Raw genomic sequence first — 57,671 nt, 5'->3', positions numbered from 1 at the left:
TGGCTGCGGCGCGTACCCGCCACGGGATCGACGTCGCCCATATGAACTGGGCGGGAACCGCTGCCTTCCTGCGCGCCGTCGTCGACGGCGCCGGCCTGCTGGCGAACGAACGAGAGCGGCTGCTGACCCTGCTGCATCCCCGTGAAGCGGCCTACGGCGCCGGACCGAACAAGGCGGCGCTCCTTGCGGCGGCGGTCGGAGCGCGGGTACTTCACCGCCGGGACTCCGACGTGCGCATCGATGACAGGCCCGGCCTCGGCCCCGCCTATCCCTGTGTTCTTGAACTCCAGGCGATCGATGCACGCGTCGTCGAGCTCGATCTCGAAGTAGCAAGCGGAACGCTCGCCGCTGCCGATATCGTTTCCTTCGTCGGCACCGACGCCTTCGGGAGCGCCGTGCATGACCGCCGCGACCTGCTCGCGGTCGATGTCCGGCACGTCGTGGAAATCGAGCTTCTCGCCTCTCCAGATGCCTCCCGCGAGGCGCTGATGCGGGAAACGGACCAATACATGGTTTCCGGCCCGGATATCCGCCATGATCGCGACTTCTTCGAAGAGGACGTAAATGCCCGCACCTGCGTAGGCGCCAGCACCATCGCCGACATCTTCCTGGAGTTGCCCGAGATGCCCATCCGCGGCACCCTGGGCAGCGACTATCTCCGCCGCAATGCCCTGCGCTTCCTTGGACGGCCGATCATCTATCACTCCCGGAAAGTGCTGCACCGCTACGACGCCGCGCGCGCCGGGCAGCGCGACCTCGACGCCGTGGTCGACTATGCGCGCCGCGACCTCCGCCATATGATCGTCTGGCCGGTGCTCGTCGCCCACCACCGCACCCTGCGCGCGCGTCCGACCGACTTCCTCACCACGTCCGGCGGCGTCGACACCGCGGCATACCTCGCCAGCCTTCTCGCCGCCCTGGAGGCTTCCATGCCCATCATGACCGGCATGCCCTCTGCTTTCGCGGCGATCTACCGCACCGCTGCGGGGGAAGCGGACGACGCCGCGCGCAGGGGCCGCCTCCTGGCCGTGGCAGAAGCCGTCGAGCACGGCCCCGACTTCGTGGAGGAGGTCGCCCAGGGAATCCACGACTTCGCGTTCCTGATTCGCCACTGGCCGGCGCTGGTAGCCTCCGCCCGCTGCACCCCCTTACCGGAAGCGATCCTGCTTTGAAGCGCTGCGCGGCGGAGCCCGCTCCGCGCACCCTTCAGAGCTGTTTGACCAGCGGCGACACCGCCACGATCAGCACGCCGCGCCGACCCGGCGCGCCCGCCTTATCCTGCCGGATCGGGCTGACGTGGTGGCTCACGCGCGAATTGTGCACAACGAAGCTGTCCAGTTCGTCATGGAGCGTGAACTCCGCGTCGATCATCGCCTTGGACAGCTCACAGGGGAGCAAGCCGACGCAGCGTGGCGGCGCGATGTAGTTCGTTCCTCCTTCGACGTTGTCGCGCAGAATGAGGTGGATGAAGGTGAAGGCTACGGCGTCGCCATCCTTGTGAAGCTCATTCGGCGTGGCTGCGGCCTCCCGGCCTGCCTCGTCTACCGAAAGGAGCATGCAACCCACTCCCACGCTGAGCGGCGTCCGCGCGAAATCACCGAGCCACAAGGTCTGCGCGACGTCGAAACGCACGATGCGCTCGACGAGCGGGTCCGTTCGGACGGCGTCCGGAACAGCGGGCATCTGCCGCTTCACCGAGGCGAATTCCGGATTGTAGCCCTGCATGTCGTAATCCACGACGCTTCCGTACTGGGCGTCTTCGATGTTCGGAAGCCAGCTCAGGCGGTCTTCCCAGGGCAGGAATACACCCCGCGTATGCCGGCGAAACCGTCCGGAGTCCGGAGCGTAACGATCGGGCGGAAGGTCACGGAAGAAATGCTGGAGCTGCGCGAGCGAGTTGCCGAATCCGTCGAACGAGTCGCCGAGGATGCGCGCGCGGTCATACCTCGTCCAGCCGAGCTCCCGAAGCGGCGCCGGATCTGTTGCGTTCATGCTGTCTTATCCTCTCTGATGAATTGGTGTGGATGCGCTCGATCGATCAAGGCGGGAATGCACCGATACTCGTATCAGCGCAGGATGAGCCCCAGGTTCTTCTTTTGCTTTTTGTAGTTTTCCACCCAGACATTACCGTCTTCATCGCGGTGAACGACCTGCCGCGAGGCTGGAATCTTGCCGTAGTCCGTCGTGAGCACGTATTGCGGGACGGAGAATCCGGTGGTGAAGCCAAGAAGCTGCTCCATGATCTCACGCCCCTCTTCGAGGCTTGTCATGAAGTGGGAGACGCCGCTGACATTGTCGCAGTGATACAGATAGTAGGGCCGGACGCGGATCCTGAGCAGCGCCTGCACGAGGTTTCGCATCGTCCCGGCGTCGTCGTTGACGCCCTTGAGCAGCACCGACTGGTTCTGCACGGGGATGCCGTGACGCAGCAGCATGTCGCAGGCGGCGGCTGCTTCCGGCGTGACTTCCTTCGGGTGGTTGAACTGCGTGTTCAACCATACCGGATGCAGGGATTCGAGCATGCGGCAGAGTTCCGGGGTGATCCGGGCGGGCATGAACACCGGAAAGCGGCTGCCGATGCGCAGGATCTCGACATGGGGTATGTCCCGGAGGGCGCGAAGCAAGGCTTCGAGCTTCTGATCGGTGTACATGAGCGGATCGCCCCCCGTCAGGAGGACGTCCCGGATCTCGGGATGATCCGCGATGTACTGAATGTCAGGCTCGAAGGAGGCCCCTTCCCGCTCCTCGAAATACGTGCCGTCGACGTTGGTGGTGTGGTACTTGCGTGTGCAGTGCCGGCAGTATACCGGGCAGACGCTGGTGACAAGGAGCGCCACCCGGTCTGGGTATTTGTGGATCACGCGGTTGGTCTTCCGGTAGACCATGTCACCCACGGGATCGATTTCGGCGCCTAGGTATTCCACGAACTCTCCGGGACTGGGCACGGCCTGAAGGCGGATGGGGCAGTTCTCGTCGTGCCGATCCATCAGCGAGGCATAGTACTGGGTGATGCTCCAGCGGTATCTGCCGCGGCATCGCTCGATGGCTTCGACTTCGGCCGGAGTGATGTCGATCCACTCACGCAACTCCTCGATCGTCCGGATGCGGTTGGAGAGCTGCTGGCGCCATTCGCCCCAGCGGGCCTCGGTGGCGAGGTGAGGAGGCGGGTTGGGGCTGGCTGGGGCTGGGTCGGCCATTGAGCTGGGTCTCCGTAAGGGGGCACGTCCGGGATCAGGCCGGATCACGCGGATGGGGAGGCGGGACGCCTGTCCCGGGGCGCCGCGGCCGGCGCCGCTGCGGGCAGGGTTGCATAGACAAGGAGCCCGCGCTCGGTGAGATCGACGGCGGTGGGCAGCATCGGTAGCTCGGCCCCACAGAGGATGGCCGCTGCAACGATGTCCTCGATCCCGATCGCGTGAAAGTTGCCGGTCGCGAGGTTGGCCAGCCACAGCAAAGATCCGATGCGCCGCGCGATCGTATGCGGTCCGATCGCAAGGCTCGCTCCCTCGGCGAGAGGCGGCAGCGATCGGTAGCGCGCGGCGGCCACGGGCGGCGCCTCCGGCGGGATGCCGACGGCATGACTGGCCAGCAGGCGGCGAATGGCGGCACCCGGTTCGGGAGCGTCGCACACCGGGACGGGACGCACTCCTTCGACGGCACAGGACAAGAGGTCCCGCTGCTCCCCGGTGGTGAGCAGCAGACCCACGGTGTGGCCCAGGGACGATACGGTGCGCACCAGCCACACGTCGTCTCCGAGCGCCGTGGTGGCGAGGTCGTACGCGGTGATCTTCTCGCGCAGGTGGTCGGCATCGCCGTCGAAGGGCTGGGCGGGTCCGGTGAGGGACAGGGACACGGCATATTCGCCCAGCCGGTCGATCCCCTGGTTGGCGCCCTCCACCCGGCACCGGCTCCGGGCGGCGATATCGGACAGCGCCGGAGCTATGCCCAGTACCTCGTCGGACCAGGGGATAGGCGTCAAGCCGAAGGCGTCGAGGTCGTCATATATCGGCTGGCCCGGAAGCACCGTGAAGGCCTCGTGGCTGACTCCGAGCAGCCGATGGTTCGCCATCATGCGGTGCAGCCGGGCGGCCGTTCGGAGAAAGCTCTTGGGAGTGTCTCCCGGGAAACCGGGAATCAGGCCGACCTTGACCTGGATCCCGGCGTCGAGGAAGGCTTGCACCGCGTCAAGGTTCTGCTGTTCGGTCCGGCGCTTGTTCATCCGCCGAAGGGTCTCGTCGTCCAGCGATTCGACGCCGACGAAGACCCACATGCAACCCGAGCGGCGCAGCAGCCGTGCGGTTTCGGCGTCGGTTTGGGCGCGCATGTAGCCGCTCCAGTCGATCCGAACGTCCTTGTCGATCAGACCCTGGGCGAAGGTCCTGAGATGGTTGGGAGATCCGTTCAGCAGCGAGTCCGTGAACCAGATTCGCTCGGCGCCCCAACGCCGTTGGAGTTCTCTCACATCCGCGACAGCGCGATCCATCTGCGTCAGGCGGAAACGTTCCCACAAGACCCATTCGCTGCAGAAGCTGCACTTGTCTGTGCATCCCCGCGAAAGCTGATAGGAGACGACGCGCTTGCCTCCCAAAGAGTAGGCGGGAAGGTGCATCTCGTCGAAGTCGGGCAGCGGCAATTCCTGAAGCTTCAGAAGCCCGCGCGGCTTGTGGACGAAAGCGCCGTCGTCCGGGTCGATCGCGAGCGTCCCTCCCACTTGGGCGGCGACCTTGCGCCGGGTGGACGAAAAACCGGCATAGAGGTCGAGCAGCGCCTGCTCGCCCTCGCCGACGACCACGGCGTCGAAGAGGCCTGCCCTGAGCCCGAGTTGCGCCGCCGTCGAACTCTGCGAAACCTGCGGCCCGCCCGCCACGATGAAGGGAGCATCCTTGCGCCGCTTCAGGCAGGCGGCGGCAAGCAGCGTCGTCAGGTAGTTGGAGGTCCAAACCGAGAAGCCGACGAAGTGGAGCTCCGGAATCCGGTCGAACACCGACGTCACGAGGTGCCCCATGCGCGCGAGATAGGAGCGCAGGTGCAGTGAGTTCAAGCCGCGCTCCTGGCAGAACGGCTCGACTATCGCATCGGGCAGGTCGAGGAGATCCCCGCCAAGCCGGAACTGTTCGAGCACGGCGAGCACCAGCGGGAGGTCCGGCACGTCGAGGACGAACGACTCACCGAAGGGACCGATCTCCCGGTAAGTCGGCTTTGTCACGTCGGGGGCGAACAGCCGAAGATCAAGGAAGGAAAAATCATGGCAGCCGGCGGCCTTTAGGTAGGCCAGCAGCGCTGCTGCGCCCGCTGGAGGACCCCAGATCGCATAGGGCGGCACGATCGCGAGCAGGTTGGGTTTGATCGAAGCACCGATCGACATGACACCCTTTGAGGCAGAAATTTTTCCGTGTACACTTTTTATAAGAAAATCTGTATAGAATACACTTTTTAGGCTGAGTTGACAATCGTTTTCATCCCAGCCTGCCGCAGTTCAGCTTCAGCGAGGCTGCTTCCGTAACCTGTCGGAGCAAGAATGGACAGCTAACCGTCTCCACTTGCAGCATCCACCAAATTACCAATTTAAAATTGTGGTCTTATCGCCAATGCGCATCGGATTGACCTACGATCTTCGTGATCGCTATCTTGAACTTGGCTTCACCGCCGAAGAAGCGGCGGAATTCGACTACCCTGAAACCATCGATGCCATCCAAGAAGCGCTGGAGTGCCACGACTGGCAAGTCGATCGGGTCGGAAATCTCGAAGATCTTGCAGGCCGGTTGCTGCAGGGCGACCGTTGGGATCTGGTTTTCAACATGGCCGAGGGGATGCATGGGATCGGCCGCGAGGCCCAGATCCCGGCGCTGCTCGACGCCTGGCGCATCCCGTACACTTTCTCCGACGCGCTGACCTGTGCCCTCACCCTCCACAAGGTGATGGCAAAGCGCGTGCTCCGCGACCACGGCCTGCCCACTCCTCCCTTCGCCATCGTGGCGGAGCAGGCCGATATCGGCCAAGTCGATCTTCCATTTCCCCTTATGGTCAAGCCCCTTCAGGAGGGCAACAGCAAGGGCGTATCACCGGAATCGAAGGTCGACTCGCCGGCTGCGCTCGAAGCGCGCTGCCGTCACGTCATCACGCGCTTTGCGCAACCTGCGTTGGTCGAAACCTTTCTGTCGGGACGGGAGTTCACCGTCGGTATCCTCGGTACCGGACCGGACGCGAGACCGGTCGGCGTGCTGGAAAAACTGCTGGGCGACGAGCCCGTCTATTTCAAATACGCGACCGGCTTCCCCGGGGTCCTGGTCGACGACCCGGAAGCGCGACTGGCGGGCAGGCTGGCCCTCGCCGCCTGGAACGCCTTGGGCTGCCGGGACGGCGGGCGCATCGACATACGCTCGGACGCCATGGGCAACCCCTACATCCTCGAAGCCAACGCGCTGCCGGGGCTTCGCCCCCACAATTCCGATCTTCCCGTGATGTGCGAACTGGCGGGCATCCCGTTCCGCGAACTGATCGGCCGGATCGTGCGCTCGGCCCTTGCCCGGAACCAAGCTCCGGTAAGCTGGCTCCCGGGAATCGGACAGGTCGATTGACAACTGCCTCGCATCGATGTTTGCGGTGCGCGCCACGAGCATCCGGTGAGCAGAAGCATGCTGGAGTGGAAAATCAGCGGCGACTTTTTGACCGCCGGAGGGTTTGCTATAAAAGTTCTATAGCCGGAGTTTGCGGATCGGCGCCGCGAAGGGAAGAAAGATGAAGGCAATCGTCCTTGGCGACGGTGGAGTGGCACTTGATGACGCTCCCGTGCCCCAGCCTAAACCGGCGGAGGTACTGGTCCGCGTCCGGGCCTGCTCACTGAACCGCGCCGACTTGATCGTGACCAGCGGACGCAGCCACGGCGCCATCGGTGGTCCGGGCACCATTCCTGGCCTCGAATGGGCCGGCGAGGTGGTCGAGACCGGTGCCGAGGTTCCACCCGGCATCAAGCCGGGTGACCGGGTGATGTGTACCGGAAGCGGCGGCTATGCGGAATACGCCGTCGCCGACTGGGGGCGCGTCGCTCCCGCCGGCACTGAATTGAGCTTCGAGGAAGCCGCTACCCTTCCCCTCGCCTTGCAAACCATGCACGACGCCATCGTCACCAATGGGCGGCTGAGCGCTGAGGAAAGCGTTCTGATCCAGGGGGCCAGTTCCGGCGTCGGGCTGATGGGGCTCCAGATCGCCAAGCTCATGGGGGCCGCCGTCGTGATCGGAACTGCCAGGGATGCCGGCCGGCGGGCGCGGCTTCAGGAATTCGGCGCCGATCTGGCGCTCGATCCTTCCGATCCGGAATGGCCTGGGCAGGCACTGAGCGCCACCGGCGGCAAGGGCGTGGATGTCATCGTCGACCATGTTTCTGCGGGCGTCATGAACCAGAACATGCAGGCTGCGGCGGTGCTTGGGCGTATCGTCAATGTCGGCCGGCTCGGTGGTTTCAAGGGCGAGTTCGATTTCGATCTGCACGCGCTGAAACGGATCTCCTATATCGGGGTCACCTTCCGCACCCGCTCGGTCGAGGAGGTTCGGACGATCAACCGGCTGATGCGCGAAGATTTATGGGATGCCGTGACGGCCGGCCGGCTGCGCCTGCCGATCGACCGGACATTCCCGCTCGATCAAGCCGCCGACGCGTTGGCCTACATGCGCAGCAACGGGCATTTCGGCAAGATCGTCATGACGGTTTGAGCATGTTCTGTGGGGAATATGCAGGCTTCGGGCAAACCGTTGGTCGGTTCGAGAGCTTATGGATATAGGCCGGCAGACATTGATCCTGATCGCCTCAGACCGATGGCAGACATCATGCGCTCACAATAACTTTGTCAATATGACCTATAATCCTGATTAAACTCTCGAGTTACCATCCAAATACATTTCCATATTATTGTGCATCGTGATTGCCGTTATATAGGCTGATTCTTTTGTTACTTGCACCGGCTAGGCATCTTTTGGACAGGTGCCGGCGTATAGTCACATATTCTTTTTACTGCAAAAACTACTCCCTGGGAGATCGTCAACCGCGCCAGCGGCAGTGGTAGAGTCATTTTTAGACGACAACTCCTCAGTTTATTTCCAAAAGAGGCCGAAATGGGATTTTCAGCTCGCCGGGGCCTGCGGCATTGTTCTGCCCTGTATTCCGCCCTCGCCCTGCTTCCCCTGGCCGGAAGTTTGCTGGCCGGATGTGCCGAGACCGGCGCCGGGGAACGGTTGAATGTTTCCCAGTCACCAGACACTATCTCGATTGCCAGTGCACCGGTCAGCCACGCAGGCATGAAGTTCGTCCAGCCCGCTTTCGAAATGCGGACGGTACAGGCCATCGCCGGGCAGGCCGGGGCGGAAGTCTCGTTACTGGAGTCCTCTCCTGAAGCGGAAAGCGATGGCGCCGAAAGGGAAAGGATCGGAAGTCGGCAGATCGCCGCACCGACTGCCGTTTCCATCGGCTCGTCCATCGATGCCGACGACCTGATCCAGTCCCGCACGATGCCGGACTTCACGATGGCCGACCGCGTCGTGGCGCTGCAAACCCAAACGATGCTGGCGGGTCTGGCCTGCGGCAAGGTCTGGGCGGATGTTGTAGCGTTCAAGAGATATGCGGACTTCACCGTCCGGAATTCATCGCTTCTCCGCCGTTCCCAACTGGACGTAGCCGCCCGTCTGGGTGGAGTAGAAGCTTTCGACAAGATGCACACCCGCATTTCCAACGGGGAATCCAAACGCCTGATCGAACTGGGGGATTCCACCTATTGCGACGAAATGCGGAAGCCGTTCTACGTCGTGGTGGACCTGGACGAGCGGCGCCTTGCCGACATGGCGATGGATCACGAAACCGTCATAGCATCGCTGCAATAACAAGGAACCTTCCGGACCGGAGGTTTCCGAGACTAATACCAAGGGCCGAAGAATTTGACCGGCGCTTCGGAAGTGTTGGGCCACGGCCCAACCTACGAAGCAGGAGCCTGTAGGTTGGGCCGTGGCCCAACAAACACTGCCCACACAGGTCAATGTCTTCGGCCCCTGGTATAAGACCAACAGCATCAAACACTGACCGGTCTGGAGCCTTAAATGTCGGGCTGAAGAGGCCCGACCTACGCCAGAGTGCTCTTGTAGATCCGGCCTCTTCAGCCTGACATCTTTGCCGGAACTCACCGGTCAATCTTCAATGCCGTTGGTATAATCTCGCTCGGTCAGCCAGTAATCGGGTGCAAAAGCGGCTTACGTTCAAGATCCGTCGTCAGCGCCGCGCTCTCAGCTCGTCCATCAGCGCATCGATCAGGCGGTTAAGCCGGGCCGTTTCTTCCGCATGGGCGCGCCGGGTCTCGCGCAGCTCGTCGAGAAGCCTGTCGTAGGCGCCGCGTGAGCCGGTTTCAACATCCGCCGGTTCCTGAACGCCATCGCCGGCACTTTCCTCGTTGCCGTCGGACAGGGCTTCCGGAGCGATTGGCGGCTCTTCGTCGGCATCTTCCGGGCCGCCCTTGCCCTGCCGCCGTTCCCACTCGGCGATGATCTTCTTGAGCCGTGCGGCACTACCACCGCCCGCGGCATGCTGGAGCGCCGAAACCGTCACGGTACCCCAACGGTCATGCGCCTCGTCTGCAAGTCTGAACAATTCGTCGTCGGTCAACCGCCTGCGTGTAGCCATCTTCAATTCCGTTTGTACAATAGCGAGAACAAGTCTATCGCATGACGAACGATTTTGTTCAGTTCATCCGGGCGAATACACGGTGCTGGAGGACGGGACGGTACTCTCGGGCTAGCGCGCAAGGACACGTGCCGCCTCCTTGGTCTTGCCGACAGCCGCCGCGACGTGCCGCACCGACGACGCGATATCGCCGATATTGCTCGTGATGGCGGAAACGGCGGTGGAAGCGCCTTGCATGCTGCGTGACATCTCGCTCGTGACCGCGGTCTGCTCCTCGACGGCGCTGGCGGTCGTGAGCACGTAGTCACGGACCGATTCGATGGACAACCGGATGCCGCCCAAGGCGCCGACGACATCGCCGGAGATCGTCTGGATGCCGTCGATCTCGCCGGAGATCTGGTCGGTCGCCCTGGCGGCCTGATTAGCGAGGTTCTTAACCTCGGTCGCCACGACGGCGAAGCCCCGGCCGGCCTCTCCCGCCCTGGCTGCCTCGATCGTCGCATTGAGTGCCAGCAGGTTGATCTGCCCGGCGATGCTCCTGATGAGGTCGATGATGCCGGTCATCTGGCGGGCAGCGTCGGCAAGACGCTGGGTCGCGCGATCCGCGGTCTCCGCCTGCCGGCCCGCTTCGTCGGCCGCCGTCCTCGATCTCGCCATGCTCGTGGAAATCTCGACGGCGGAACTCGCCAGTTCCTCGGCGGCGGCGGCGACGGCCTGCACGTTGCCGGAGGTATCGGTGGCCGCGTTCATAGCTGCCGCCGACTGGCCGTCCGACTGCTCCAGCGCTTCGGCTATTTCCCCGAAGTTGTGATCGATCAGTGTCTTGAGGTGACCCAGAAGCTCGACCTGCCTGGTGATATCAGTGGCGAACTTGACGACCTTGATGATCTTGCCGTTGGCATCCAGGATCGGATTGTACGATGCCTCGATCCAGATCTCGCGCCCATCCTTGGCGATGCGCTTGAACTGTGCGGCCTGGAACTCTCCGCGCCGCAGCTTCTCCCAGAACAGCGCATAGTCCGAACTGGATGCCGTGGCCGGATCGACGAACATGCGGTGGTGCCTTCCCTGCACCTCGGCCAGCGTATAGCCCATCGCCGCCAGGAAATTTCCATTCGCAGAGATCACGGTGCCGTCCAGTTCGAATTCGATCACCGCCTGGGACTTGTTGATCGCATCGACCTGCCCCTGGAAATCGGCCTCCCGCGCCTTGCGGATGGTGATATCGGTGGCGAACTTGACGACCTTGGAGGGTTTGCCGCGCGCGTCGAGGATCGGGTTGTAGGAAGCTTCGATCCAGATTTCCCGCCCGCCCTTGCCGATGCGCTTGAACTGGGCGGCCTGGAATTCTCCGCGCCGCAGCTTCTCCCAGAACTGGAGATACTCTGCGCTGGAAGCCTGAGCCGGTTCGACGAACATGCGATGATGCTTGCCCTGGATTTCCGGCAGCGTGTAGCCCATGGTCGACAGGAAATTGCCGTTGGCACCGATCACGATACCGTCCATGTCGAACTCGATCACCGCCTGGGACATGTCCAGGGCCTTCAACAAGGCTTCAGCACCGGATGACTTTTTGGAACGAATGAGACCGAACATAGTCAAAGCCCTTCAAGTGTTACAATTTTATCGTTTAATTCAATTGCTGCCGGCAGCCTGGTTGCGGGACTGCACCGGCCCGGCTTGCCGCGCCAGCAGGAGCTGATTGACTGCCACAACCATTGAGGCCAATTCGAACGGCTTCCTCAATGCCAAGTCGGCGCCGAAGATGGACGCGGCGGGAAGGAAGTCGAACATCGGATCGCTGCCTCCGGAAATCGCAATGATCCCGATGCCGCGTCCGGTGCGCCGGATTGCACGGATCAGTTCCAGCCCGTCCATGTCGGGCATCAGGATATCGGTTACGACGATGCTGGGCGTACTCTGATCGAGAACCGCCAGCGCTTCCTCTCCCGTCCGGACCCCAGAAACCGAAAACCCAGCCCGCGTCAGGACGCGCATTACGATGGTCCGGTAGGTCCCATCATCATCGACGACCAGGATTTCCTGCATGATGCCCTCTCGAATTGAACTTAGCGATTTATTAGCATTTGTCATGCCAACCCAATGTCTTCGCCTCAAAGGCTTTTCATATGCTGTCTAATAAGGGAGGGGAGTGGCATGCGCGCTTGCCCCCGTGGCATTTCACCATGGTAAATTGCAACGGCATGCGTTTTTGCGGCCGATCGGGCCTGGATTGAGCGAGTGAAATCGCTTTAGACGGTTGCCGTTATTTCTTAGGAAACTAAGAAAGATAAACGATCGGTTTCATACTGCACTGCATTGTGGAGATTGGACTTGCAGAACGCCCGGCTGGTGCTGGTGGTAGAAGACACCTTGAGCCTTGCTCGAATCTATCTGCGCTATCTTGAGCAGGCGGGGGTATCCGCCCGGCTGGCCGCTTCACTTGCCGAAGCACGGGATGCCGTGAAGCGTTTTCAGCCCGACGCGGTGCTGTGCGACCTTCAATTGCCGGACGGCGACGGCATGACGCTGGTCGAGGAAATCCGGCGGGAGGATGCCAGAACAGCCGTCATCGTCATCACGGCCAACAGCTCCATCGAGACGGCGGTGGCCGCCATCCACGCCGGGGCTGACGATTTCTTGACCAAACCTTTCGACGCCCCACGGTTGGAAACCACGCTGACCAATGCCCTCGACCGGCGCCGGCTGTCGCGCGTGGTCGAACTGCTGGGCGGCGACGATCTGGGCGGCGACCGGCTTTCGGAAAGGTTCGAGGGCTTTATCGGCGCCGACATGACGATGCGGGCAGTCTACCGCGTTATCGACCTTTCCGCCCGCAGTAGCGCTCCGGTCTTCATCACCGGCGAGAACGGCACCGGCAAGGAACTCTGCGCTGAAGCGATCCACCGCCGCAGCGCACGCCGCGACGCGCCGCTGATCGCGGTCAATTGCGCGGCAATCCCACGCGATCTGGTCGAATCCGAACTGTTCGGCCATGCGCGCGGCGCCTTCACCGGAGCCGTGCGCGACCGGACGGGCTTGGTCGCACAAGCCGACGGCGGCACGCTTTTCCTGGACGAGGTCTGCGAGATGGAGCCTGCAATCCAGGCCAAGCTGCTGCGTTTCGTCCAGACCGGGGCGATCCAGCCGGTCGGCGGCAGCGGCACGGTGCAGATCGACGCGCGCCTGATCTGCGCCACCAACCGGCGCCCGCTGGAAGAAGTCCGCGCCGGCCGCTTCCGCGAAGACCTTTATTACCGGCTCCACGTGCTGCCGGTACACCTTCCGCCGCTAAGGGAACGCGGCCGCGACGTCTTGCTGATCGCCCGCCACCTGCTGGTTCGCATCGCCGAGCAGGAGGGAACCGGCAGCCGCGAACTGAGCCCGGATGCGGAAAGCCGCCTGCTGCACAGTACCTGGCCGGGCAATATCCGACAGTTGCAGAATGTCCTGCGCGGCGTCGTGGTCCTCAACGACAAGCCGGTTATCACGGCCGAGATGCTGCCAGACGATCTGGTCGGCGAGGCGACCCAATCGGGCAACCGTTCCGTCCCCTACCGGGATAAGCCCGGCATTCCCGACGACGACCGTATCCTGCCCTTGGCGGAAGTCGAGCGCGAGGCGGTCGAGCGGGCGATCCGGCTATGCGGGGGAAACCTGTCCCAGGCCGCGCAGAAGCTGGGCATCAACGTATCGACGATCCACCGCAAGCGGCGTCTCTGGCTGGCCGATGCCGAAGCGTAGTGTTGCTAACGCATGCTGCCTTCGATTCCATACGTCTCCAGGATGCGTCCGAGCGATCCGTCCGCTTCTAGCCGGTCGATCACCTCGTCCACCGCCTTGACGGTCGCGAAGTCCGAGCGGCGGAAGGCTATCGCCGCCGGATAGTCCAGGGCCGGATCGACCGTCACGCCCTTGACGACATCGACCGGCGCCCCCGGGGAGTTCTTGCGGTACCAGCCAAGCCCTTGCAGGGAAACGACACCTGCATCGGCCTCGCCGGCCGCAACCGCATCGAGTATATCGGCGTCGCTGGTGAACCGGACCCAGACGGGGATGCCCCGGCTGTTGAGGACATAGTGCGCCCAGGAACCGCTGGGTACGGCGACATGACGGGTGCGGAGATCGTCCAGGTCGCGGATCTCGCTTCGCGCGGCGCCAGCGGCTAGGACGAAGCGGACATCCATATAAGGCCGTGTCAGCAGTCTCGGGAACCGCCGCGTGGCTGGAGCGGTTTCCGCCGCACGGCGTTCGTCCGCATCCTCGGGAAGGCTGGCCGCCGACATGAAGGCGTCGCAGTGCGTCCGGCCGGCGTATTCCTTGCTCTTGATCCAGGTGACCCTGAAGCCGAGACCGAGCTCCCGCGCGATCCGCTCGCCCAGTTCGAGCTGGAAACCGGGAAGGCCGCCGGCGCGGCTGGAAGAGGGCAAGGCGTCCGGGGCGGCGCAGACTTCCAGATACCCGGCCTTCCGCATTTCCTCCAGGGTCCCGGCGAGCGATTGGAAGGGAGTCGAGGCCGCGGCAATCAAGGACAGCACCGCCGGCAGGAGGGATCGGAAGCATTTCATGGCTTCTGCTCCGGCATCGTCCGCAGCGACATGATATAGGCCGCAAGTTCCCAGATCTCCTCTTCGCTGAGCGTGCTTTTCCACGGCGGCATGACCAGCGCCCCGCGCTTCCTGCCATTGGAGATCACGGTGAAGAGCGCCGCGGGCGTCAGGTCGTTCCGCCGCTGCAAGGTGGCTCCCTTGCCGCCCGTGCCGGCATAGCCGTGACAATAGACGCAACTCTGGTTGAAACGTGTCGCACCCTTCCCGATCGTATCGGATGCTTCCAGATCGACTGTCGGAGGAGGGTCGGCCGCGCCGGAGACTGCGGGAGATGCGATGAGCAAAACAGCCGTCACGATGCCGGAAAGGCGGCGCCGGGCCTTGGGCCGGGCCTTGGTATCAGGAATGCGCATGATGATCGTTTCCGCCGAATTGAAAAGCTGGCGATCCGGACTGCGGATTCGTGATCCAGCAGTCCGGAATTCACCGGTCGACCCTCAAACCCGCTGGCATCAGTCCAGGGCGAAGACGACCATCGTAGCGCCGCCCTGCAATTCCTTGACGCGCGGAAATACGCTCGCCATGAACCCCGGAGCCAGCGAGCCCCAGCCGCTCGGCACCGCAAGATACTGCTTGCCGTCGACGGCATAGCTGACAAGGCCGCTGCGGATGCCGGACCCTGCCCGGAATTGCCACAGCACCGATCCGTCATCCGCGTCATAGGCCCTGACGATACCTTCCGGATCGCCGTTGAAGACCAGCCCGCCGCCGGTGGTCAGGACGCTGCCCAGGCCCGGCAGCGGGTAATCGACCGTCCACTTGCGTTCGCCGGTCACGGGATCGCGGGCATCCAGCCGGGCGCTGGCCTTGCGGCCGGGGGGTGGGACCGCCTCCAGCTTGTCGACGCCAAGATAGAGCCCCGCGATGCCGAGCTTGGACGGGTCCTGCTTACCGGGAACGGCGATCTCGCAGACTTCCATCGCGTTCGTGTACCACAGCCCGGTCTTCGGATTGAAAGCGCCGTGGTTCCAGCTCCGGGTGCCCAGCAGATAGGGGCAGACGATGTTCTCCTTGCCGAATTCCAGCGGGCGGCGGTCGATCAGTTCTCCCGTCTTGGGGTCGATCGACTTGACGAAGTTGTACGTCTCGCTGAGCGGCCAGACATTGACCAGGGCGCCGGTCGCCTTCTCCATCACGAAGACGAAGCCGCTCTTGTTGAGGTGGACGATCAGCTCGCGCCCGTCCCTTTCGACCACCAGCGCCTCGTAGGCGCTGTCGTAGTCCCAGGTATCGTGCGGGATCTCCTGACGATGCCATTTCAGCTTGCCGGTCTTGGGATCCAGCGCCAGCAGCGTCGCGGTGTAGAGGTTGTCGCCCTTCCGCCCGTCGCCGTAGAAGTCGGGGGCGGCGTTGCTGGTGCCGATGAACAGCGTGTCGGAGACGGGATCGTAGGTTCCTGGCAGCCAAGCTCCGCCGCCGCCGACATCGCCGGTATCTCCCGGCCAGCTCGCTTCGCTGGCGTTGATCGTGTCGAAGGTCCAGGCAGGCTCGCCGGTCGCGGCATTGACCGCGAAGATCTTGCCCCGCTGCGGCTGGTCGCCGCCCGTCGTGCCGCCGACCAGGACATTGCCGGCCAGGACGGGCGGGGAAGAGAACAGGCAGCCCGAACACTTGGACTGATCGACCAGGCGGGTGGACCAAACCTCCTTGCCGGACTCCTGATCGACCGCGACGAAACGCCCGTCCATCGTCCCGACATAGACCTTGCCGTTACCGACGGTGACGCCCCTGCTGGCCGAGGCGTAGAAGCTCTCATAGGCGAGCGGGTCGATCTGCGGCTGGTAATGCCAGACCTGCTCGCCGGTCGCTGCGTTGAGCGCGAAGACGTTGTTGTTGGGTGCTATGTAGTACATGACGCCGCCGACCACGATGGGCGTCGCCTGCAATCCCATCGTGATGTCGCCCGGCTGATGCAGCCAGGCGACCTTGAGGTTCTTGACCGTCGTCTTGTTGATCTGGTCGAGCGGGCTGTAGCGCCAGGCGTTGGAGGTGCGGTGATACTGCGGCCAGTCGTTGGGGTTCTCGGTTCCGGCGGCCGATGGAGATGTCTGGGCAGGTGCGGGCGTGCCGTATCCGCCGATCAGGGCGAGGGCGAGCATCCAGACGCCCGGATTAAGAATGCCCACGCGCGGGCCAGTCTGTCCGTCCAGCTTCATGTGTTCCTCCCGATAGGATCGCGTTTTTTGCTCGTTGGCTGGCGGCGCTTGGCACCGCTCACGATCGCATCGGGTAAATTGCAATCCCGGTGCCAGCGCTGGAGGAGCGCCGGCAAACAAGATATGGCGGATTTCCGCCGGCCGGCCCACTACCGGACCGGTCCGCCTGACACACTTGGCGCACGTGCCGGCCTCACGTGTCGCAGTCGGCCCGCCCTCTCCGCACCGTGGAGACTATGCCTGCTGGTCCAGGAACCCGGTCAACTGCGCCATGAACTTGTCGGCGTCCTCCATCAGGAAGAAGTGGCTGCATCCCTCGAAGATGACCGTCTGCGAATTGGGGATGCGCTCGGCCATCCATTGCGTTGCGGTCGGTGAACAGATCGGGTCCTGCCCGCCTCCCATGATCAGCGTCGGAGACGAGATCTCGCCCAGGCGGTCGAGCGTGTCGTGCTCCAGGCAGGCATGGTTCTGCCGGATGTAGCATTCCGGCAGACGGGTCTCGCCACCGATCAGGTCCACGATCCTGGCGATGCGCTCGGGTTCGCTATTGTAGAACCGCCAGCCGACGAAGTTCTGGATCGAGTGCAGGGCATGGTCGCGCCAGTTGTGCCGCCACTCCAGCACCTCGCGCATGTTGGTCAGCACCCGATGGCCCAGCGGGTCCAGTCTGGCGAAGGAAGCGCAAAGCACCAGCGACCGGACCAGTTCGGGCCGTTTCAGCGCGATGTGCTGCGCTATGGCCCCGCCCATCGAGCGGCCGACGATATGCGCCCGATCGATGCCGAGTTGCTCCATCAGACCGATGGTATCAGCCGCCAGATCCTCGGTGCTGACCGCTTCGTCCATCTGGGTGCTGCGGCCGGCCCCCCGATTGTCGAAGACGACGACCCGGTAGCGGTCGCGCAGTTCCGCCATCTGCGGCAACCAGGCGGTGTGATCTCCCGCCAGACCATGGATCATCACCACGGCGGGTCCAGAGCCCTCCTCCAGATAATGGATGTCGTAGCGGCCGATGCGAGCGACAGGCATGAAGCGTTCTTCCCGGTTGGTTATGGATCAGACGGAGCGCATGCGGGCGCCGGCCTCCAGGCCGAGGAAACCGGAGATCGCTCTCACGAACCCATCAGGGTCCTGGACCATCGGCGCATGGCCCAGTCCGGGCAGTTCGACCAGTTCGGCACCCGGGATCGACCTCGCCAGTTCGTGCGACATTGGGGGCGGCGTCGCGGCGTCCAAGCCGCCGACCAGGACCAGCGTCCTGTTCCTGATGGAGCCGATGGATGCCTTTAGGTCGAGCGCGGCCAGCGCTTCGCAGGCCTGCGCGAACAGCACGGGATCGGTCTTGACCAGTGCCTCCCTGCGCTCGGCGATCACATCGGGGTTGGCCTCCATGAAGGTGTCGGGGAACAGCCGTTTCATCGCGATATCGACGACGCCCTCCATCCCATGCTCTCGTACCCGACCGGCCATGGTATGGAAAGCCGCCTTGCCGGCATCGGAGAACTCGACTCCGGTATCGGCCAGCACCAGCCGGTCGAACAGATGTCCGTGGCGTATCGCCAGCGTGCTGGCGACGAAGCCGCCGAAACCGTTGCCGAGAACGTCGGTGTCCGAACCGAGGTCCAAGGCCGGGAACAACTCGGCCAGCCGGTCGGCGAAGCCCTCGATGGCCGAACCGGCGGACGACGAGCCGCCGAAGCCCGGCAGGTCGGGAACCACGACGCGGCGTCCCGCCGCCAGCGCCGGCACGACCCGGTCGAAGACCGAGCGGTCGGCAAGCAGCGAGTGCAGCAGCAGCAAAGGCTTGCCCGTGCCCTGTTCGACGGCGTCCAGGGTGCCGCCGTTGACGTTGATCTGAGACATGGGTCCCCTCAATAGATCCCCAGGAGTTTTTCCAGGAGTTGTTCGTTGGAGCGGATCGTCGAGACCGGTCCGCTATGGGCGACGCGCCCGCTGTTCAGGATGACGACATCGTCGGCGATGTCGGTGGCGAGCGCGGTGTTCTGCTCGACCAGGACGATGGCGAGGCCGCTGCGCTTGAGGTCGACCAGGACGCGCGCGACCTCCTGGATGATCTGCGGCGCCAGTCCTTCCGACGGCTCGTCGAGAAGAAGCAGGCGGGGATTGGTCATCAGCGCCCTGCAAATCGCCAGCATCTGCTGCTCGCCGCCGGACAAGGACCCGGCGAACTGCTTCTCACGTTCCTTCAGCCGCGGGAAGGCCTCGTATACGTGCCGCAGGGTCCACCCCGGCCGGCCGTCGCCCTGCCCCTGGGCGGAAGTCCGGGCCGCCACCGTCAGGTTCTCGCGCACCGTCAGCGTCGGGAAGATGCGCCGGCCCTGCGGCACCAGGCCAATGCCCTTGTAGGACAGCGCCTCGGGGCTCAGTCCGGCGATAGGCTCGCCGAACAGGCGCATGTCGCGCGCCCTGGAGCGTACGAAGCCGATGATCGATCCGATGCAGGTGCTCTTGCCCGCACCGTTCCGCCCGAGCAGGCCCAGGACGCGGCCGGCGCCGACGCTGAACGAGACGTCGTGCAGGACGTGGCTGTCGCCGTAGAAGGAGTCGAGCCCGTCGAGGACGAGAGCATCAGTGGCCAAGATAGACCTCCCTGGTCTTGGGATCGGCGACGACTTCCGCCCGGGTGCCCTCGACCACGATCTGGCCGCGCTGAAGGACCGTGATGCGGTCCGCGAAGGCCAGCGCGACGTCCATGTCGTGCTCGATCATGACGATGGTCACGTCGCGTGGGATGCGTTCCAGCAGGCGCTGGACCTCGAACCGTTCGTCGGCGGAAAGGCCGGCAAGTGGCTCGTCGAGCAGCAGGATCTTCGGGTCCTGGGCCAGCGCCATGGCGATTTCGAGCCGGCGGCGTTCGCCATAGCTGGTCTCCAGCACGGGACGGTCGGCGGCATGGCCCAGTCCGACGAGGGCCAGGACCTCGCGGGCGCGCTCCCACAACGCGGTCTCCGCACCCAGGTCGGCGAACGGATTCCAGCGGCGCTTGCGCAGGCCCAGCAGGGACAGTACGACGTTGTGGGCCAGCGTCTGCTTGGCGAACAGGGTGATGATCTGGTAGGTGCGGGCGACGCCGCACTGGGTGCGCTGATCGGTCCGCAGTTTCGTAACGTCCCGGCCGAACAGGCTGATCGTTCCCGAACTCGGCTTGAGATCGCCGGCGATCAGGTTGAACAGCGTCGTCTTGCCGGCGCCGTTGGGGCCGAGCAGAAGCCGCCGCTCCCCCGCCTCGACCTTGAGGGTGACGTTCTGGACCGCGGGCAGGCCGCCGAAGAAGCGGTTGAGGCCGGCTATCTCAAGGACTGCGGTATTCATGCCGACCTCTTGCCCAGGGTTGGCGGCAGCGCCGCAGCGTCAGGTTCCGTGTTTTTCATGGCTGTCCGCCGGGTGTTCCTGAATCGACGGAACAACCGCGACACGCCCGGCACCAGTCCGTCCGGCATGAACAGGACGATGGCGACGAAGACGGCGCCCAGCAGCATCATCCATCGGGCGATGTAGGCGCTCGCCACGTTCTTGAGGATCACGACCAGTGCCGCGCCGACCACCGGCCCGAACAGCGTTCCCGCCCCACCGGCGATGACCATCAGCAAGGTCTCGGCTGAGGTCGTCAGGTGCAGGACATGTGGGCTGACGAACTGGTGGTAATAGGCATAGAGCAGCCCGGCGACTGCGCCCCAGAACCCGGCATAGACGAAGCTCAGCAACTGGATCGATCGGACATTGTAGCCGAGTGCCGACATCCGGCGCGGCTGGTCGCGCGTCCCCTGGAGGCTCTGGCCGAACGGTGAATGCATGAAGCGGTGGATCGCGAACAGCGCCAGTCCGAAGACCACGAGCGCGAAGTAGTAGAACGCGGCCGGATCCGCCAAATCGATGCCGAACGGCTGCGGCCGCGTGAAGCCGCCGAGCCCGTTGTCGCCGCCGGTTAGGCTGACCCAGCGATAGGCGATGCCCCACAGGATCTGCCCGAGCGCCAGCGTGATCATCAGGAAGCCGAGACCGGACGCCCGCAACGCCAGCAGGCCGAATAGCAAAGCCATCGCGGTCGTTCCAGCCACGGCCATCACGGCGCCGGCCAGATAGCCAAAGCCGGCATGCGCGCTCAGATAAACCGTGAAATAGGCCGCCGTCCCGGCGTAGGCCGCGTGCCCGAGCGAGGTCAGCCCGCCGAACCCGACCAGGATGTTGAGGCTGGACGCCAGGATCGCGGCGATCAGGATCTGGCTGCAAAGATTGACGTAGTAGGCGGAACCGATGACCTGCGGCAGCAGGATCAGCACGGCGCCGAATGCCGCGACCCAGAGCAGGGACGGTTTCATACTGTTCTCCTTCCCATCAAGCCGCGCGGCCGGAGCGTCAGCACCAGCACCATGGGCAGGAACAGGATCACGTATGCCAGATCGGGCAGCAGGGCCTGACCGTAGCTGTAGATGAAGCCGATAATGAAGCTGCCGAGGAAGGCGCCGCCCAGGCTGCCGACGCCGCCCAGGATCACCACTACCAGCGCCAAGGGCAGCATGTCACTGTCGAGACCGGGATAGACCGACAGGATCGGTCCGGCCAGAACTCCGCCGGCTCCCGCCAGCGCAGCGCCCAGGCAGAAGACGACGGTGAACAGGACGGACGTTCGGATGCCCATGGCGCGGGCCATGTCCATGTCGTCCACTCCCGCCCGGATCATGGCGCCCAGGCGCGTCCGTTCCATCAGCAGCCACAGCGCCAGTCCCAGCGCACAGGCAACGGCGACCACGAACAGGCGGTATTTTGGGAAGACGAAGCCCTGGAAGCGGAAGACCCCTTCGAACCCCGACGGCACCGGCACCGGCCGGGGATCTCCCGTCCACAGCCAGATGCAGGCGTCGGCGATGATGAAGGCGATGCCGAGCGTTACGAGTACCTGTTGCAGGGGCCGGCCGGCGAGCCTGCGCAGGATCAGGCGTTCGACCAACCCGCCCAGCAGCGCCACCGTCGCTCCGCCGGCAAGCACCCCGGCCCAGAAGCCGTAGCCCCGGTCGATGCATGTCAGGCCGACATAAGCGCCCAGCATGAAGTAGGCGCCGTGCGACAGATTCGCGACCCGCATCAGCCCGAATATCAGGGAGAACCCCGCGGAGAGAATGAACAGGAGGGCACCGAGCGCCAGCCCGTTCAATCCCTGCATGACGTAAAAATGCATGACGCGTCCTCACGGCCCGATGGGGCCTTGATCCGGGATTACTTCTTCGCCGGCTGGTAGTCGCGCGAGTAGACGGGCTGCGCCAGGAACTCCTTCTGGTCATAGGTCCAGAACTGGCTGGTCGCGGGATAGGTCTTGACCACCACGTTCTGGAGGCGCCCGTCCTTCTTTTCGACCTTGCGGATCGTGACGTCCATTACCGGCTGGCCGAGATCGTCGATCGAAACCTTGCCGTAGGGACCGCTGTCGATGCTGACCGAACGAAGCGCCTTCATCAAAGCGTCGCGGTCCTCGACATTGCCGCCGACCTTCTCCAGCGCGTTGTTCAGGAACTGGCAGGCCATATAGGCGCCGACGGTATAGTAGCCGGGATCGGCGCCGTATTGCTTGCGCACCGCCTCGGTGAATTCCTTGTTGCCGGGATTGCTGTTCGCGGCGCTGTACCAGCCGGCGGAGATGACACCAACCGCCTCGTCGCCCATGCTCTTCAGCACGCCTTCATCCACCGTCGTCATGGCGCCCAGGACGGGAGTGGTCATGCCGTAGTTGTTGTACTGCTGGAGGAACTTGATGCCATTGCCGCCCGCGAACGCCGCGAATACAGCATCCACGTCGGGTTCGATCTGGGAGATATAGGAACCGTAGTCCGGCGTATTGAGCGGCGACCAGAGCTTCTGGACGACCTTCCCGCCGTTCTCCTCGAAGGTGCGCTGGAAGCCCGATGCGATCTCATGGCCAAAGGCGAAGTCGTCGGCGATCACGGCGATCTTCTTATAGCCCAGTTCCTTGGCGGCATACTCGCCGAAGGGATGGTAGGGCTGGGCCGAGGTGCCGACGGCCCGGACGAACCAGGGATTGGGTTTACGCTGCGTCATGTCCTCGGCGGCGGCCGAGGGAGAGATCGTCGGGATCTTCGCCTGCCGGATATAGTCGTCGATCGCCAGCGCCTCGAAGGCGGCCAGCGGTCCGATCAGCACGTCCACCCCGTTCCGCTCCACCAGTTCCTGCGCCTTGGTCTTGGTGACAGCCGGCTGTCCCGCCGTGTCCGCCGTTATCACCTCGATCGCGCGGCCGGCCATCTTGCCGCCGTACTGGTCGACGCACAGCTTCAGCCCCTCCTCCATCTGGCGGCCGCCGGCACTCAGCGCGCCGGAGCGGACGGTCATGAAACCGACCTTGATCGGATCGCTTTGAGCCGAGGCGAAGCCAGGCGGCAGCAGCGTGGACAGGAATACCGTGGATAACAGGGCAGCCGACAGAGCCTTGCCGCGATGCAGCATATCACATCCTCCCAAAATTCTCGCCTTCTGAACATTACGAGGCGGCATTTTTCTTTCCGTCACGATCTCACCAGATCGTTCTTTCTGTCAACCATCTAACTACACGGTGGCAAAAGTTCGCCTTTGCACTGCGTTTCCAGTGCCTCTAACCAATCTTCTCAGATTCAACCGCCTCTAATTTTGCATTGACGTGAGATATCACGACTGCCAAGGTATCTTCGATTGGATCGCATGAATCGGTTGGCTGAAATGCTGCGGGAAGAGATTTACGCAACGCTGCGGAGCGAGATTCTGACCTGTGCGCTGGCGCCGGGGATCGAACTGCGCGAGCAGGAACTGGCGGTTCGGTTCGAGGTCAGCAAATCCCCTGTGCGCGAGGCGTTGCAGCAACTGGTCCGCGAAGGATTGGTCGCCGTCATGCCGCGTCAGGGCTATCGCGTGTCGCCGGTATCGGTGTCGGACGCGCACGATATGTTCGCGTTCCGCCAAGTGCTGGAACTCGCCTGCGTGGCGGAAGCCAGCCGCAATGCCACCGACCAGCAATTGACCGATCTCGACCGCTTCAGGACGTTCTCGGACGAGGACGCTTCCGCCTTCATCACCTACAACAAGGACTTCCACTGCCAGTTGGCGCGCTGTTCCGGCAATAGCCGCATGATCAAGGCGACCTGCGACCTGATCGAGGAAATGGACAGGGTCGTCCGGCTCAGCGTCAACACGATCAGGGGACGCAACCCGCAGAAGCTCGTCGCGGAGCATTGCGCGATCATCGACGCCGTGCAGGAACGCAACGCCAAACTGGCGGTCAACCTACTCAAATCCCATACCCAGGCCGCCGAGAAGCGCCTGATCTCCGCCCTGGAATGGGCCGCCGTCCTGGCCTGAGAAAACGAAGTTGATACCCTCGTACAAGCAACAGAAAATGGTACCCTGGGGAGTGAACATGAGCCTCGCTGACGCCATCAAATCCAAGAGCAGCGTCGAGACCCACGGTCTCTATATCGGCGGCGGGGAAGTCGCCGCCTCCAATCCGGAGCTGATCGACGTCCTCAATCCGGCAACCGGCCAGTTGATCGCCCGCATCGCCCATGCGACCGCCGAGGATGTCGACCGGGCCGTCCGGAACTCCCGCGCTGCCTTCCGGAGCAAGGAATGGTCGGGCATGGATATCCGAACCCGCGCCCGGCTGGTCAACAAGCTGGCCGATGCCTTCGAAGCCAACCTTGAGGAGCTTTACCACCTCGAGACGATGAACAACGGCCGTCCGCTCAACGAGACCAGGGCTCAGCTGCGCCGCCTGCCCGACTTCTTCCGCTACAACGCAGGTTTGGCGCTGTCCCGCCGCGATGCCGTCATTCCGGTCGAGGGCGACTACCTGAACTACACGCGGCGCACGCCGATCGGCGTGGTCGGCAACTGCACGCCGTTCAACCATCCGCTGATGATCATGTGCAAGAGCCTGGCGCCGGTGTTCGCGTCCGGTTGCGTCACCGTGGTCAAGCCCTCGGAGTATACGCCGCTCACCACCCTGGCGCTCGCCCGCATCTTCACCGAGGCGGGCTTGCCCGACGGCGTGTTCAACATCGTCACGGGCCTAGGGCCTACCACCGGCAAGGCGCTGTGCGACCATCCCGACCTCAACAAGATCGTGCTGACGGGCGGCACCGAGGCCGGCCAGTACGCCGGCAGTCAGGCCGGACGCCACTTCGCCCATGCGACGCTCGAACTGGGGGGCAAGACCCCGGTCATCGTGTTCCCCGACTTCGACCTTGAGCAAGCCGTCAACTATGCCGCCTTCGGCGCTTTCATCGGAGCCGGCCAGACCTGCGTCTGCGGCAGCCGGCATATCGTCCACCGCGACATCTACGACGACTTCGTCGCCGGACTGGCGGCCAAGGCCAAGTCGATCCGGATCGGCGATCCTACCGATCCGTCCACCCAACTCGGTCCGGTGATCTCGGAACGTCAGCGCCAGCGGGTCCTGAAATACGTCCAGTTCGGCCATGAGGACGGCGCCCGTCTAGTGGCCGGCGGCAAGATACCGGAGAATCTGGCCGACCGCGGCTTCTTCGTCGAACCGACCGTGTTCGCCGACGTGAAGCCGGAAACCCGGATCTTCCAGGAAGAGGTGTTCGGGCCGTTCACCTCGGTCACGCCGTTCTCGACCGAGGAGGAGGCGATCGAGCTTGCCAACAACTCGCCCTTCGGGCTGGCGGCCGCGATCCGCACCCGCGACATCGCCCGCGCCCACCGGGTAGCGGCGAGGGTGGAGGCGGGCATCGTGTGGATCAACGACCACCACCGCCTGGACCCCGCCTCGCCCTGGGGTGGCGTCAAGCTCTCGGGCGCCGGCCGCGAGTTCGGCCCGGAGTCCTTCGACGACCACTTCGACGTCAAGAGCGTCATGGTCAACCTGGGCGACAAGCCGTTCGACTGGTACCAGGATACCGCAGGTCAGTCCCGATTGAACTGACCGGCACCAGGGGGCGGCAGGCGCCGATACTCACCCGGTGGGCCGGAGTCCGTCGGCGGCCGGTAATCGGGAGGGGGACGCACCGCCGGCCGCTGCGGCTGGACAGGCGGCTGATATGACGGCTGCGGCGTCAGGTTGGGAAGCGACCGGGGTGCCGGCGGCGGGCGCACGGTGGGCGGCCGGATCGGGGCCAGCCCCCGGCTTGGGCCGGTTCCACGCTGCTGTGCCAGCACGGACGGAGCATCGGTGGCTACCTTATGGACAGGCGATGCCAGCGCCGGGGACGACGACAGCATCGGCAGAACGAGGGCGACGGCGACGGCGGCGAGAAGCTGGCTCATCCTGCCCTCGTTCCATGGCGTCTCTGGCGGAAGACCAGGAAGGCGAGGGCAAGGCCGATCAGCGCCCCGCAGGAATTGACGGCGAGATCGGCCCAATCCGGCTGCCTGCCCGGCGAGAATGCCTGGAGCAGTTCGAGAAGTCCGCCGAAACCGATGGCGGCTCCCAGAAGGATGCCTAGGCCGATCCGGTGCGACCAGCCCAGCGCCATCAGCAGCATCAGGACCGTATAGGCGGCAAGGTGATCCACCTTGTCGCTTAGGCCGGACTGTATGGCCGGTCCCTGGGGTGACAGCGATGCGAAAGCGATCACGACGGCAGCACAGACGGCGGCCGTCCGTACCAGCAAGACATTGGGTGTACGAAGGAGAATGCTGTCGATATGGGTCATGCTCCTTCATGCCGCCCGGCAGCCGGAAGTTCCACGGCGCGGCCGGGTTACCGGCCGGAGCAGGCGGCTTCCCCATCATCTCCGGTTCTCCCGCCCCGCCACACCCGCCAACGCGAGCACGGCGATGATGACAACGCCCTGGATGATCTCCTGGGTGCCGCCGGGCAGCCCGGCGATCTGCATGGTCGTCACGATCAGCACCAGCAGGACGGAACCGCACAGCGTCCCAAACGCGGTGGCGCAGCCGCCGAAGATCAGGGTGCCGCCGAGCACCACGGCTCCTACCGATTGCAGCAGGAAAGGACTGCCCATGTCGAGAAAGGCCCCGCCGGCTCGCGCCGACAGCAGGGCGCCCGTCAGGCCCGCTGCAACTCCGCTGGCGAGGAACGCAAGGGCGATAACCCGGCTCGCCGGGACGCCGGCTAGTTCCGCCGCGCGACGGTTCTGTCCGACGGCGGACAACGCACGTCCGAAGACGGTGCGGCTGAGCACGAAGGCGGCAAGCGCCGTCACCGCCAGGGCCGCCAGCACGATCACCGGAACGCCGGCTATCTTGCCCGTCGTGAACCATGCGAGCGCCGGACTGACCCGGTAGGTGGAGAAGGAGCGGTTCGCCAGCAGGGTCGCGGTCGCTAGGATGTAGCCGGTCGCCAGGGTCGTGATCATCGCTGGGATGCGCAGCGCCAGCACGAGGAAGGCGTTAACCGCCCCTACTCCCAATCCGACGGCCGCAACCGCGCCCAGCCCCAGCGCCAGACGCGCATCGGACCCATCGACGATGTTGACAGACAGGAAGGCGGACAGGGTGATGACGCTGGGGATCGACAGGTCGATGTTGCCCCGGCCAGTCGTCACCACGATCATCTGGCCGAGCGACGGGAACAGCAGGAAGGCGGCGGAAGCCGCCACTCCCGACAGGCTTTGAAGGCTGAAGCGGGACGTCAGCACGCTGAGCACCAGCCACAGGATAACGATCCCGGCGAGCGACCAGATCCAGCGCCGCGTCTCGACCCACTGGAAGAACGAGGGGGCGGGCCGGTATGCGGGAAGCGCCGTCATTCCGCACCGTCCTCCCGCCGCTCGATCAGGGTGCGCAGACCCAGGATGGCGATCAGCAGCAATCCCTGCACGGCGGCATTGTAGTCCGTGCTGACGCCGAGAAAGCTGAGCAGCGATCCGATCAGCGAGAGGGTCACGGCCCCGGCCGTAACCCCCATCGCCGTGACGGTACCGCCCAGCAGATGGCAGCCGCCGATCACCACGGCGGCGATGCTCAGCAGCGTGAAGCCGCCGCCGGCGTTGATATCGCTCGCCGTCGTGATCGCGGTCAGGGACAATCCCGCGACCATCGCGAAGATACCGGCGACGACGTAGCGCAGCACGGTATAGCGGAGCGGCGACCATCCGCCCTGCTCCAGGGCAGCCGCGTTGTTGCCGAAGCCGCGCAGCACGACGCCGGTGCGCGAGCGGTTGACAGCGACGCCGCACAGGCCCGCTATCAGGATCAGCAGCAGCGAGGTCGGCAGGCCGGGGATCTGCCAGTTCACCGCCGCCATCAGCCAGTCCGGAGCCATGCCGCCCGGAGCGGACTGGAGGGTGTAGCCGCATCCGAGCCAGATGAAGCTGGCGCCCAGCGTCACGACGATGGCGGGAATGCGGCGCCGTTCGATCAGGGCGCCGATCACAGCGTAGCCACCGAGACCGGCGGCCAGCAGGACGACCCCCAGAGCGGGCTGTTCGGTCAGAACAGTGGCGCTGACCACGTTGACCAGACCGGCGAAGGCGCCGATGCCAAGGTCTATCTGACTGCCGCCGACGACGAACATCTGAGCCAGCGCGATCAGGACCAGCGGGACCGCCGAGCTGAGCAACAGGTCGATGCCGAACAGGCTGGCGGCCGCCGGGTTGAGCGCAGCCAGGGCAACGCAGACAAGCAGGAGGCCGATCAGTGGGATCGCGTGGTTCAGGAGGCCGGCGGTGTTATGCCTGCGTTCCGCCGGAGCGGCGTTGCCGCCGTGGCCGACCGGATCGCCCCCTTCCTTCTCATGGAGGAAGGCGGTATCGACGATGCTCTCCTCGGAAATCTCGGCGCCGACCAGTTCCCGGACGATGGCTCCCTTGTGGAAGACGAGGACGCGGGTGCATTGCAGAAGCTCGATGTCCTCGGTGCTGTACCAGATCACCGCGACGCCGGCATCCGCGCTCTGCCGCACGACACGGTAGAAATCATGCTTGGAGGCAACGTCGACGCCGCGCGTCGGATCGTCGAGGAGGAGCAGGTCCGACCGGCGCGCCAGGGCGCGGGCGACCAGCGCCTTCTGCTGGTTGCCGCCGCTGAGCTGAAGCACGTTGGAGGACAGGCGTGCGGGATCGAGACGCAGACGTTCGGCCCAGTGCCGGGCAGTCTCCGCCTCTTCCTCCCTCACCACAAGGGATGCCAGCGGCTTGCCGGCCAGCGCGCCGATGCCGATGTTCGACAGCACCGACCACTGCGGCAGCACGCCGTCGCGCTGGCGGTCGCCGGACACGAAGCCGGCGCCGGGATGGGCTGCTCGGATGGCATGGAGCCGGGCGCGCTGGCCGCTGCCTTCCAGACCGGCGAAGCCGACGATGTCGCCGGCATGCAGGACGACTTCCCGTCCGAGCGGTGCCGTGAGCGCGCCGCCCAGCCGCAGGATCTCGCGGGCAGGCGCTTGCGGGTTGCGAGTACCGGCGCTGCCGGTGGCCGCGCCGGTTCCGCCTCCCATCAATTCCACCAGCGAGTGGACGGTGAAATCCCGGGCGCTGCCCTCCCGCGCGATGCGGCCGTTGCGCATGACGACGACACGGGTCGCGATCTCCAGCACCTCGCGAAGCTTGTGGCTGATGAAGATGAAGGAGATGCCCTGGGCAGCGCGGCGGCCGACATAGTCCCTGAGCTGGGCTGCCCGTCCGGCATCCAGCGACGAGGTCGGCTCGTCCAGGATCAGCAGCTTCAGCTTGGGATCGCTGGCGGCGCGGGCGATCTCGACCATTTGCCGCTGGCCGAGCGGAAGTCCGGCCAGGACGGCACCCGGATCGATGCTGCTGCCGGGAAACACGGCATCTATCCCGGCCTGTGCGAATCGGCGGTAGCGGGCGCGCCAGAACGGCGAGAGGGTGCCGTGCGCGGGTTCCTCCAGATAGAAGTTCTCCGCCACGGTCAGGTTGGTGCAGAGCGACAGTTCCTGATAGACGATGCGGATGCCGGAACGCCGGGCGGCGGCCGGGGACCAGTCCCGAAACGGAACCGGCCGGCCGTCCAGCGCGAGCGTTCCGCTATCCGGCCCGGTCACGCCGCACAGGATGCGCATCAGCGTGCTCTTGCCGGCACCGTTCGCCCCGACGAGGCCGATCACCTCGCCGGGGCGGACCGACAGGCTGACGTCGTCGTTTGCAAGGGTTGGACCGAAGGTCCGAACTATCCGGTCGAGGACCGCCACCGGGAGGCTTGCGCTTTCCGGCTGCGGCGTTTCCAGAGTCTCGACCGGCATGCGGGATACGGCTTCGGCCATCAGCGCTGCCTACTGCTTGGCCGGGGACTGGAGAAGCATTCGCTGCACCCATTCCTGGCTGAAGGACGGGCTTACGATGGTGCCGGACGGCATCTTCAGGTACTCGTCCAGGTTCTTCTCGTCGACGACGGCGACCGGCATCGTCATCTTCTGCGGCGGCTTGGCGCCCTTGGCAATTTCATACGAGAGCCAGAAGGCGGCGCCGCCGATGCCGGGAGTGGTGTTCATCGAGATGGTGGAATACCCGTTCTTCTTCCGCCGCTCGCTCCACCACTGGATGAAGTTCGAGCTGCCGCCGCCGCTGATGATCGGCATGGCGTCGGCATAGGCGCCGCCATATTGCTCGAACGCCTGGGCGATGCCGAAGTCGTCGCCGCCGCCCTGTCCCAGCACGGCATCGACATGCGGCAGGCTCGGCAGCACGTTGGCGACCGCCGACTGGGCGACCGAGGTGGTCGCCTGCCCGTAGACGGTCGCGACCGTCTTGATCTCGGGGAACTGCTTCAGCGCTTCGATCTGGCCGTTGTACATCTCGTTGTCGGGCGCCGAACCCTTGACGCCGCGTACGACGATGATGTTGCCCTTGCCGTTCAGGCGCTTAGCGATCTCCCGCGCCATGTCGCCCTGGTACTTGGCGAAATCGAAGCCGAGGGTATAGGCGCAAGGGGCAGAGACGATGCTGTCGAAGGCGAGGACCTTGATGCCGGCCTGACAGGCCTTCTGGATCGTCCCGTTGAGCGCCGTTTCCGACGCGGCGTTGATGGCGATGACATCGACCTTGCGCAGGATCAGGTCGGCCATCTGGCTCATCTGCTGATTGGTCGTGCCGTCGCCGTTGACGACGATGAAGTCCTGGATCTTGCCGTCCTTCTTGGCTTGGCCGGCGGCTTCCTCGAAGCTTTCGACCATCTGGTGGCGCCAGGTATTGCCGTAATAGGAGTTGGACAGTGCGATCACCGGGCTTTCCGGCGATGCCTGCGCGGCGTTCCGGTCTGCGGTGAACGAGAACAGCAGGGTTGCCGCCAACGCGGCGAAGATCAGGCGATTGCGGGATTTCGATGGATTCTGCACGGCGCTTCCCTCCCACAGGTTGATGCCACGGCTTTTTGTGCCGGTTTGTTCGCACCGGCTTTGCTGTGGAACAATCATCATACCAGTTGGCTCGGGACGCAAGATGCTTTGTGCAAGGACGGCATGCGCGCTTTCTCAGACGAACCCGCCGATATGGACCCCGTGGCCGGCAAGCCGGATGTCCTCGCCGCCGTTCCGGAAGGTCGCCGGCTCCCCTGACAGATTGAAGGCGCAGAGGATCTCGGAGCCCTGGTACCGCCGGACGAAGGCGAAGACTTCACCCGGTTCCGGTGAGGCGTTGCCGAGAAAGGAGATATCGCCCTTGACCAGCGCCGGATGCTCGGAGCGGAAGCGCAGCAGGCGCCGGTAATAGTTCAGGATGGAACCCGCATCAGTGTCCTGGGCATTCACGGCACGGCCGAGATGGGCGGCGGATACCGGCAGCCAGGGTCGGCCGCCGGTGAATCCGCCGGTCGATGAGCCGCAGTCCCAGACCATCGGCGTCCGGCAGCCGTCGCGGCCCTTGAACTCGGGCCAGAGGCGGAGACCGTAGGGATCGACGAGGTCCTGATAAGCCAGTTCGGCTTCGTGCAGGCCCAGTTCCTCACCCTGGTACAGGCAGATCGAGCCGCGAAGCGACAGCAGGAGCGCCGCGGTGAGCTTGGCGAAACCCAGGTCGTCCGCGGCATGCGACCGCCACCGGCTGACATGACGCACCACGTCATGGTTGGAAAAGGCCCAGCACGGCCAGCCGTCGACCGCGACTTCCTCGAAGCGAGCGATGTGGGAGCGGAAGTGATCCGCCGAGAAGGCCGCACCGAGGAAGTCGAAGGTATAGGCCATGTTCAGCTTGTCGCCACCGCCGGTATACTCGGCCATCAGGTCCAGCGAGCGGGGACCGTGGCCGATCTCGCCGACCGTTGCCGATCCGGGGTAGAGGTCCAGCAAGGCGCGCAACCGCCGGAGGAAGCCCGGCGTTTCCGGACGGTTCTTGTCGTAGCGGTGGTCCTGCCAATTATATGCCTCGATCCGCTTGTTGTCCGGGACGGCGGGATCGGGCGGGTTGGAGCGCAGCGCGGTGTCGTGGAAGTAGAAGTTGGTTGTGTCCAGGCGGAAACCATCGACGCCCCGGTCCAGCCAGAACTTGACGGTGTCCAGCAGGGCTCCGACGGTTTCCTCGTTGTGGAAGTTCAGGTCGGGCTGCTCGGTCAGGAAATTGTGCAGATAATACTGCCGGCGGCGGGAGTCCCAATGCCACGAACTGCCGCCAAACACCGACAGCCAGTTGTTGGGCGGACTGCCGTCGGGCTGCGGGTCGCTCCAGACATACCAGTCGGCCTTGGGGTTGTCGCGGCTCGACCGGCTCTCGACGAACCAGGGATGGCGGTCGGAGGAATGGCTCAGCACCTGGTCGATCATGACCTTCAGGCCCAGCCGGTGGGCCTCCGCCATCAGCGCGTCGAAATCAGCCAGGGTTCCATAGGCCGGATCGATGTTGCAGTAGTCGGAGATGTCGTAGCCGAAGTCCTTCTGGGGCGACATGAAGAAGGGAGCCAGCCAGATCGCATCGACGCCGAGATCGGCCACATAGCCGAGCCGGTCCGTGATCCCCCGCAGGTCTCCGATGCCGTCACCGTTGGAATCCTGGAACGACCGGGGATAGATCTCGTAGATCACGGCGCCGCGCCACCAGTCCGGGTCATGGGGCGACAGCTGGGCGGCGGGATCGGGTTTCGCAGATCCGGAGGGATGTGTGCTCATGACGTATCGGCCTTTCACGCGGTTCGGCTCATTCAAGGCCATCGACCCAGCGGCGGAGTTCACGTTCGCCCTGGACGAAGGCTCGGTTCATCCGGCTGAGGATCGCTAGATGATCGACCCTGCGGTCATGGCGGAGCGCCATTTCCAGATGTTCGGCCAGTCCGGAAAGCGCATCCAGCCCGAAGGTGCTAGCGGCGCTTTTGAGCGAATGCGCCTCGCGGATGAGATCGCCGGTGTTTCCCCGCTCGACCAGCCGTTCCATGCGCTCCAGCCGCGACACCGTTTCCTCGATCATGACGGCGACAGTTTCCTGCACACCGTCGAGGCCGATATCCCGCAGCAGGGTTGTCGGAACGGATGAACTGAAGTCCGCTTTGCCATCGAGGGTCGCGGACTCTTCGCCATCTCCGGCCTCGTCGTCCCGGTGCGCCAGCGCCTTGACAGCTTCGACCAGACGGTCGGCGACGATGGGCTTCGACAGGAAACCGTTCATGCCTGCCTCGAAGCAAGCATCCCGGTCATGGGAGAAGGCGTTGGCGGTGACGGCCAGGATCGGGATGCGTGCGGCATCGCCGGGAAGCGCGCGGATCGCCCGCGTGGCCGCGATCCCGTCCATTTCCGGCATCATGACGTCCATCAGGACGATATCGTAGGGCCGGCTGCGCACCGCCTCGACCGCTTCGAACCCGTTTGCGGCGACATCGACCCGGAAGCCGAGACGCTCCAGCATGGTTACGGCGACCAGCTGGTTGGTCCGGTTATCTTCGGCAAGCAGAACCCGCATCCTCACCGGCGGAGATGCGGACACCGCGGCGGGACGGTCGGGTGCCTCCGGTCCGGGATCGCTCGTGCGGCCGCTGAGAGCGCCCAGGCAGCGGACCAGTTCCGAAAGGGCGACCGGTTTCCGGAGGATCGCGTCGCAAGACTCCGATTGGCGGACGGCCAGGGGACCATCCGAAGGACGGGCCGGACACCGCGTCGCCGCCAGCAGGCGGACCGCGCCGCGCTCGTTCGACGAGGCGCCTTCATGCGGCTCCATGTTGACGAGGGCGATGTCGAAAGGACGGCCAAACCGCAGCATCCGGTCGGCATGGATACGGGCCTCGCTATCCGACGGGAAGGCCTCCGCGTATACGCCGATCTCGGCCAGTTGGTCTTTCAGGATCTTGCGTCCGACCGGATTGGGATCGGCGATCAGGACGCGCAGATCCTTCAGGCTCCCGTCTCGGGTGCTTCGTGGCCGTCCGTTCGCCGTATCGGCCGGGAATGCGCAGTCCCGCCGCAGAAGCGCCTCGAACCGGAAGCAGCTCCCCTCCCCGAGAGTGCTGTCCACCGCGATGTCGCCGCCCATCTGGGCGACCAGCCGCTGGCTGATCGCGAGGCCAAGACCCGTCCCGCCATAGCGGCGCGCGGTGCTGCCATCGCCCTGCGAAAATTCGCGGAACAGCCGGACCATGAGGTCGGGGGCGATGCCGATCCCGGTATCGGTCACGGAGAAGGCGACCAGCACTTCGTCGCCGTCGCTGCCCAGCAGGTCCACTTCCAGCCGGACGCCGCCGCTATCCGTGAACTTGATGCCGTTGCCGATCAGGTTGAGCAGGACCTGGCGCAGCCGGCTGGGATCTCCGACCAGACGGACGGGTACCGCGGACCGTATCAGATAGCCGATCTCCAGACCGGCGGCATGGGCGCGCGGCACTAGCATGTCGAGCGTGCTCGTCACAACCTGCTCAAGGTCGAAGGAGATCTCCTCGAACTCGATCAGGCCGGCCTCCAGCTTGGAGAAGTCGAGCACGTCGCTGACGATCTGGAGCAGATGGTCGGCGGATTCCCGCAAGGTTTCGGCGAGCCGGCGCTGCGCCGCGTCCAGGCCGGTATCCAGCAGCAAGCCGGCCAGCCCGATGACGCCGTTCATGGGCGTGCGGATCTCGTGGCTCATGGTCGCCAGGAATTCCGTCTTGGCGCGCCCTGCCCGCTCCGCTTCGGCTTTGGCGAGGATGATCTCCCGCTCCGCCAGCTTGGCCTCGGTGATGTCGACATGCATGACCACGGCGCCGTCGCGCCGTCCCGGTGTCAGCGGCGCCGCCATGAAACGGTACCACCGCTCCTCACGCGGCGAGTGGCACGGATAGTCGAGGCTGAAGAAGTCCTGTTCGCCCTGGAGTATCCGGCGCAGGCCGGCCCCTATCGGCATCGCCTCCTCGGCGCAGGTGCCGCTGGCGTTCTCGCAGACGGCGAGATAACTGGAACCGAGCGCCACCCCGCCGCCCGAGAGCCCGTTGTCCAGCGCGAAGGCCCGCCACGCCTTGTTGACGGAAACGATCGTGCTGGATGCGTCGAGCAGTGCTACATGGGCGGGCAGCGCGTCGAGCAGACCTTCCTGACGCTCCGCCAGTTGGCGCACCTTCGCCTCGCGCTCGCGCAGCGACTCCTCCGATCGACGGCGCGCGGTGGTGTCGCGCTGGATGGAGATCCAGTGGGTGTACCAGCCGTTGCTGTCGGCGATGGGCGTGATGTCCAGTTCGACCCAGAACTCCGACCCGTCCTTCCGGTAGTTCAGCACCTCGGTCCGGACCGGCTGCCATGCGACCAGCGCCGCCCGGATGCGGTCGAGTGCCGCGCGGTCGGTGCCGGGTCCCTGGAGCAGGCGCGGCGTCTGTCCGGCGACCTCGTCCGCCGTGTAGCCGGTCATGGCGGTGAAGGCTTCGTTGACGTAGACGATGCGGGGACCGTGGCCGTCGATCGGCTCGGCCTCGGTGATCAGCACGGAGTCGTTGGCGTAGAGCACGACGGATTGCAGCAGCGCGATCCGCTCCTCGGCCGCCTTGCGCTCCGTCAGGTCGCGCAGATGCGCCGTGAATAAGGTACGTTCCCCCAGCTTGATGGGAGAGATGGCGAGTTCCGCCGGGAACTCTCGGCCGCCTTCGGCCATCGCCGGCAGTTCGATCCGGCGGCCCAGGATCGTCGAGGCGCCGGTGGCGAGATACCTTGCCATGGCCAGCCCATGGCGGCTGCGGAATCGCTCCGGCACCAGCAGGCCGGCCATGTCCTCGCCCAGCATATCGGACCGGGAGCGGCCGGTCAGCAATTCGGCGGCACGGTTGAATTCGACGATCCGGCCGTCGTCGTCGACGGTGACGATCGCATCCAGGGCGCTGTCGAGGATCGACCGCTTGAGCGTCTCGCTGTCGCGCAACGCCGTCTCGGCGGCATGCCGGCCGGTGATGTCCCGCGCCGTCCCCCAGTATCCCATGAAAACACCGGCCTCATCGATCATCGGGACGCCGCTGACGGCGACATGAAGCGCTTCCACCCGGTATTCGAAGTTGCGGAACGGCTGCCGCTGGTCCAGCAACTCCCTGTGATCGTCCCATAGTGCCGCATCGGCGTCGTGATCGCGTGTCGCCACCTCCCAGCGAGCACGGCCGAGCAGGCATGCGGGATCGAGCCCGAACTCGCGGCAGCTTGGCGAGACGAAGCTGAAGCGGTGGTCGGCGTCCGTTTCCCAGAACCAATCCGCGGAGACTTCGGTCAGGTCGCGAAAACGCTGTTCGGTGGCGGCGGCCGCCGCCTCCGCCTGCTTGCGCCGTTCGGTCTCCCGGTCGTGCCGCGCCAGAGCCACGCGCAGTTCGAGAGCGTCGACGACGGCCTGGGCCAACAAGGCAAGCAGCCGGATATTTTCCGGCGACGGGCGGCGCGGCTTGAAATCGATGACGCACAGGGTGCCCAGCACTTCCCCTCCGGGCGTGCGCAGCGGTGCCCCCGCATAGAACCGGATATGGGGTTCGCCGACGACCAGCGGGTTGGAACGGAAGCGGGGATCACGGGTAGCGTCGGGAACGACCAGAACGTCGTCGGCACGGATGGCGTGGTCGCAAAAGGCCATGTCGCGCGGCGTTTCGGTCACCGCCAGTCCCCGGCAGGACTTGAACCATTGACGCGTCTCGTCGATCAGCGATACCAGGGACACTGGGGTCTCGAACAGGCCAGCGGCGACGGCCGTCAACCGGTCGAAAGCCGCTTCCGGTTCGGTATCGAGGATTTCGTAAGCCTTTAGCGCTTCCAGCCGGCGCAACTCGTCCATTTCAGCCAAACTCCAATCCCGCCGGCGCCCGAGCGCTTCAATGCTGAAGCACGCTGAGATTGGGCGCACGAACGTTAAACTCCTGTGAGCATTTCGAAAGGATCGAGCGATCCGGGTATGATACGGCGATGCCCGGTCGTCAAGTCGGGCTGCACCTGTAAATTGCCCAACCGGCATCGTCGACGCCGCAGATAAAATCATTGTCACAAAACAAGACGCGCGTCCGGCTGTTGAGTTCACTTGACTATGCAGCAGGACAGGTGACGGACGATGGCTCAGACGGTCGGCGATTTCTTTTGGCGGCGCTTGTATGACTGGGGTGTGCGGCGCGTTTACGGCTACCCCGGCGACGGCATCAACGGCCTGCTCGGCGCCCTCGACCGGTTCGACGGCAAGATCGAATTCATCCAGGCGCGGCACGAGGAGATGGCGGCTTTCATGGCGGCGGCACATGCCAAGTTCACGGGTGAACTCGGCGTCTGCATCGCCACGTCGGGTCCCGGCGCCTCGCACTTGATTACCGGTCTTTACGATGCGCGCCTCGACCATATGCCGGTCCTGGCCATCGCCGGCCAGCAGGCGAGGACGGCGGTCGGGTCGCATTACCAGCAGGAACTGGACCTTGTCAGCATGTTCAAGGACGTCGCCGGCGCCTTCGTGCAGCAGGCGATGGTTCCGGGACAGGTGCGCCATCTGGTCGACCGCGCGGTCCGGATCGCCGTATCGGAGCGGCGCGTCACGGCGTTGATTTTGCCCAACGACCTTCAGGACATGCCTTACGAGGACCCGCCGCGCAAGCATGGGTCCGTGTTCTCCGGCGTCGGCTACCGGGTGCCGAAGATCGTTCCCTACGATGAGGACCTCCGTTCGGCGGCGGATGTGCTGAATGCCGGCAAGAAGGTGGCGATCCTGGTCGGCGCCGGCGCGCTGCATGCCACCGACGAAGTGATCGCGGTGGCCGACAAGTTGCAGGCCGGCGCCGCCAAGGCGCTGCTCGGCAAGGCGGCCCTGCCGGACGAACTGCCGTGGGTGACCGGATCGATCGGCCTGCTCGGGACCAAGCCCAGCTACGATTTGATGATGGAGTGCGATACGCTCCTGATGATCGGCTCGGGCTTCCCTTATTCGGAGTTCCTGCCCAAGGAGGGTCAGGCTCGCGGCGTCCAGATCGACATCAAGCCGGACATGCTGAGCATTCGCTATCCGATGGACGTCAACCTGACCGGCGACAGCGTCGAGACGCTGCGCGCCTTGCTGCCCTTGCTTGAGCAGAAGACCGACCGGTCCTGGCGCGACGAGATCGAAGGGAACGTGGCTGCATGGTGGAAGACCCTGGAGTCCAGGGCGATGCACTCGGCCGATCCGGTCAACCCGCAGCGCGTCACCTGGGAACTGTCGCCGCGCCTGCCGGATCGGGCAATCATAACCAGCGATTCCGGGTCCTGCGCCAACTGGTACGCCCGCGATCTGAAGATGCGACGGGGCATGATGGGCTCGCTGTCCGGCGGTCTGGCGTCCATGGGCGCCGCGGTGCCCTATGCCATCGCCGCCAAGTTCGCCCATCCCGACCGGCCCGTCATAGCCCTGGTCGGCGACGGCGCCATGCAGATGAACAACATGGCGGAACTGATCACCGTCGCCAAGTATTGGAGGAACTGGGCCGATCCCCGGTGGGTCGTCTGCGTCTTTAACAACGAGGACCTCAACCAGGTGACCTGGGAACAGCGGGTGCAGCAAGGCGACCCGAAGTTCGAGGCATCCCAGCAGATCCCGGACGTTCCCTATCACAGGTTCGCCGAACTGATCGGGCTGAGGGGGATATACGTGGACGATCCCGAGCGGATGGGTCCCGCCTGGGATGAGGCGCTGTCGTCGGACCGGCCGGTCGTGCTGGAGGTCAAGACCGATCCCAACGTGCCGCCCCTTCCGCCCCATATTACCGTGGCCCAGGCCAAGGCCTTCATGTCCACCCTGCTCAAGGGCGACCCCGATCAGGGCAGCGTCCTGGTCGATACGGCGAAGGAAGTGCTCAGCGGCATCATTCCGGGCCGAAAGATCTGACATCGCGCCGCCTCGCCGCCGGACTGCCGTCGATGGACCGTTTCAGGTCGATCGGTTGCCGCCCGGCTCTGCGGGACAGACTGTCGGAAAGTCCTTCGGGTCGATGCCGAACGCCTCCAGCGCGCGAGGGGGAACAGGCGGGATCCGAAGGATGGATGCAGGTTTCGCCGGCGCGGGGGCGGCAGCCGGCTGGTTCGGGGACGGGGTTTCCGCCGACGGAAGCGGCGCTTCGGGTGGATCTTCGGCGGATAGGTCTTCGAGAGGGGGATCTTCGTCCTCGCGCGGGTCGAAGAGACAGGTGCTCAGATCGTCATCCGGACTGTCCGTGTAGAGGGTGAAGCGGCGATCATGGATGAAGCCGCGCAGCTTCAGTTTCAATTCGATCGCCATCAGTGCCGCGGTCGGACGTTCCAGGCGGATCGCCATTTCCACGACCTTCCCGGTTTCCTCGACGGCTTCGGCGATAGAGGCGTCACGCTCGGCCATCCATTCGCGCCGAAACTCCTCGACACGTAGACGAATGTCACTATTCGCCATCAAAACGCTACCCCGCTGCCGCGCACCCTGCGGCGAGTATCCGGCCAGCCGCGACGCCTGCGCAAGGCTGGCGCCGCGTGAGGCGTGGAAGGCGAAAAGCTCCTGACGCGGGAGAAGGCGGCGGGGGCTCGGGGCTGGCGTGGCGGATGCGGGCATGGTCGATGGTCCTTGGAAGAACAGAGTGGATGTTTTATCCTATCGACATAGGATTTTCAATGATTTTAATCCTAAAATGCTGACTGTGAAGCACGAGTGGCGATCATGAACGAACCGGCATGATCTTAATCGACAGTCGCCATCGGCAAATATCCTGCGCCATTGTTGTCGTGCGCCATCGTGGTGTGCGCTGCTTCCTTTCAAGCGATGAGGCATTGGGATGGCGACTTTCAATGGAACCATGAACGACGACTCCCTTTTCGGAACGCTCGGCGACGACGTACTGAGAGGCTTCGGCGGCAGCGACGGTCTGAACGGGCGCGCCGGCAACGACCTTCTGGAAGGAGGAGCAGGAACCGACTTCCTGGCTGGCGGAACAGGCAACGACCGCCTGCGTGGCGGTACGGGTGAGGATTTTCTGTTCGGCGGGACCGGCAACGACATCCTGAACAGCGGGACCGGAGTTGCGCACAGCAACGGCGGCTCCGGTGACGACTTGCTGCTCTACGATCCGGGTCGGGGCGATATCCGCTTCTTCACGCCGGATCTGGCCTTTAGCGAACTGGACGGCGGCGTCGGCGACGATATCGTGCGGATCACGAACAACACCCATGTCGGCGGCAAAAGCACCGATGTCATCATCCGCGACCGGGAGTCCACGGGGACGGAGAGCCTGGCAATCACTTTCGGGATCGATGACAGCGACGACAGTAACGATTTCGACGTCGGCACGATTTCCACAACGGAACGGATCGAAGTCTTCGGCGAGGGACGCCTGATCTATATTCCCGGATTTTTCCATAGCTTCGACATCGAAGTCGTCGGTACAGGGAAGGACGACTTCTTCGGCGACGCGGTTGGTGACGAAACATTGATCGGCAAGGGCGGCAACGACGAGTTCTACATCAGCGGCAACGATATGATCATCAGCGAGAACAACGACGCGGATATCTTTCATCTATCCGCCAGCACGGTGATCGAGGTAGCGCCGGGCGACAGTTCGGTAACCGGCTTCAACGGCGCCGGCGTCGCTGCGGGGGACCGCATCATCATAGAAACGCCGGATGGCGATCCGGGCGACTATCGCCTGGATGTCTCGGTCGCCAGCGGCAAGACCGTGTTCAGCCTGACGACGCCGGAAAGCGAGTTCAATGAGAATACCAATACGCTGACGGTAGATGCAGTCGAGCTGGTCAAGGGCATCGATTGGTTCTTCGTCTGACGCGCGGCATCACCGGTCCTGAGCGATCAGCGCGTCGATTGCGCGTATGATTGACAGGTGATCTTGATCGAGCGTGCATACCTTCTGACCTAGCGCCTTAGCCGGCAGCGAGACAAGTTGAAGCGTGTCCATGACAACGACTTGATTATCCACTGTAAAAGAAGGGTTCAGTTGCCGGTCAAGTATTCCGAGCTCGCTACGAAGAACAAGGGGAACGACGATACGGTGAGTCGAGGATTCGAAACGATCACTTTGGATGACCAGCACGAAAGGAACCGAGTTGCGTGTGCGGCCTTGGTTCAGATAGACGTCGAACTGGCCCATCAGGGTATGTAGCCGTCAGGAAGCAAATGTCTGTTGTGCTCATCAGCGAAATTGCCCTGCTTGGCGTGGAACTCGTTCCAAGAGTCGCAGACTTCCGCCCAATGCCGTTCGTCTTCCGCCTTTCTGCGCCGCTCCTCCTCCACCGCCGAAATTAGCAGCTTTTCGACATAATCGGAAAGGTTGTCGGTGTGTTCGCGGACAGCGCGGACGAGATCCTCGTTAAGTGTCATGTTGAATCGCGCCTTAGAGGGCGTCGATATCGTAAGCCTTCGTCGTTCCAATCCGCATCGACTTTTCCTCCCGTCGAGCAGTGTGTGATGCGTATTATGATGCGCATCATCTTTTTAGCAAGCGCTACCGGGGGCCGAAGACATTGGCGTGTGGGGACAGTGTCTGTTGGGCCGTGGCCCAACATCTCCGGAGCGCCGGTCATCCGGCTCGGCATAGGCCTATGGTTTTCCATGCGGAGGAAATTTCGCTTCGAAAAGCAGTGTCTTTGACAGGGTAATGACAGGTTGTTCTGTTATAAATCAGTCGACGGGCAGGTCAACTGAAGTCAGAAAGCCGCTTCGACAAGTCTACCGGAAAATTAGTTTCAGTTGAGTCCTGTTGACGGAACAGAAGTTCCGTTCTTCACGGCCCGACCGTGCTCGCAAACGACCATAAACATGGCCATAAACAGGGGAGGACGACATGCAGGTCACGGGAATGCTCCATGGCGCCAAGCTGCTGCAATTCGCCGGGTTTCCGACGTCGGAAGTCCTGGGGCCGGCGGCTTCGGAAGGCGAGATCAAGGACCTGATCGCCCGGCACGGCTCCGTTTTCGTCAAGCCGGTCTTCAAGGGCGGCGTCGGCAAGAAGGGCAAGGCGGGTTTGCTGGGGCGCGCCAAGGACCTTCAGACGGCGCTCAAGGAGAAGGAACGGCTTTACTTCGCCGAGCACAGGGTTGGCAACAATTTCTACAAGGCCAACGGCGTGACCTTCGAAGGTGCGGTTCCTGCCGAACATGAAGTCTATTTCTCTATTACGGACAGCACCCGGTTCCGTGCCCCGACGATGACGCTTACCCATCACGGCGGCGTCGATATCGAGGAGATCGACAAGAGCCTTGTCGCCAGCATTCCGTTCGATCCGCTGACCGGCCTTAAGGCCTTCGTGGTCGCCAATGCGCTGACCGAACTGAAGGCGCCGAAGCAGATCATCTCTCCCCTGGTGCAGCAGCTGCCCAAGCTGTGGGAGCTGTTCCACAATTTCGGCATGACCACGCTGGAGCTGAACCCGATCCGGATGCGGGCCGACCGGCAGGGGCGGCTGACGCCGGTCGCCTGCGACTTCAAATGCGGCTTCGACCGCGACGATCCGCGCTGGGGCCGGCTGAACCTGCCGTCCGACCTGTTCGCGGTGGACTATTCCGACTTCGAGCAGGAGATCAACCAGCTCCGCACGTACCAGGGCCAGAGCGACGTCTATGTGATCAACCCGGCCGGGACGATCCTGGCGCCGACTTTCGGCGGCGGCGCCAATTCGCTGGTGACGGAGATGCTGGGCGACAACGCGATCATCTCCTCCGACTTCGGCGGCAACCCGCCCTACGAGAAGATGCGGGAGGTCGCAAGGATCTGCTTCAAGCACTGGCTCCGGCAGACCAACGTGCTGTTCATCATCGGCGGCAAGTCCAACAACACCGACATCTTCGAAACCTTCCGCGCCATGGCGGATGCCCTGCGCGAGCATTTCAGCGCGCATGGCCCTACCCCGCTCCATGTCGTGGTCGGTCGCGGCGGGCCAAACCTGATCCGGGGCATGGGCGCGATGCGCGACACGCTGGAGGCGCTGGGAGTGCCCTATCACATCTTCGGCTTCGACAGCGACATGAGCGAAGTCGTCGGATTCGCCCGGCAAATAGACGAGTGGATGAAGGCGGGCGGGCGCGACCAGATCGCGGCCAGCCTGAAGAACGCCCGCGCGGCGGCCTGAAAAAATCCGGGAGGAAACGACGATGTTCAAGCAAGGTTTCGGCGAGTTCAAATACTATGTCGGCATCAATTCGCTGTCGCAGATCGCGACGAGGCAGGACCGGGTCTGCGTGCTCAACATCCTGGGCGGCGAGTCGAAGGACGTTACACCCGTCGGGCACGTCTATTCCGGCGGCAACGTCGTGTTCGGCACGTCACCGGGACGGAGCGGCCAAGTGCTGGAAACGTCGCTGGGGGACGTTCCCGTCTATAACAGCGTGCGCGAGGGCATGCAGGCGGGGCACCGCTTCAACTGCGGCGTCGTCTACCTGCCACCATCGGCGGCGCGCGACGGCGTGGCGGAGCTGATCCGGGTCAACCCGGAACTCAACAAGATCTTCATCGTCACGGAAAAGCTGTCGGTCCACGATGCCCGCGAGATCCGGGCGATGGGTCAGCAGAACGGCATCGACATCTTCGGCGGCAACAGCCTGGGTGTCGCGGATGCCTGGAACGAGGTGCGTATCGGCGGTGCTTTGGGTGGAGACAACCCGGCGGAGGCGCTGAAGAAGGGCTCGATCGCAATCCTGTCGAACTCCGGCAACTTTACGACGACGATCGCGACGTATCTGCGGATGGCGGGCTGGGGCACGACGACGGCGATCTCCAGCGGGAAGGACATCTACATCCACTATGCGGCGCCCGAGTTCGCCTTTGCGTTGGCGAACGACGCGCGCAGCAAGGCGGCGGTGCTTTATGCCGAGCCGGGTGGTCATTACGAGCTTGAGGCCGACTTCAACAAGCCGGTGGTCGCCTGCGTTGTCGGGCGCTGGAAGGCGAGGCTGACGCGGGCTGTTGGGCACGCAGGCGCCATGGCGGGCGGAGACGACGACGCCGGGGCCAAGGAACAGTGGTTCATGGCGAAGTTCGGCGTCGACGGCATCTTCACGCCGGAGAACCCGGTGTTCTCGGCAAGAGGCGCCGTGGTCACCAACATCGCCCATATTCCGATGGCGCTGACCGCCGTGATGCGCGAGAACGCGACCCGGCCGGACTTCCCGCCGGAAGGCAGCCTGGCGCTGAAGCCGTGGTTCGCCTCGACGCGCGGCATCTCGCTTCCCGCAGCGCTAGACCTGCCGGTGGTCGAGGCGGTGGCGCCGTACAACGAGCAGATCGCGCTGCTGAACCGGCAGGTCGGCACGGTGTTTCCGCGCCAGACGCTGAAGGACGCATCGGGCGCGTCGCAACTGGACCCGAAGACCCAGGTCGCCAGCCTGAACGGCGTCACGATGCTGGACGCGGCGCAGAACCCGCTGGAGACCAACATCGCCCTGGCGCTGGTCCATGAGGCGGGCGGCGACAACGACCGCGCACTGGTCAATGCGGCGGTCGGGTCGTTCCTGAACCTGCACGGCACGCCTGTCCTGGTGGCGGCTCAGGCGTCGCGGGAGGACGGCAACGCGCCTAATGCGGTGATGGCCGCGGCAGCCTGCCTGATCGGTCCCAGGCGGGTCGAGCCGGCGCGCCGCGCAGTGCGGTTCCTGGTCGATGCTTTTGCCGGAGCCGGCTTGAAGACGGCACTGGACGAGGAATTCGACTTCGGCGGCGTGGTTCCGGACGAGGCGATGCGCGGCGTCTTGGTGGGGAAGAAGGAGGATGCCGAGGCGGCGGCTTTGCTGGCGGGGCTGCGGGAGCGGGGTGCGCGGTCGGTCTTCGTGCGCTATCTGGAAAGCCTGGGCAGGCACCCGACGGCGGATGGAGTGCTGGCAGCAATTTCAGCGACGCTTGCCTGGGGGCCGCTGATGCGGAAGCGGATTTCCCTGCTGTCGGTCGAGAACCTGCCATGGGGGATAAAGCTTGTCGGCACGCTGCTGGGGGCGTCGGTCCCAGCGAACCAGCACGAAGCCGGACGCTTCTGCGGTGTTTCGAATGAGGAAATCCTGGGACGTCGGTCGCTGACGGAGGTGGCCTATCTGGGGCTGCTGGGGCAGGAACCCAGGCCCGAGGACCTGTTCGTCTTCCAGACCTTGATCGGGCTGCTGCTGACCAACGGCCCAGGCGCCATCAGCATCCAGGGCGTCAAGGGTGCCGTGTCGGCCGACGGGCCGGAAACGCCGGAGCGGGTGCAGTTGAACAAGGCGCTGGTCGGCTTCCTGTCGCACAGCGGCTATGCGCATGGCGGCAACGGCTACGAGGGCATCGCCTTCCTACTCGACCAGTTCCGCGACGCCGACCTGAACGATCCGGGCGACAGCGGCCACGGCCTGGACCTGAAGGCCCTGGCGGTGCGCTATACGGAGGTCTACGCCCAGTACAAGTCGAACCGGAAGACGGCGGGCAGCCTGGACATCCAGAAGATCCCGGGAGTCAACCACCCGGTGTTCAAGGACAAGCCGGTCAACCACGACCCGCGCGAAGTCTTCATCTGGGACTTGATGCTGGACCGGGGCGAGTACAACGTCTTCCACGACTATTACCGCGCCCTGGTGCAGGCGCTGTTCGACGCCGGCGTTTCCCGCACGGTCTATTGCGTCAACATCGACGCCGTGATCGCGGCGCTGCTGCTCAAGATGCTGTGGCAGCCCTACCGCAGCGGCGCGTGCCCGGCGGCGGCGCTGGAAACGGCGGCTTTCACGCTGTTCCTGTACGCCCGCATGATCGGCAGCCTTGCGGAGGCGGATGACCATCTGAACCGGGGACGCAACATGGATACCCGGACACCGGCCTCGCAGTGCAAGTTCGTTGCGTGAGACCGATCGTATAGTTGTTGCCGGAAGGTATTGAAGTGCAAGTCGGGGCATGACGAGTGACAGCGCCATTATTTCAATCTTGTCATGCCCCGACTTGTGCCCGGACTTGACGGCAAATCGACCACGAAATTTCTAATCTCGCAGCCGCAACTATATCCGGCGGTTCTGGTTCATGGGGGCGAGCTTTACGCGCTCATGAACCAACAGGGATACCAATGCCAGACTTGACCAATTCTAGCCGCACCGTCGAGACGGGCGATCATACGGTGCTGGGCGCTACATGGACTGGCGAGGGGACCAACTTCGCCATCTTCTCCGCCCATGCCGAGCGCGTGGAACTCTGCCTGTTCGACGAGAAGAGCGGCGAGGAAGTCGAGCGGATCACCTTGCCCGAATACACCAACGAAATCTGGCACGGGTTCCTGCCGGGCGTCGGTCCGGGCACGCTCTACGGCTACCGGGTCCACGGTCCCTACGATCCGGAGAACGGTCACCGCTTCAACCCCAACAAGCTGCTGCTCGATCCCTATGCCAGGGCGCTGCATGGCGAGGTCGAGTGGTCGCCGGCCCATTTCGGCTATATCCTGAACGACGAGGAAAAGGACCTGTCGTTCAACGCCGACGACAGCGCCAAGGGGACGCCGAAGGGCATCGTGGTCGACCCCAACGCCTACGACTGGAAGGGCGACGAGAAGCCGCGCATTCCCTGGGCGAAGACGATCTTCTACGAGACCCATCTGCGCGGCTTCACCAAGCGGCACCCCGCCGTCGCCGAAAACCTGCGCGGCACCTTCGACGGCATGGCCGACAAGGCGATCGTCGACTACATCAAGAGCCTGGGCGTGACCTCGGTCGAGTTGCTGCCGATCCACGCATTTCCCGATGACGAACACTTGATGTCCAAGGGCCTCACCAATTTCTGGGGCTACAACACGATGGCGTTCTTCGCGCCCGAGCAGCGCTATCTGGGACCGGGCGGGCTGAACGGCTTCCGCGACATGGTGCGGACGTTCCACGACGCCGGGATCGAGGTGATCCTGGACGTCGTCTACAACCACACCGCCGAAGGCAACGAACTGGGGCCGACGCTGTCGTTCAAGGGTATCGACAACTTCAGCTACTACCGGACGATGCCGGAGGAGCCGCGCTACTACATCAACGATACCGGCACCGGCAACACCGTCAACACGTCGCATCCGCGCGTCCTCCAGATGGTGCTGGATTCCTTACGCTACTGGGCGACCGACATGCATGTCGACGGCTTCCGCTTCGACCTGGGCACGATCCTGGGGCGCGAGCCGCACGGCTTCGACCAGCGCGGCGGCTTCTTCGACGCGGTCGGGCAGGACCCTGTCCTGAGCAAGGTCAAGCTGGTCGGCGAGCCGTGGGACATCGGGCCGGGCGGCTATCAGGTCGGCGGCTTCCCGCCCGGCTGGGCCGAGTGGAACGACAAGTACCGCGACACCGTCCGCGACTACTGGAAGGGCACCGAGGGCGTCATGCAGGACCTGGCCGCACGGGTGACCGGGTCGGGCGACGTCTACGACATCCGGGGCCGCCGGCCGTGGGCGGGCGTCAACTTCATCACCGCCCATGACGGCTTCACCCTCAACGACACCGTCTCGTACAACGAGAAGCACAACGAGGCGAACGGCGAGGACAACAAGGACGGCCATTCGGACAACCGGAGCTTCAACTACGGCGCCGAGGGCCTGACCGACGACGAGGGCATCATCGCCGTCCGCGAGCGCCAGAAGCGCAACTTCCTGGCGACGCTGCTGCTGTCGCACGGCACGCCGATGATCCTGGCGGGCGACGAGTTCGGCCGCTCCCAAGGCGGCAACAACAACGGCTACTGCCAGGACAGCGATATCTCGTGGGTGGATTGGGAAGGCATCGGCGACAGCGGCAACGCGCTGATGGCGTTTACCCGCCGGCTGATCGAAATCCGCCAGTCCCAGCCGATCCTGCGGCGCGAGAGCTTCCGGGACGGCATGGCGGTCAACTGGTTCAATCCCGGTGGCGGCGAGCAGACGCCGGAGCATTGGGAAGACGCCGGCGTCAAGTCGATAGCGCTCCGCCTGTCGCGCGACGACCTGACCGGCGAGGGCGAGTGGAACGACGTCATCGTCGCGTTCAACGCCTTCGACGGTCCGGTACCGTTCAAGCTTCCCGAGCGGGAAGGCCACGTCTGGAAGGCGGTGATCGACACCAACGCGCCGGATGGCGAAGGCTTCGAGACGCCGGGCGGCGAAGAGGCCGTCGAAGTGGCGGCGCGGTCGTTGGTAGTGTTCGTCGCATATTCCGCCTGAGAGACTGTCCCGTTGATTCTCCTTGCCGGCGGTTGAAAGCCGCCGGCAAGGAGACTGGGATGCGGAGCGGGATATCATCAACCCCTGTTGACCGGGTAGCTTACTCTCATCGCCGGATCATACAATAGAGCTACCTCTAATGGTTAAATCATAGTACTATCCTGATGAGAGCGATCGCTCCATGAAGCGAACGGCACGGATGGCACGCTGAGGGTCGTCTGTTGGCCGGTCCTGAATGGGCATGGCTACACAGATGGATGTACTGCCCATGGATGATGTGCCCTACCAGTTTCCAGCTTATGTCGAACTGAGGCGCGACATCGTCATCAACAGCGACCTCTGGTCGGAAACGTCGAAAATCCTGTCCGCCGACTTCGGATTCGAGGGTATCATCGGCATCCCTGGCCTGACGACCGCCGCCGATCTCAACCGTGCCGTTGCGGCGGGAGCGGGCGTGAACGGAAAGCTCGCCACACTCACCCCGACGCCCCCGCTGCGCAATCTCACCTCCGCCGTTCCGGTCGCCGGCCTCCTGGCGGGCGGTTACGGGGCGACGGTCGTCCAGGGCGACGCCCTGCCCGTCGTGTTCAGCTGGCCACTGCTGCCGAGCACGGTATCGCCGACCGACATCGCGATCCGGCTCAATACCGGGCAGGTGGTGACGCCGTCGGCGGCGGCTCTCAATCCGAACTACGACTACAACGAACGGAACGTGATCGTCGTGTTCGGCCAGTTCGGCAACCGGCTTGCACCGGGGACACCGGGGGCGGTCTATCCGGTTTCGGTCGAGATCGTCGCGGACGACACGCCGCTGAAGGTGATCGGACCCAACGGTCCCCAATCCGCCGTCGGCCTGACGGCGGCAAGCCGCAATCCCTACGTTGCCGGTCCCGCCATGCTCGGCGCCCGGCTGACATGGTTGTCGTCGGTCGGCGATTTCGCGCCCGCCTCGCTCGGCGGCAATATCCGGAACGACGGCGCCTCCCTCTATCCGGGCAATGCAGTCTACCGGCTCCGGCTGCTGACATCCGGCGGGTTCTCTCCGGATGGCGTCAGCGGCAAGCTGCCGAACGAATTCGCCCGCTATTTCCGGCTGGAGGCCAGGAACGCCAGTGGGCAGATCGTGGCCATCGACCGTGACGGCGTGAGCTACGACCTCGGTCCCGGCATCGGGTCACTGAAAGTGCTGGGCTTGGCCGAACTGGGGGCGCCGGCCAACGGCACCACCAGCGTCTACGGCCCCTACTATCGGGAAGACCACGACAACCTCATCGACATCATTCTGAGCGGTGACGAAACAGCCATCCGCAGTCTCGTCAACGTCGTCCTCCCGACCGCCGCGGTCACCGGCTACAGCGACATCTATACTCCCGGCGGTCCCGGCACCACCCCCAAGCCGGGAACCATCTACACCAAGCCAGCTCTGCCGCAGACCATCGCCATCGATGTCAAACTGGACGAACAGGGGACGGTGAACCATGCCGCCCAGATGGTGGCCGACTACGACGCCGCCGACGGACTTCCAGTGGTGTTCCGGCTGCACCACCCCGGCACCGCCGACACCATCTACACGGCGAGCACCAAACAGGCCCGGTCCCTGATCGCACGGGGCTACGTCGAGCAGGGCGTCCCCTTTTCCAACGAGCCGAACCATAGCGCCCTGATCGGTGTCCAGGAGTTCCATTCGGCGGCCGGGACCGACCACATCTATACGGCCGATGCCGCGGAAGTCTCCCGCTTGCGGCAGGCCGGCAGCGGATATGCGGACCAGGGCACGGTCTTCACCGCGATCGGTAAGCCAGCCGCAGGAGCCGGGCCGATCTACCGCTTCCACTCCGCCGCGTTCGGGGACCACCTCTATACGCCGGACCTGACGGAAGGCTTCTCGAAGAACGGCTACGCCTATGAAGGCATTTCCTGGTACTCCGCCGTCCTGCTTCCCGGCTTGAGCGGCGACGTGGTCTTCGACCGGTCGGATGCGCTCGACTTCAGCGACGCGCTGACCGGCGCCGGCACTCTGACGAAGCGGGGCACGGGTACGTTGACCCTATCGGCTTCCAACAGCATGACCGGGACCAACGCCATCGCGGACGGCGTGCTGAACGTCACCGGCAGCCTGACCGGAAGTGCCACGACGGTGGCGCGTGGCGCGACGCTGACGGGAACCGGGACCGTCGGCGCCGTGACCGCGAGCGGCACCATTGCACCCGGTGCCTCCATCGGCACGCTGTCCGCGACCGGTCCGGTGACGTTCGAGAGCGGCTCGGCCTTCGCGGTGGAGATCGGCCCTGCCCAAGCCGACCGTCTCGCAGTCGCCAGTTCGGTGGCGCTGAGCGGCGGTACCCTGCGTATCCTGCCACAGCAGGGGTCCTATCTCACCGGGATGTCCTACGATGTGATCACCGCGACCGGCGGGATCGCCGGCCGTTTCTCGACGGTGGACGTGGTGAACCCCGAGCGGCTGCGCGGACTGGTCCTCAACGCCGGCAATTCTGGCAGCGCCCTGCGGCTCAGTCTGGCAGACGACGTGATGCTGACCGGCGGACCCGATACGGTGACCTTAATCGGCCGGTCCCTCATGTCCGGAATCACCGGTCTCGGCGCCGACGACACGGTCGTGTTTCTCGGAGCCTCCAACAGCGTGAAAGGCGACATTGCCGGCAGTGGCTCCCTGGTGGTCGGATCGAGCGATGGCGCCGCGACGACGCTGGCGCTGGAAACCGGCACGCAGTCCTTCGGCACGGTCGTCACCCGGCCAGGTGCTACGCTGGCAGTCAATTCCCGGCTTCAGGCGCAGTCGCCGCTCCTGAACGGCGGCACCCTCGGCGGTGACGGGACCGTTTCCGGGATGGTGGTCAACACGGGAACGCTGTCTCCCGGCAACTCGCCGGGAATACTGACCGTCGACGGCTCGATCATCAACTTCGGCGACGCGGCGGCGCTGCGGATCGAGGTGGATGGGCCGACGGCGGGCAGCGGCGATGGCTTTCACGACCGGATCGCGGTGACCGGAACACCCGGCAGTTTCACGGCTTCGGGCACGCTCGTCCCCGTTACCCGAGGATTTGCCGAAGCCGAGGCATCCGGATACACGCCCGCCCTGGGCCAGAGCTTCGATATCGTCGGCGCCACTGGCGGCGTTCTGGGCGGCTTTTCAGGCCTGACCCAGCCGGCGACGGGCTTGCCGGCCGGCACCCGGTTCGACGTGTCCTACGGGACGGACAGCCTGTTCCTGGCGGTAACGCCCGCGTCCTACGCGTCCCTGGACGGTCTGACCGCCAATCAGCGGGCGGTGGCGGACACCGTCGAGGCGTTGCGCCCGGCAGCGGGAACGCGCAGCGGCACGGATCGGGATTCCCTGTTCAACTCGCTCTATCTCACCACGGCGCCGGCGATCCCGGCGGCACTCGATCAACTCTCGGGGGTGGTGCATGCGGAAGCGGTGACGGCGACGCTCGGCACCGGGCGCCTGTTCGGCGAACTGCTGGCCGACCGGACGGCGGCCGTCCGTGGCGGCTCGGCCGGTACGGCGATCGGGCCTCTGACGTCCTTCTCGCTGGGAGCAACCGATACCGGGACCGCCGGCGCCACGACTCCGGCCGGGAATGGATCTGCGGAGGGCGGTTCGATGAGCGATCCCGCGACACCGAACGTCTGGGGCCGAGCCGTGGCACGATTCGCCAACATGACCGGCGACGGCAATGCAGCCGGCTTCAAGTCCACGACCGGCGGCTTCGCGTTCGGCCTCGACGGCAAGATGGCGCCCGACATCGATCTGGGGGTGGCCTTCGGCTATTTCCGGACGGATGTGGACGCGCGGGGTAATGGCGGAAGCATCGACACCGACAGCTATGCGGTGGCCGCATACGGCAACTATTCGACCGGGGACTTATTCGCCGACGGCTCGCTGAGTTACGCGCTTTCCGATTACGACAGCCGCCGGCCGATCCGTTTCGGCGGCATGGACCGGACTGCCGATGGCTCAAGCCAGGGACACGGCTTTGGCGCGGCCTTGGCCGTCGGCTACACATGGCGAACACAGGGCGCGATCGTGGAACCCGCGGCTTCCGTGCGCTACGACCGGATCAGCCGGAACGGCTTTTCCGAATCCGGTGCCCAGTCCCTGGGGCTGGCCGTCGGCGACATGACCATGGACACGGTCAGGACCGGTCTCGGCATCCGCGCGGCCAAGCGTTACGATCTCGGCGGCATGGTGGCGGAGCCGGAGGTCAGGGTTCGCTGGGACCATGATTTCCTGGACCGCGCCGCCGACAGCCGAGTTACGCTGGCCGGGGCTCCCTTCCAGGTGTCGGGCACCGAGGCCGGTCGCGACGCGGCCGTGTTGGGTACCGGGTTTGTCGCCTACCTGGAAAACAGCCTGGAAGGCTTCGCCGGCTACGATGTCGAACTGCGCGACGGCTCGTCGGCGCACCGGGTATCGGCGGGCCTGCGCTACCGCCTTCCGTAACGAGGGTTCCAGCCCGTAACCTTCGGATGCCTTGATCCGGGCATATCTCCTTCCAGGAGCGATCCGGCGCCGTTTCGATAGCCCGCAATAGCCCGTTATGCCAAAAGGCATTCCCGTCCGACATGTCGCATAGCACCATTTATCCGCGATAAAGAGTTAATTTTATCTTTATCGCGTTCAATTTTTCGTGCAGTGTTTCTCCAACGCGGAAACGAACGCGTCACGAAATACCGCCCCGGATTACGCAGCCTTTCATTCCTCTAATGTTTTCGGAGACCGCCGCCATGACCTCGTCCCGCACCGTTCTGATCGAGTCCAACCAGCTTTTCCGTCAGGGTCTTAAGCATCTTCTGGCCGATACCCGCTTCGCGGTCGAGGTCGAGTTCGGCACGACGGCGCAGGCCCTGGCGAACGCCGAAACCGCTGCGGCTTCCGGCATGGTGATCACGGGATTGGCCGGCAAGGAGCCGGGCGACCTCGACATGCTGCGCAACGCCTATCCGAACGCCCGCATCGTGGTGCTGGCCAGCGACCTGTCGGTGGACACGCTGCGCGACGCCATGACGTCGGGCGCCGACGGTTTCCTGATGAAGGACGTGTCGCCGGAAGCCCTGATCCAGTCGCTTCAGCTGATCATGCTGGGCGAGAAGGTGTTTCCGACCAACCTCGCCGCGATGCTGCTCGACCTGAACAGCACGCCGTCGCCGGTGAACTCGCTGCGCGGCCTGTCGCCTCGTGAGCAGGAAATCCTCCAGGCGCTGGTGACCGGCGCCAGCAATAAGCTGATCGCGATCAAGCTCGGCATCACCGAGGCGACGGTCAAAGTCCACCTGAAGACCCTGCTGCGCAAGATCGACGTCAACAACCGCACCCAGGCCGCGATCTGGGCGATGAACAACGGCTTCACCGCCGGCGATGCGGCGGCGCCGACCCGCAATCTGCACGCGATGTCGGCCTGATCGCCGGCGATCGATACCCGGTCAGGCCGCTTCGGACAGGGCGTATCTCCGGCAGTGTTCGAGATAGGCGGCTTCGTGGATGGAGAGCAGGTCGACGACGCTGGACCAGAACCATGACGGCGTGTCCAGCGTCGCCGACCTCGACCGGCCAAGCTCCTGCCGCCACTTTTCGCGGGTGTCCGCGTCCATCTGGCGGCCATGGGCTCGTCCGACGACGCCGCCGAGATAGCCGGCCAGTGCGACGGCCTCCTGCTCGGTCAACTGTTCGACCTCGATCTTCAGGTCCTGCGGCATCAGCTCCCTCAGGATGACGCCAGTGTTCAGCAGGCGGGCGGGGATCATCCGTTCGCCCAGGTGAGGCGACAATTCCCGCGCGCCGGTGACCACCCGCAGGGCGTTGTCCCGCGGCATCGCCACGCCGGCGGCGCGCGGAGCCGCCGCGGTGACGCCTTCCTTGACGTCCATCAGGCAAAGGTCGCTTCTTCTGCCGTCGCCGATCCGAAGCATGACGGCGAAACGCAGGCGTCCAAGCGAACTGCACCCCTTCATCCAATATGCAGCATCGACCATGCGGACCGCATCGGCATCGCCGTGGCCCTGAAGGCGTGCGATCTCGGCCCGGATTTCCGGTGCGCCGAACAGGCTGCGCAGGGCTTCCTCTTCCTTCGGGGCCAGCGCCCAGAACTTCTTGCCCAGCGGAACCATCGGCTTGACCGTGTCGAGACGTTCTTCGGCAAGATGACGCCACCGGCGGCGCACCGCCCTGGCCAGCAGGTCCTGGATGATCTGCGAGCGGTGGTTCCTGTCGCGGGCGCCGTCGAACGATCCGGCGAGCGCCTGCTCGTAGCCGGCGGTCAGGTTTTCGAGCACGCGCGCCGTCGTGACTCCCGGCAAGTCGGCGCCGCGCGCCGCCGAGGCCAGGGACAATCCCAGCCGGATCAGGTCATGCGCCGGATTGCCGATCACGGTCTGGTCGAGATCGCGGATCTGCACCGCTACGCGGCCCTTGGCGTCAGCGAGCGGCCCCAGGTTGCCGACATGGCAGTCGCCGCAGATCCAGACCGGCGGCCCTTCGGGCACCCGGCCGAAGCTGGCATCCAGCCACTCGTAGAACTTGACGGTGCTGCCCCGCACATAGGCGTGGGCGGAACGCGCCATCTTGAGGTTGCGGGTCCGCCGCAGGGCTTCCGCCCGCTCCTCCGGCGCCGTCACGCCCGAACTCCCGCCGCGACGGACGCGGCGCCGACGATGAGATCGCTTTTGCTGAACATGACAATGCCTGAGTTGATGCACACACCATAACGTGCGGATGCCCGTCCCGGTTCACGGCGCCGGTTTCAAATGCAAAGATTGTTTTTCGGCGTCTCCGGATGCCCTCAGTGTACGGTGTCTCAAGGCATGGCTTTCAGGAAGGCCCTGACGACGGCGGCGGAGTTCTCCGAGGCGAGCTGAAAGAAGGTCTGCATCTCGTTCTCGCCGTCGCCTCCTCCCGCCAGATCGGACAGGCTGCGGAAGGCGATGAACGGCGTTCCGTTGGCATAGGCGACATGCGCGACCGCTGCACTCTCCATGTCGAGCACCGAGGCGTCGAAGGTTCGCGCGGTGTATTCCCGGAACGCCTTGTTGTCGACGAAAGCCTGCCCCGAGACGCCGTTGCCGCCGACCACCACCTTGGGCCGGTGCGAGAGGCACCGGTTGTCGGCCGTACACTGCGCCAGTTCGGTCGCGGCGGCGGTGGCCTTGGCTACTTCCAGAAGCTTGGCATCGACCGGGAACCAGGTCTTGCGCTCGGGCTCCGCCTTGCCCCTGGCGATCTCGACGGATTGCGGAAAGATCATGCCGAAGTTGGCCGAACGGTCGGCGAAGGGAGGCAGTTGGTATCCGCCGGGCGTTTCGCGGGCGAAGACCGCTTCCAGATACTGGCTCCACGCCGACGGCACGACGACGTCGCCGATCTTGAGGTCGGGATCGACGCCGCCCGCGATGCCGGAAAACACGATCCGGTCGATGGTGAAGCGATCGAGGGCAAGCTGGGTCGTCATGGCCGCGTTGACCATGCTGATGCCGCTGAGGAACAGGACCACGGGCTTTGCCTCGATCGTGCCGGTAAGGAACACCGTGCCGTTGACGACATGCTCCCGGCGGTCCTCCAGGTTTGCCTGCAAGGCAAGCCATTCCGGCTGGAACGCCGACACGACGGCGGAACGGGGCGTCGTGTCGGGGAGAGCCGGTTCCGCTTGGGCACCTTGTCCGATGACGCAAAGCGCCATGCCCCCAAGGGTTCCCAGAACAGGCCGAAGGATCGTCGATGCGGCGTTCTGCAAGATCATGAAGGTCGACTCCCGTTGGTGCACATAAAGGCGGCATCGCTGCGAAGGAACATGGTCACCTTAACTTCCAAGAATGGTCGTTCAAGAGACTTTCATTCTTACATTGCTGTTTCGGATCTGCGTGCTGGAAATCGATGACGAAGACGCGGTTGTGGACGGCTTCTACTTTTGGGTTTTCCTTTGAGGTCTTGTATATCGATGCCAGCACCATGTAGAGCATTCGCTCTCTCCTTGTCCCAGTAGTAATACTTGCCGTTTGTGGTAATTCCTTCATCACGAGACCAAATATAACCCGTTGTTCGTCCTTAAAATATTACGCTAAATCGGAATAAAAACTGGTCAACGAAGATCGGCCCGATGGTAATGTCTTCACGGGATTGGATGGAGTAGTCAGGTCCGATTCCACGCCCTCAGCAAATCCATTCTTCAAAATTCCACAATCATTGCGGTATCAGGGGGAGTACATTAAGATGAATCATGGGTCGATTCAGAGAGTTTCCGCGCCCAGGGCGCTGTCGAGGCTTTCGGCCAAGTTCCTTTGCCTGATGCTGTCCATGGGACTGGCGGGCGCCGGACCGGCTGCCGCGGGCGACGACCGGTTTTCGTGCCGGGATTTCAGGGGCTACCGGATCATCGACCTCAACGAAAACTCATATCAGGAGACCTTCGTTTTCCGCTCCGACGAGGATGTGCTGTTCCTTGGGCCTGATTCGCCGAGGCGCAAGCATCTTCGCATCGACGGCGGCCGCCACGTCGCCGTGCTGGGCGGCAGCTTCGCGCCGTCCTACGGCTACAACGCGCCGACGGCGGCGATCGGGACCAAGAACCAGTCGGGGTCGATCTGGATCGAGGGAGTGTCGATCGACAACGAGGACTCTTACGGAAGCGACGGCATCGTCTTGAACGCGGCGGGCGCCAAGGCCATTCCGGCGACCGTCCTGAACACCTCCATCGTCAACGTCCAGGGAACCGAGGGCGGACGTCACGGCGACATCATCCAGCCCCAGGGCCGGATCAGCCTGCTCGACATCGAGAACCTGGTCGGCAGCACGTCGTATCAGGGGCTTTTCCTGACGCGCCAGGAAGGCGTGTCCTATGGCGGCAAGGTCGAGCGGATCAAGCTGAAGAACGTCCAGCTCGAACACCTTCCGGGCGGAGACAAGCGTTGCCTGTACCTGATCGCGGTCGGCGGCAATCAGCAGATCGAGCTGGACAACGTCTATCTGACACGCCAGCCCCATGTTTCGCACTGCTCCGGCGGCTCCTTCTTCGTGCAGAACTCCGCCAAGGTGACCGGCAGCCCCGAATACGGCGAGCCGGAGAGCGCGGAACTGTCCGGAGCCTCGGTCACCCGCGTATCCAGCAGCGGCGGCAGCAAGGGCAAGGCGGTGGCGGCGAGCTATCGGGCGGCTTCGGGGGCGGCCTGCGGTCAGTAACCCCGGACGCCGTCCGCCGGATCAAGCCGCCGGGTCCAGCCGGCGCGACCAGAAAGCCCGGTCGTGCCAGCGCCGTTCCAGCCCGTACCACGCCCATAGATGCACCCGGTAGGCGTCGTGGATTTCGGTCAGGCCGGCCTGATAGTCCGGCAGGGCGGACGCGTCGCCCGCAAGGTGGCGGTCGGCGGCTTCGGCGGCGGCAAGGCCGGTGTAGAGCGCGTTGAAGATGCCCTGCGACGACAGGGGGTCGAAGCCCAGCGCCGCATCTCCTACCGCCAGCCAGCCGTCGCCCGCCGCCGGGGACAGATGGGTGCTGTGGGCGGTGCAGAAGCCGGCGGGGCCTTCCGCACGGAAGCCGCTGCCCGCCAGCACGCCGGACAGGAACCCCCGCGCCGCAGCCCGCCTAGACAGGGCCGCGCCGTCGCAGGCATCGGTCGCCGCCGGCAGATCGGCATCGGTGTGGAAGGCCAGGACGCGCCGGCATCCCGGCAAGGGCGCCGTGTACCACCAGCCGTCGGGTTCCGCCTCGATATGGGTCAGCCCCGATTGACGGCCATCGGCGTCGCGGCCATGAAGCCAGCCGCACACCAGCCGGTCGCCCG

44 protein-coding genes (1 of these 44 running past the window's edge) are annotated in these 57,671 nt (G+C 64.5%); 15 read left to right on the top strand and 29 right to left on the bottom strand.

Translation table 11 applies throughout. The features are described 5' to 3' along the window. Positions 1-1,172, top strand: partial view of a DUF6271 family protein gene (locus N826_RS16925; RefSeq protein WP_044430757.1) — the 3' portion only. It extends 163 nt beyond the left edge of the window; only the last 1,172 of its 1,335 coding nucleotides appear in the window; its start codon lies off the left edge, out of view; it ends in the stop codon at positions 1,170-1,172. Positions 1,173-1,206: 34 nt separating this feature from the next. Here the strand turns inward: N826_RS16925 and N826_RS16920 are convergent, their stop codons facing one another. From N826_RS16920 to N826_RS16910, 3 genes are all read right to left on the bottom strand, one after another. Then, positions 1,207-1,992 (bottom strand): 2OG-Fe dioxygenase family protein, encoded by a 786-nt coding sequence (locus tag N826_RS16920; RefSeq protein ID WP_044430756.1) that lies wholly within the window; start codon positions 1,990-1,992, stop codon positions 1,207-1,209. A gap of 74 nt (positions 1,993-2,066) precedes the next feature. Further along, the gene (gene blsG, locus N826_RS16915) at positions 2,067-3,197 is read right to left on the bottom strand and encodes an arginine 2,3-aminomutase (RefSeq protein ID WP_052831465.1); all 1,131 of its coding nucleotides are present in this window, start codon (positions 3,195-3,197) and stop codon (positions 2,067-2,069) included. 44 nt (positions 3,198-3,241) lie between these two features. Next, the gene (locus tag N826_RS16910) at positions 3,242-5,365 is read right to left on the bottom strand and encodes a B12-binding domain-containing radical SAM protein (protein WP_044430754.1); all 2,124 of its coding nucleotides are present in this window, start codon (positions 5,363-5,365) and stop codon (positions 3,242-3,244) included. Between the two features lie 175 nt (positions 5,366-5,540). On the opposite strand from N826_RS16910, the gene N826_RS16905 reads away from it, so the two are divergent. The 3 genes from N826_RS16905 to N826_RS16895 all read left to right on the top strand — a co-directional run bounded on the left by N826_RS16905 (position 5,541) and on the right by N826_RS16895 (position 8,871). Next, positions 5,541-6,578: a D-alanine--D-alanine ligase family protein gene (locus tag N826_RS16905; RefSeq protein WP_244619475.1), complete on the top strand. Its 1,038-nt coding sequence runs from the start codon at positions 5,541-5,543 to the stop codon at positions 6,576-6,578. A 160-nt stretch (positions 6,579-6,738) separates the two neighbouring features. After that, entirely contained in the window at positions 6,739-7,710 is a 972-nt protein-coding gene (locus tag N826_RS16900; protein ID WP_044430750.1) for a zinc-binding dehydrogenase, read from the top strand. A 399-nt stretch (positions 7,711-8,109) separates the two neighbouring features. Continuing rightward, positions 8,110-8,871 carry a hypothetical protein gene (locus tag N826_RS16895; protein ID WP_147040319.1) on the top strand — a complete coding sequence of 254 codons (762 nt, stop codon included), beginning with the start codon at positions 8,110-8,112 and terminating at the stop codon, positions 8,869-8,871. 382 nt (positions 8,872-9,253) lie between these two features. On the opposite strand, the gene N826_RS16890 is transcribed toward N826_RS16895, so the two are convergent. The 3 genes from N826_RS16890 to N826_RS16880 form a co-directional block, all read right to left on the bottom strand. Then, complete coding sequence (locus N826_RS16890) at positions 9,254-9,661, bottom strand: DNA-binding protein (RefSeq protein WP_084720830.1); 408 nt, start codon at positions 9,659-9,661, stop codon at positions 9,254-9,256. A 111-nt stretch (positions 9,662-9,772) separates the two neighbouring features. Beyond that, positions 9,773-11,212 carry a methyl-accepting chemotaxis protein gene (locus tag N826_RS16885; protein ID WP_308518200.1) on the bottom strand — a complete coding sequence of 480 codons (1,440 nt, stop codon included), beginning with the start codon at positions 11,210-11,212 and terminating at the stop codon, positions 9,773-9,775. Positions 11,213-11,296: 84 nt separating this feature from the next. Continuing rightward, positions 11,297-11,710 carry a response regulator gene (locus N826_RS16880; RefSeq protein WP_044430745.1) on the bottom strand — a complete coding sequence of 138 codons (414 nt, stop codon included), beginning with the start codon at positions 11,708-11,710 and terminating at the stop codon, positions 11,297-11,299. Positions 11,711-11,995: 285 nt separating this feature from the next. On the opposite strand from N826_RS16880, the gene N826_RS16875 reads away from it, so the two are divergent. Beyond that, positions 11,996-13,405, top strand: a complete 1,410-nt coding sequence (locus N826_RS16875; RefSeq protein WP_211099313.1) for a sigma-54-dependent transcriptional regulator — start codon at positions 11,996-11,998, stop codon at positions 13,403-13,405. Positions 13,406-13,410: 5 nt separating this feature from the next. Here the strand turns inward: N826_RS16875 and N826_RS16870 are convergent, their stop codons facing one another. The 10 genes from N826_RS16870 to N826_RS16825 form a co-directional block, all read right to left on the bottom strand. Next, a complete protein-coding gene (locus N826_RS16870; RefSeq protein ID WP_044430742.1) occupies positions 13,411-14,229 on the bottom strand; it encodes a substrate-binding periplasmic protein in 819 nt (272 codons plus the stop codon). After that, a complete protein-coding gene (locus N826_RS16865) occupies positions 14,226-14,624 on the bottom strand; it encodes a c-type cytochrome (protein ID WP_044430740.1) in 399 nt (132 codons plus the stop codon). The genes N826_RS16870 and N826_RS16865 overlap by 4 nt, the downstream gene beginning before the upstream one ends. Positions 14,625-14,723: 99 nt before the next feature. Then, a complete protein-coding gene (locus N826_RS16860; protein ID WP_211099312.1) occupies positions 14,724-16,427 on the bottom strand; it encodes a pyrroloquinoline quinone-dependent dehydrogenase in 1,704 nt (567 codons plus the stop codon). A gap of 234 nt (positions 16,428-16,661) precedes the next feature. Continuing rightward, a complete protein-coding gene (locus N826_RS16855; RefSeq protein WP_044430739.1) occupies positions 16,662-17,459 on the bottom strand; it encodes an alpha/beta fold hydrolase in 798 nt (265 codons plus the stop codon). Between the two features lie 27 nt (positions 17,460-17,486). Continuing rightward, positions 17,487-18,293 carry an alpha/beta fold hydrolase gene (locus N826_RS16850; RefSeq protein WP_044430737.1) on the bottom strand — a complete coding sequence of 269 codons (807 nt, stop codon included), beginning with the start codon at positions 18,291-18,293 and terminating at the stop codon, positions 17,487-17,489. Positions 18,294-18,301: 8 nt separating this feature from the next. Next, complete coding sequence (locus N826_RS16845; RefSeq protein ID WP_044430735.1) at positions 18,302-19,030, bottom strand: ABC transporter ATP-binding protein; 729 nt, start codon at positions 19,028-19,030, stop codon at positions 18,302-18,304. Further along, the gene (locus N826_RS16840) at positions 19,020-19,763 is read right to left on the bottom strand and encodes an ABC transporter ATP-binding protein (RefSeq protein ID WP_044430733.1); all 744 of its coding nucleotides are present in this window, start codon (positions 19,761-19,763) and stop codon (positions 19,020-19,022) included. The genes N826_RS16845 and N826_RS16840 overlap by 11 nt, the downstream gene beginning before the upstream one ends. Beyond that, a complete protein-coding gene (locus N826_RS16835; protein WP_044430732.1) occupies positions 19,760-20,770 on the bottom strand; it encodes a branched-chain amino acid ABC transporter permease in 1,011 nt (336 codons plus the stop codon). Before N826_RS16835 ends, N826_RS16840 begins: the two co-directional genes overlap by 4 nt. Further along, positions 20,767-21,627: a branched-chain amino acid ABC transporter permease gene (locus tag N826_RS16830; RefSeq protein ID WP_044430730.1), complete on the bottom strand. Its 861-nt coding sequence runs from the start codon at positions 21,625-21,627 to the stop codon at positions 20,767-20,769. The genes N826_RS16835 and N826_RS16830 overlap by 4 nt, the downstream gene beginning before the upstream one ends. Before the next feature lie 38 nt (positions 21,628-21,665). Continuing rightward, on the bottom strand, positions 21,666-22,907 hold the full coding sequence (locus N826_RS16825) for an ABC transporter substrate-binding protein (RefSeq protein ID WP_084720827.1): 1,242 nt from the start codon (positions 22,905-22,907) through the stop codon (positions 21,666-21,668). A 231-nt stretch (positions 22,908-23,138) separates the two neighbouring features. Between N826_RS16825 and N826_RS16820 the strand changes: the two genes are divergently transcribed. Then, entirely contained in the window at positions 23,139-23,792 is a 654-nt protein-coding gene (locus tag N826_RS16820) for a GntR family transcriptional regulator (RefSeq protein ID WP_044430728.1), read from the top strand. Between the two features lie 58 nt (positions 23,793-23,850). After that, positions 23,851-25,380: an aldehyde dehydrogenase gene (locus N826_RS16815; protein WP_044430726.1), complete on the top strand. Its 1,530-nt coding sequence runs from the start codon at positions 23,851-23,853 to the stop codon at positions 25,378-25,380. On the opposite strand, the gene N826_RS16810 is transcribed toward N826_RS16815, so the two are convergent. The 7 genes from N826_RS16810 to N826_RS16780 all read right to left on the bottom strand — a co-directional run bounded on the left by N826_RS16810 (position 25,362) and on the right by N826_RS16780 (position 36,559). Further along, entirely contained in the window at positions 25,362-25,721 is a 360-nt protein-coding gene (locus N826_RS16810) for a hypothetical protein (protein ID WP_044430724.1), read from the bottom strand. The two genes, N826_RS16815 and N826_RS16810, sit on opposite strands and share 19 nt — an antisense overlap. Next, positions 25,718-26,110, bottom strand: coding sequence for a VanZ family protein (locus tag N826_RS16805; protein WP_052831463.1), 393 nt, complete (start codon positions 26,108-26,110; stop codon positions 25,718-25,720). The genes N826_RS16810 and N826_RS16805 overlap by 4 nt, the downstream gene beginning before the upstream one ends. A 75-nt stretch (positions 26,111-26,185) precedes the next feature. Continuing rightward, a complete protein-coding gene (locus N826_RS16800) occupies positions 26,186-27,169 on the bottom strand; it encodes an ABC transporter permease (protein ID WP_044430722.1) in 984 nt (327 codons plus the stop codon). Beyond that, a complete protein-coding gene (locus N826_RS16795; protein WP_147040301.1) occupies positions 27,166-29,643 on the bottom strand; it encodes an ATP-binding cassette domain-containing protein in 2,478 nt (825 codons plus the stop codon). The genes N826_RS16800 and N826_RS16795 overlap by 4 nt, the downstream gene beginning before the upstream one ends. 9 nt (positions 29,644-29,652) lie before the next feature. Beyond that, the gene (locus N826_RS16790; protein WP_052831461.1) at positions 29,653-30,714 is read right to left on the bottom strand and encodes an ABC transporter substrate-binding protein; all 1,062 of its coding nucleotides are present in this window, start codon (positions 30,712-30,714) and stop codon (positions 29,653-29,655) included. A 135-nt stretch (positions 30,715-30,849) separates the two neighbouring features. Continuing rightward, entirely contained in the window at positions 30,850-32,475 is a 1,626-nt protein-coding gene (locus N826_RS16785; RefSeq protein WP_044430721.1) for an alpha-glucosidase, read from the bottom strand. 28 nt (positions 32,476-32,503) lie between these two features. Continuing rightward, entirely contained in the window at positions 32,504-36,559 is a 4,056-nt protein-coding gene (locus N826_RS16780) for a PAS domain S-box protein (RefSeq protein WP_044430719.1), read from the bottom strand. 270 nt (positions 36,560-36,829) lie between these two features. Between N826_RS16780 and N826_RS16775 the strand changes: the two genes are divergently transcribed. Further along, positions 36,830-38,620, top strand: coding sequence for a thiamine pyrophosphate-requiring protein (locus N826_RS16775; RefSeq protein WP_044430718.1), 1,791 nt, complete (start codon positions 36,830-36,832; stop codon positions 38,618-38,620). Positions 38,621-38,662: 42 nt separating this feature from the next. On the opposite strand, the gene N826_RS16770 is transcribed toward N826_RS16775, so the two are convergent. Further along, positions 38,663-39,313 (bottom strand): hypothetical protein, encoded by a 651-nt coding sequence (locus N826_RS16770; RefSeq protein WP_147040299.1) that lies wholly within the window; start codon positions 39,311-39,313, stop codon positions 38,663-38,665. 220 nt (positions 39,314-39,533) lie between these two features. Here N826_RS16770 and N826_RS16765 point away from each other — a divergent pair, with 220 nt between their 5' ends. After that, complete coding sequence (locus N826_RS16765; RefSeq protein WP_044430715.1) at positions 39,534-40,535, top strand: calcium-binding protein; 1,002 nt, start codon at positions 39,534-39,536, stop codon at positions 40,533-40,535. Positions 40,536-40,544: 9 nt separating this feature from the next. On the opposite strand, the gene N826_RS16760 is transcribed toward N826_RS16765, so the two are convergent. Next, on the bottom strand, positions 40,545-40,859 hold the full coding sequence (locus tag N826_RS16760; RefSeq protein ID WP_044430713.1) for a CcdB family protein: 315 nt from the start codon (positions 40,857-40,859) through the stop codon (positions 40,545-40,547). After that, complete coding sequence (locus N826_RS16755; RefSeq protein ID WP_280178445.1) at positions 40,859-41,140, bottom strand: type II toxin-antitoxin system CcdA family antitoxin; 282 nt, start codon at positions 41,138-41,140, stop codon at positions 40,859-40,861. The genes N826_RS16760 and N826_RS16755 overlap by 1 nt, the downstream gene beginning before the upstream one ends. Positions 41,141-41,552: 412 nt before the next feature. On the opposite strand from N826_RS16755, the gene N826_RS16750 reads away from it, so the two are divergent. The 5 genes from N826_RS16750 to N826_RS16730 all read left to right on the top strand — a co-directional run bounded on the left by N826_RS16750 (position 41,553) and on the right by N826_RS16730 (position 53,303). Then, complete coding sequence (locus N826_RS16750; protein WP_044430709.1) at positions 41,553-42,836, top strand: ATP citrate lyase citrate-binding domain-containing protein; 1,284 nt, start codon at positions 41,553-41,555, stop codon at positions 42,834-42,836. A 22-nt stretch (positions 42,837-42,858) separates the two neighbouring features. After that, positions 42,859-45,564, top strand: coding sequence for a CoA-binding protein (locus N826_RS16745; RefSeq protein ID WP_044430707.1), 2,706 nt, complete (start codon positions 42,859-42,861; stop codon positions 45,562-45,564). Positions 45,565-45,779: 215 nt separating this feature from the next. Further along, the gene (gene glgX, locus N826_RS16740; RefSeq protein ID WP_044430706.1) at positions 45,780-47,876 is read left to right on the top strand and encodes a glycogen debranching protein GlgX; all 2,097 of its coding nucleotides are present in this window, start codon (positions 45,780-45,782) and stop codon (positions 47,874-47,876) included. A 268-nt stretch (positions 47,877-48,144) separates the two neighbouring features. Next, positions 48,145-52,344: an autotransporter family protein gene (locus N826_RS40145; protein WP_052831459.1), complete on the top strand. Its 4,200-nt coding sequence runs from the start codon at positions 48,145-48,147 to the stop codon at positions 52,342-52,344. A 284-nt stretch (positions 52,345-52,628) separates the two neighbouring features. Then, positions 52,629-53,303: a LuxR C-terminal-related transcriptional regulator gene (locus N826_RS16730; RefSeq protein ID WP_044430892.1), complete on the top strand. Its 675-nt coding sequence runs from the start codon at positions 52,629-52,631 to the stop codon at positions 53,301-53,303. Between the two features lie 21 nt (positions 53,304-53,324). On the opposite strand, the gene N826_RS16725 is transcribed toward N826_RS16730, so the two are convergent. After that, positions 53,325-54,515 (bottom strand): DUF2252 family protein, encoded by a 1,191-nt coding sequence (locus N826_RS16725; protein WP_044430705.1) that lies wholly within the window; start codon positions 54,513-54,515, stop codon positions 53,325-53,327. A 179-nt stretch (positions 54,516-54,694) separates the two neighbouring features. Continuing rightward, positions 54,695-55,633, bottom strand: coding sequence for a 5'-methylthioadenosine/S-adenosylhomocysteine nucleosidase (locus N826_RS16720; RefSeq protein ID WP_084720822.1), 939 nt, complete (start codon positions 55,631-55,633; stop codon positions 54,695-54,697). A gap of 470 nt (positions 55,634-56,103) precedes the next feature. Between N826_RS16720 and N826_RS16715 the strand changes: the two genes are divergently transcribed. Next, positions 56,104-57,069, top strand: coding sequence for a hypothetical protein (locus N826_RS16715; protein WP_044430703.1), 966 nt, complete (start codon positions 56,104-56,106; stop codon positions 57,067-57,069). Between the two features lie 21 nt (positions 57,070-57,090). Here the strand turns inward: N826_RS16715 and N826_RS44205 are convergent. Beyond that, on the bottom strand, positions 57,091-57,671 hold a 581-nt coding region (locus tag N826_RS44205), incomplete at its 5' end, for an NAD(P)/FAD-dependent oxidoreductase (protein WP_044430702.1).

The sequence above is a fragment of the Skermanella aerolata KACC 11604 genome (assembly GCF_000936425.1).
Lineage (GTDB): Bacteria > Pseudomonadota > Alphaproteobacteria > Azospirillales > Azospirillaceae > Skermanella > Skermanella aerolata.
Note: the sequence above shows the minus strand (reverse complement) of the source record. Positions and strands in the feature narration are given on the sequence as shown.

Coding starts and splice junctions, on each gene's coding strand:
- N826_RS16920 (WP_044430756.1), bottom strand. CDS start 1,992: ATGAACGCAACAGATCCGGCGCCGCTTCGGGAGCTCGGCTGGACGAGG.
- blsG (WP_052831465.1), bottom strand. CDS start 3,197: ATGGCCGACCCAGCCCCAGCCAGCCCCAACCCGCCTCCTCACCTCGCC.
- N826_RS16910 (WP_044430754.1), bottom strand. CDS start 5,365: ATGTCGATCGGTGCTTCGATCAAACCCAACCTGCTCGCGATCGTGCCG.
- N826_RS16900 (WP_044430750.1), top strand. CDS start 6,739: ATGAAGGCAATCGTCCTTGGCGACGGTGGAGTGGCACTTGATGACGCT.
- N826_RS16895 (WP_147040319.1), top strand. CDS start 8,110: ATGGGATTTTCAGCTCGCCGGGGCCTGCGGCATTGTTCTGCCCTGTAT.
- N826_RS16890 (WP_084720830.1), bottom strand. CDS start 9,661: ATGGCTACACGCAGGCGGTTGACCGACGACGAATTGTTCAGACTTGCA.
- N826_RS16880 (WP_044430745.1), bottom strand. CDS start 11,710: ATGCAGGAAATCCTGGTCGTCGATGATGATGGGACCTACCGGACCATC.
- N826_RS16870 (WP_044430742.1), bottom strand. CDS start 14,229: ATGAAATGCTTCCGATCCCTCCTGCCGGCGGTGCTGTCCTTGATTGCC.
- N826_RS16865 (WP_044430740.1), bottom strand. CDS start 14,624: ATGCGCATTCCTGATACCAAGGCCCGGCCCAAGGCCCGGCGCCGCCTT.
- N826_RS16860 (WP_211099312.1), bottom strand. CDS start 16,427: ATGAAGCTGGACGGACAGACTGGCCCGCGCGTGGGCATTCTTAATCCG.
- N826_RS16855 (WP_044430739.1), bottom strand. CDS start 17,459: ATGCCTGTCGCTCGCATCGGCCGCTACGACATCCATTATCTGGAGGAG.
- N826_RS16850 (WP_044430737.1), bottom strand. CDS start 18,293: ATGTCTCAGATCAACGTCAACGGCGGCACCCTGGACGCCGTCGAACAG.
- N826_RS16840 (WP_044430733.1), bottom strand. CDS start 19,763: ATGAATACCGCAGTCCTTGAGATAGCCGGCCTCAACCGCTTCTTCGGC.
- N826_RS16835 (WP_044430732.1), bottom strand. CDS start 20,770: ATGAAACCGTCCCTGCTCTGGGTCGCGGCATTCGGCGCCGTGCTGATC.
- N826_RS16830 (WP_044430730.1), bottom strand. CDS start 21,627: ATGCATTTTTACGTCATGCAGGGATTGAACGGGCTGGCGCTCGGTGCC.
- N826_RS16825 (WP_084720827.1), bottom strand. CDS start 22,907: ATGCTGCATCGCGGCAAGGCTCTGTCGGCTGCCCTGTTATCCACGGTA.
- N826_RS16820 (WP_044430728.1), top strand. CDS start 23,139: ATGAATCGGTTGGCTGAAATGCTGCGGGAAGAGATTTACGCAACGCTG.
- N826_RS16815 (WP_044430726.1), top strand. CDS start 23,851: ATGAGCCTCGCTGACGCCATCAAATCCAAGAGCAGCGTCGAGACCCAC.
- N826_RS16810 (WP_044430724.1), bottom strand. CDS start 25,721: ATGAGCCAGCTTCTCGCCGCCGTCGCCGTCGCCCTCGTTCTGCCGATG.
- N826_RS16805 (WP_052831463.1), bottom strand. CDS start 26,110: ATGACCCATATCGACAGCATTCTCCTTCGTACACCCAATGTCTTGCTG.
- N826_RS16800 (WP_044430722.1), bottom strand. CDS start 27,169: ATGACGGCGCTTCCCGCATACCGGCCCGCCCCCTCGTTCTTCCAGTGG.
- N826_RS16795 (WP_147040301.1), bottom strand. CDS start 29,643: ATGGCCGAAGCCGTATCCCGCATGCCGGTCGAGACTCTGGAAACGCCG.
- N826_RS16785 (WP_044430721.1), bottom strand. CDS start 32,475: ATGAGCACACATCCCTCCGGATCTGCGAAACCCGATCCCGCCGCCCAG.
- N826_RS16780 (WP_044430719.1), bottom strand. CDS start 36,559: ATGGACGAGTTGCGCCGGCTGGAAGCGCTAAAGGCTTACGAAATCCTC.
- N826_RS16775 (WP_044430718.1), top strand. CDS start 36,830: ATGGCTCAGACGGTCGGCGATTTCTTTTGGCGGCGCTTGTATGACTGG.
- N826_RS16770 (WP_147040299.1), bottom strand. CDS start 39,313: ATGCCCGCATCCGCCACGCCAGCCCCGAGCCCCCGCCGCCTTCTCCCG.
- N826_RS16765 (WP_044430715.1), top strand. CDS start 39,534: ATGGCGACTTTCAATGGAACCATGAACGACGACTCCCTTTTCGGAACG.
- N826_RS16760 (WP_044430713.1), bottom strand. CDS start 40,859: ATGGGCCAGTTCGACGTCTATCTGAACCAAGGCCGCACACGCAACTCG.
- N826_RS16750 (WP_044430709.1), top strand. CDS start 41,553: ATGCAGGTCACGGGAATGCTCCATGGCGCCAAGCTGCTGCAATTCGCC.
- N826_RS16745 (WP_044430707.1), top strand. CDS start 42,859: ATGTTCAAGCAAGGTTTCGGCGAGTTCAAATACTATGTCGGCATCAAT.
- glgX (WP_044430706.1), top strand. CDS start 45,780: ATGCCAGACTTGACCAATTCTAGCCGCACCGTCGAGACGGGCGATCAT.
- N826_RS40145 (WP_052831459.1), top strand. CDS start 48,145: ATGGATGATGTGCCCTACCAGTTTCCAGCTTATGTCGAACTGAGGCGC.
- N826_RS16730 (WP_044430892.1), top strand. CDS start 52,629: ATGACCTCGTCCCGCACCGTTCTGATCGAGTCCAACCAGCTTTTCCGT.
- N826_RS16720 (WP_084720822.1), bottom strand. CDS start 55,633: ATGATCTTGCAGAACGCCGCATCGACGATCCTTCGGCCTGTTCTGGGA.
- N826_RS16715 (WP_044430703.1), top strand. CDS start 56,104: ATGAATCATGGGTCGATTCAGAGAGTTTCCGCGCCCAGGGCGCTGTCG.